This is a genomic window from Glycomyces sp. NPDC049804 (assembly GCF_040674615.1).
Taxonomy (GTDB): Bacteria; Actinomycetota; Actinomycetes; order Mycobacteriales; family Micromonosporaceae; genus Glycomyces; species Glycomyces niveus.
Genome location: NZ_JBFAMQ010000007.1, coordinates 21,282 through 77,715, shown reverse-complemented (window position 1 = coordinate 77,715; position 56,434 = coordinate 21,282). Strand labels below are relative to the sequence as shown.

The following is a 56,434-nucleotide window of genomic DNA, read 5'->3' as shown; positions in this document are numbered from 1 at the left end:
AGAGCCACGAGCGCAGCGATGAGCGGCCCTCGAACGAGTCGTGGGACTTCCACGCCCGCGTGAAGGCCTCCTGCACGGCGTCCTCGGCCTCGAACGAGGAGCCGAGCATCCGGTAGGCGTACGCGCACAGCTCGCGCCGGTGCGGCTCGAACTGGGCCAGCACGTCGTCTCTTATCGCAGCGTTCATGCCCACAGCCTGACACAGGGCACCGACATTCACGATCACGGCTCGGATATCTGATCGCGCAGGCCGCAAGGTGCCCGAAAACTCCCTTGTGGCGCTTTTACTGGGTGCGGCGGTGGTCGGCCATCCACCGCTCGAACGCGTCGGGCGCCATCGGCTTGGCGAAGTGCCAGCCCTGCCCGGCGTGGCAGCCCCAGCCCTCGAGCTGCTTGCGGACCTTCTCGTCCTCCACGCCCTCGGCCACGACCTCCACGTCCAGCGCCCGGCCCAGGTCGATCGTGGTCGAGACGATCGCGGCGTTGTCGGGGTCGTCGATCAGCGTGGTCACGAACGACTTGTCGATCTTGATCTCGGTGACCGGGAGGCGGCGCAGGTGCTGCATCGAGGAGAACCCGGTGCCGAAGTCGTCGAGGCTGATGCCCACGCCCAGGTCGGAGAGGCGCTGCACGTTGACGACCACGCGGCGCGGGTCGGCCATGAGCGCCGACTCGGTGATCTCCAGCTGCAGCTTCTCCGCGTTCACCCCGTACGCGTCGATGCGCTCGGTCAGGAAGTCCGTGAACTCCGGCGACTGCAGGTCGCGCACCGAGACGTTCACGGCCATGCGCAGGTCGTAGCCCGACTCGTTCCAGGAGCGGAGCTGGCGCAGGGCGATGTCGACGACCCGCTCGGTGAGCATCCGCATCACCGAGGAGTGCTCGGCGGTCTCGATGATCTCGGCCGGGTTGACGATCCCCCGCTCCGGGTGGTGGTAGCGCAGCAGCGCCTCGGCGCCGATGACCTCGCCGTCGACCAGGCGCACCTGCGGCTGGTAGTAGAGGTTCACCCCGGGAGTGTCGGGGTGGTCGAGGGTGCGGCGCACGTCGCCGAGGAGCAGCAGCCGCTCGGGCGAGTTGTGGTCGAACTCGGGGGCGTACCGCGCGAACGAGGAGGCGCGCTGCTTCGACTCGTACATCGCGATGTCCGCGTGGCGGAACAGGGTCTGGAAGTCCGGGCCGTCGTCGGGGAAGACCGCGACGCCGACCGAGCCGTCCACTTCGACGCTCGCGTCGCCCAGGACGATCGGGGCGTCGAGGCGGGCGCGGATCTCGCGGGCGCACTCCATCGGGTCGGTCATGCCGTCCAGTTCGGACCACATGAACGCGAACTCGTCGCCGCCCAGGCGCGCGATGACCTTGCCCTTGGGCTTGTCCGCCTCGAAGCGCTGCGCGAGCTCGATGAGGAGCTGATCGCCGACCTGGTGGCCGAGCGCGGAGTTGACGTCGGCGAAGCGGTCGAGGTCGAGGATGAGCACGGCCACGGCGGTGCCGGTCTCGGTCGCGTCGGTGAGCTTGCCGTCGACGGCCTGCTGGAAGCCCTTGCGGTTGAGCAGGCCCGTGAGCGGGTCGTGGTCGGCCTCGCGCTCGCGGTCGGCGGCGGTCTGGAGGATGCGGTACACGGCGAAGATCGGGATCGCGGAGGCCGCCACCAGCCACCACGAGGAGATCGCGGCGCTCGCGACGATGGGCGCGATGGCGATCTGCGTGGCGCGCAGCGCCCATTCGCTGCGGAACCACTGCCAGAACAGGTCGAGGTAGCCGTCGTCGGTGCGCAGGCTGTGGCGGCCGGCGACCAGCGCGAAGCTCGTCAGGGTCCAGACCGAGCCGGCCGCGAAGACCGCGAGGAGCTGGGCGGCCTCGCCGTTCCAGACCGCGCCGTGGGCGACCGCGTCCCACACGTACCAGGCGAGGACGAGCGCGACGCCCTGCTGGGAGATGTTGAAGACCGCCCGCCAGGCGGAGGCCTTGAGCTGCACCATCAGCATCCCGATGGCCGCGGACTGGACGATCAGCGCGGGCAGGAAGCCCCAGGTGATCATGGTGGCCAGGACGTACACGAGGTAGATCGAGGCCATCGGCGACATCCACAGCCCGCCCCAGCGGGTCGGGCGCAGCTCGGCGACCATCGCGAGCCCGGCGGTGAGCCAGAACGCGAAGGGCACGCCGAACCAGCCGCCCTCCGGCGCGCTGCTCGCGACGGACACGGCGACGGCACCGGCGACCGCCGCGATGGCGACCGCGGCCATGAAGCCGTAGTACCGGCCCGGATGCTCTCTAGGCGCAGTGTTGCGCATGAGCGTCGTGGCCATTTCGCTCCTCCCACTGCCGCGCCCGCTCCGGGTGACGCGCCAGAATCCCCCGGGGCCGGTCGCGGCCGACTCCTCTGTCATATCGCGAATTCCGCTCCCAGACAACGCCGGGAGCACATGCGGCACAGTTGTGACCAGGCGCGACATGCCAATTACAGAAACCGTTATCCGGTGTTCACGGCAGCGCCTCCCGCGGTCGGTTCCAGCGTCGGCGGCCCTTTCGGGCGATGGGCGCCGAGCCGTTGGCACGACAAGGGGCGAGCATCCACGAGATGACTCTGCCTTGATCTAACGAGCCTCCCCCCGTATAGGAATACGGATCGTTACGAAGTTGTGATCATTCTGGTTCGGTCTCGGCATCGAGAGTTTCCGGTGCGGACAACCCGTCTTCGAGGAGGGCCGCGAAATCCGCGCCCGGGACGACCGGCACGCCGAGCTGGACGGCCTTGTCGTACTTGGAGCCGGGCTTCTCCCCCGCCACGACCGCACTGGTCTTCTTGGACACCGAACCGGAGACCTTGCCGCCGCGGGCCTTCACGGCCGCGGCCGCGCCTTCGCGGGTGTAGTCGGGTATGCCGCCGGTGATGACGATCGTGAGCCCTTCGAGCGTCTGCGGGAGCGCCTCGGAAGGGTCGGGCGCGTCGTCCTGCATCCGCACGCCCGCCTCGCGCCAGCGCTCGACGATCGCGCGGTGCCAGTCGACGGCGAACCAGTCCTTGATGGCCGATGCGATGGTGGGGCCGACGCCGTCCACAGCGGCCATCTCGGCCTCGTCGGCGTTCGCGATGCGGTCGAGGTCGCCGAAGTGCTCGGCGAGGGCCTGGGCGGCCACGGGGCCGACGTGGCGGATCGAGAGCGCGTTGACGACCCTCCACAGGGGCTGGCGCTTGGCGGCCTCGAGGTTCTCGAGCATCTGGACGGCGGTCTTCTTCGGTTCGCCGCTCTTGTTGGCGAAGTAGGCGACGACCTTGTCCTCGCCGGTCTTCGGGTCCTGCTTCGGCAGGCCGGTGTCGGGGTCGCGCACGACGACCTGGATGGGCAGGAGGTCGTCCATCCGGAGGTCGAAGACGCCGCCTTCGTCGACCAGGACCGGGTCGGCGCCGAGGGGTTCGACGAGTGCGGCGCACGCGATGTAGCCCATGCGGTCGACGTCGAAGCAGGAGCGGCCGGAGAGGTAGGCGAGGCGTTCGCGCAGCTGCCCGGGGCAGGAGCGGGCGTTGGGGCAGCGCAGGTCGACGTCGCCTTCGGCGGCGGGGGCCAGGACGCTGCCGCATTCGGGGCAGCGCTCGGGCATCACGAACTCGGTCTCGTCGCCGGTGCGGGCGGCCTCGACGGGGGCGACGACCTCGGGGATGACGTCGCCGGCCTTGCGGACCACGACGGTGTCGCCGATGCGGACGCCCTTGGCCTTCACCTGGTCGGCGTTGTGGAGGGTCGCGAACTCGACCTCGGAGCCGGCCACGCGCACGGGCTCGAGCACGGCGTAGGGGGTGGCGCGGCCGGTGCGTCCGATGGAGACCTTGATGTCGAGGAGCTTGGTGTTGACCTCCTCGGGCGGGAACTTGTAGGCGACGGCCCAGCGGGGCGTGCGGGAGGTCGCGCCGAGGCGGCGCTGCACGTCCAGCCGATCCATCTTGATGACGACGCCGTCGATCTCGTGTACGAGTTCGTGGCGCTGCTCGCCGAACTCGGCGATGTACTCGTAGGCCTCTTTTACGGTGCCCACGACGCGCCAGTAGGGGCTGGTGGGCAGGCCCCAGGCGGCGAGCGCGGCGTACGCGTGGGACTGCGTGTCGGGTTCGAAGCCGCGCACGGCCCCGAGGCCGTGGGCGATGAAGCTGAGGGGCCGCTCGGCGGTCTTCGCGGCGTCCTTCTGCCGCAGGGACCCGGCGGCGGCGTTGCGCGGGTTGGCGAACGGGGCCTTGCCGGCGGCGACCTGGGATTCGTTGAGCCGCAGGAAGTCGGTGCTGGGGAAGTAGACCTCGCCGCGGACTTCGAGGAGTTCGGGCACGTCGTGGCCGTCGGCGGCGGCGAGGCGCTGCGGGACGGCCTTGATGGTGGCGACGTTCGCGGTGACGTCTTCGCCGGTGACGCCGTCGCCGCGGGTGGCGGCCTTGGTGAGGCGGCCCTGCTCGTACACCAGGTCGACGGCGAGGCCGTCGATCTTGACCTCGCACAGGTAGGGCTCGCCGGGGACCTCGGCGGTGATGCGGTCGGCCCAGGCCTGGACCTCGTCGAGGCTGAACACGTCCTGGAGGCTGAGCATCTTCTCCAGGTGCTGCACGGGCGTGAACGCGGTGGAGAAGGTGCCGACCTGCTGGGTGGGCGAGTCCTCGTTCTTCAGCTCGGGGTAGGCGGTCTCGATGTCGATCAGCTCGTGCATGAGCTCGTCGAACTGGCTGTCCGAGATGGTGGGCGCGTCCTCGGCGTAGTACCGGCGGCGGTGCTCGGTGATCTCCACCGACAGGTCCTCGTGGCGCGCGCGGGCGCGCTGGAAGTCGGCATCCCTTGTGTGCTCAGCGTCGGTCCGGTCGGTGCCGTCCGCTTCTGCGTCAGTCGTGCTCACGGCCCCATTGTGTCAGCTGAGTGCGACGTTTCGGGGAGGCCGAAGCCTTATGCAACCGGTCACCTCGCGTTCACGTCGTGATTGCCTGGCCAACCCCGGGGGCCGGAAGGATCGGCCGCGTACGGCCCGTACACACCCCCGATTGCCCCGTCAATAAGGAGACCGGAATGGCGATCCTCTCGACCGGCGGCGCGAACCGCCGCAGCTTCCTGCGCCGAGGCGCGGCCGCCGCGGGCGCGAGCCTCTTCGCGGTCGCCGCCATGGAGGGCCTGTCGATCCGCGCGGCCCACGCCAAGGACGGCGAGAAGGACCGCGACTGCCCCGACAACGGCGGCTACGGCGAGCTGCGGGAGCTGACCCGCACCGACCCCGAGACGGGGTTCTCCCAGACCCTGTGGCTCCCTGAGGGCTTCGACTTCAAGGTGTTCGCGGTCGCCGCGTCCCCGATGAGCGACGGCTACCGCACGCCGCTCGCGCACGACGGCATGGCCTGCTTCCCGACCGGGCGGCGCGGCCAGTGGCGGCTGGTGCGCAACCACGAGGAGCGCAACGAGCCCGGCGTCGGCGTCCCGACCGGCAGTCCCGAGCACCGCTACGACGCGCTCGGCGGCGGCGGGACCACGACGATGAGCGTGCGCTGGGACGACGGCGAGCCGCACTTCGTGGAGGCCTGGCAGTCCCTGTCGGGCACGATCGTGAACTGCGCGGGCGGCCCGACCCCGTGGGGCTCGTGGCTCTCGTGCGAGGAGACCACGGCCGGGACGGGCGCGGGCTGGGCGGCCGAGCACGGGTACGTGTTCGAGGTGCCGTCGGCGGAGAACGGCGAGACGGTGCCGTCGCCGCTCAAGGAGATGGGCCGGTTCGTGCACGAGGCGGTGGCCGTGGACCCGCGCTCGGGCGTGGTCTACGAGACCGAGGACCAGAACACGGCCGGGTTCTACCGGTTCCTGCCGAACGTGCCCGGCGACCTCGCCGAGGGCGGCCAGCTGCAGATGCTGAAGATCGCCGACGCGTGGAACCACGACACCCGCACCGGCCAGCGCGCCGGGAGGAGCCTGTACGTGGAGTGGGTCGACATCGACGACCCGGACCCGGCGGACGCCGAGGCGAACGAGCTGGCGGTGTTCGACCAGGGCTGGGCGCGGGGCGCGGCGGTGTTCGGGCGGCTCGAGGGCTGCTTCTACGGCGACGGCGCGGTCTACATCGCGTCCACTTCGGGCGGTGACGAGGGCGAGGGCCAGCTGTGGGAGTACCGGCCGCGCGGCCACAAGGGCGGCACCATCAAGCTGGTGTTCGAATCGCCCGATGCGGAGCTCTTGTCCTATCCGGACAACATCACGGTCTCGCCGGGCGGGAACCTGATCCTGTGCGAGGACACCGGCCGCGACCTGCCGGCGATGCGGGGCCTGACGCGGGACGGGGAGATCTTCCCGCTGGTGTACCACGAGGGCAAGACCGAGTGGTGCGGCGCGACGTTCTCGCCTGACGGCAAGGTGCTGTTCGCGAACATGCAGGGCGCGACGCGCGGCGATCTGGGCGACCCGGCGCTGGAGCCGGGCCGGACGATCGCGATCTGGGGGCCTTGGAGCAAGGGCGTCCTCTAGAACCCACTCCCGAGTGGCGGTCCGGCCGCGTGCAACGTCCCACCTTCGGCGACGCTTGCGAGCCTTGCGTTGGCTCAGCGCGGCCGGATCGCTTTTTCGCTGTTCAGGCCGGAGTTCTCGTGGGACACTGGAGGTAATTCACTAGTCGATGAATTTACGTGGTACGGTGAATTCATCAGTCATTGAATTACTGGAGGCTCCCGATGCCACCCACCCCCGACACCGCCATCGCGGTCGGCGGCCTCGTCGTCCACCGCGGCGGCCGCACCGTCCTCGACGACGTCTCGACGCAGATCGCGGCCGGGACCGTCACCGGCCTGCTCGGCCCCTCGGGCTCGGGCAAGACCACGTTCATCCGCGCCGTCGTCGGCACGCAGAAAGTCAAGTCCGGCACCGTGACCGTGCTCGGCCACCCGGCCGGGACGAAGCCGCTGCGCAGCCGTGTCGCCTACGTGACGCAGGACGCCTCGATCTACCCGGACCTCTCGGTTAAGGCCAACGTCGCCTACTTCGCGGCCCTCTACGGCCGCAGCCGCGCCGAGGCGATGGGCGCCATCGAGCGCGTCGGCATGGGCGACTTCGCGGACAAGCTCGCCGCGAACCTCTCCGGCGGGCAGAAGACCCGCACCTCGCTCGCGTGCGCGCTCGTCATCGAACCGGAGGTGCTGGTCCTCGACGAGCCGACCGTGGGACTCGACCCGGTGATCCGCGAGGAACTGTGGAACCAGTTCCGCGACCTCGCCGAGCAGGGCGCGACCCTGCTCGTCTCGAGCCATGTGATGGACGAGGCCGACCGCTGCGACCGGCTCCTGCTGCTGCGCGAGGGCCGCTTCATCGCCGACGACACCCCGGCGGACCTGCGCGCCGCGACCGGCGCCGCGAACCTCGAAGCGGCGTTCCTGCACCTCATCCGCGAACTCGAGAAGGCGAACTGACATGTCGCTGCGCATCACCTTCCTCACCGCCGGCCGCATCCTCCGGCAGCTGCTCAACGACCGCCGCACGGTGGTGCTCATCCTCGCCGTGCCGAGCCTGATGATCGCGCTCATCAGCGCCATCATGGACGCCGCGCCGCAGGCGTTCGACACGGTCGGGCTGATCCTGCTGGCGTTCTTCCCGTTCATGATGATGTTCATGATCACCTCGATCACGCTGCTGCGCGAGCGCACCGGCGGGACCCTGGAGCGGCTCATGACGACGCCGACGGGGAAGCTCGACCTGGTGTGCGGGTACGCGATCGCGTTCGGTGCGGCGGCCGCGGCGCAGACCGCGATCGCCGCCGCCGTCGCGTACCTGTTCCTGGGCCTCGACACGGCCGGGCCGGCGTGGGCGGTGTTCCTCATCGCGATCGTGGCCTCGCTGTTCGGGATGGCGCTGGGGCTGTTCGTGTCCGCGTTCGCGACCACGGAGTTCCAGGCGATCCAGTTCATGCCCGTGTTCGTGGTGCCGCAGCTGCTGCTGTGCGGCCTGATCTGGCCGCGCGACCAGATGGCCGGGTGGCTGCAGGGCGTCTCGGACGCGCTGCCGGTGACCTACGCGGTCAAGGCGCTCACGGAAGTGCAGACGCACCCCGATGTCACGGCGGCGATGTGGGGGAACCTCGCGGTCGTGGCCGCTGCGGTCCTCGTCGCAACGGCGCTCGGAGCCGCGACGCTACGGCGGCGCACGAACTAGGGTCTCCCTGTGGCCAGAACGAAGCGCACCGGACGGCGGACGGGCAACCCCGACACGAAAGCGGAGATCCTGTCCGCCGCGAGGCGGCTGTTCGCGGAGGAGGGCTTCGAGTCGGTCTCCATGCGGCGCATCGCTTCCGAGGCCCAGGTGGACCCGTCGCTGATCCACCACTACTTCGGCTCGAAGGACGACCTGTTCCTCGCCGCGATCGAACTGCCGATGGACCCGGCCCCTGAGGTCGCGGCCGTGCTGAAGCAGGGCGGGGTCGAGGGCGCGGGCGGGCGGCTCATGCGGGCGTTCGTGGCGATCTGGGACGGCCCGCACCAGGACAAGCTGCTCGCGGTGGTGCGCACGAGCCTGTCGAAGCCGGCGATGTCGTTCGTGCTGCGGCAGCTGTTCGAGCACCGGATCGTCAAGACCGTCGAGAACACCATCGGCGACCAGGTCGACCACGTGCCCGTGCGCGCGAGCTTCATCGCCAGCCAGGTGTTCGGCCTGGTCGTCGCCCGGTACATCCTCAAGCTCGAGCCGGTCGCGTCGCTGAGCGCCGCCGAGCTCGCCGAGACGATCGGTCCGAACATCGACCGGTACCTGACCATGCCGGTCGAGCAGTTCGCGGAGGCCGAGCGGCCCAAGGCGTGAGCGACGCTCATCAGGGCCGGTCGCGGCCGGCTCCTACACTGACCTGATGCCGATCGTCGACAGCGCCATCTACCGCAAGGGCACGCGCGAGTCGCACCACGTGACCCTCGACCAGACATTCGAGGACCTGCACGAGCACGGCGGCTTCGCCTGGATCGGCCTCTACCGGCCCACCGAGGCCGAACTCGCGGCCGTCGCCGAGGAGTTCGAACTGCACCACCTGGCCATCGCGAACGCCAAGACCGGGCACCAGCGGCCGAAGCTGCAGCGCTTCGGCGACACGCTCTTCGTGGTCCTGCGGCCCGCCCGCTACCTCGAGGAGACCGAGCAGGTCGAGTTCGGCGAGGTGCACCTGTTCATCGGCCCGAACTTCGCGATCACCATCCGCCACGCCGAATCGCCCGACCTCGCACAGGTCCGCCGCCGCCTCGAAGCGGACCCCGAGCTGCTGGCGCTGGGGCCGCAGGCGGTCCTGTACGCGGTCCTCGACGTGGTCGTGGACGGGTACGGGCCGGTCGTGGACGGCATGGAGGACGACATCGACGAGATCGAGGACGAGCTGTTCTCGGGCGACCCCGACGTCGCCAGGCGCATCTACGAGCTCGCCCGCGAGGCCATGGGGTTCCAGCGGGCCACGCACCCGCTCGTGCGGATCTTCAAGTCCCTCGAGTCCGGGTACGACAAGTACCAGGTCGACATCGAGCTGCGACGCGACATGCGGGACGTGCTCGACCACGTGCTGCGCATCGTCGAACGCGCCGACCTGTTCCGGGCGCTGCTGGAGAACGCGCTCACCGTCCACTCGACACTGGTGACCCAGGCGCAGAACGAGGAGATGCGGCAGCTCTCGCACGCCAGCATCGAGCAGGGCGACCAGGTCAAGAAGATCTCGTCGTGGGCGGCGATCCTGTTCACGCCGGGCCTGGTGGCCGGGATCTACGGCATGAACTTCACGCACATGCCCGAGCTCTCATGGGTCCTCGGCTACCCGATGGCCATGGGGCTCATGCTGCTCTCGGCCGGGCTCCTGTACGTGGTCTTCAAGCGCCACAACTGGCTCTAGGCGATCGCGACGCCGAAGGCCGAGCCGATCAGGTAGGTCGCGGCCATCGTCGCCGCGCCGACCCCCATGACCCGCAGCATCGCCCGCCCCCGCGGCGCGTCGCCGAGCCGCGCGGACGTGAAGCCGGTGAGCGCCAGCGCCGCGATCACCGCGATCGCGCAGCCGATCACGCGGACGCCCTCGGGCAGCAGGGTGATCGCGAGCAGCGGCAGCAGTGCGCCGCAGGTGAACGCGAGGAACGAGGAGAGCGCGGCGTGCCACGGGTTCGTCAGCTCGTCGGGGTCGAGCCCGTACTCGACCACCGCGTGCGCCCTGAGCGGGTTGCGGCGCGAGAGCTCGCGGGCCGCGCTCCGGGCGGTCGACTCGGACAGGCCGCGGTCCTCCAGACTCGTGGCGAGTTCGGCTTCGGCCGCCTCGGGGCGCTCGTCGAGCTCGCGCCGTTCGGCTTCGACGAGGCTCGCCTCGGTGTCGCGCTGGGTCGAGACGGAGGTGTACTCGCCGCCGGCCATCGAGAACGCGCCCGCGACCAGCCCGGCGACACCGGAGACGAGGATCGTGGACCGGTCCGAGGTGGCCCCGGCGACGCCGATGACGATGCCCGCCACCGAGACGATGCCGTCGTTCGCGCCGAGCACGCCCGCCCGGAGCCAGTTGAGACGGCTGCCGACCGAGCCGGGGCCGCCGCCGTTGTGGGCGCCGCTCTCGTGGTCGTGCCCTTCATGTCCGCTTCGCGCCATCACGATTCCAGTGAACCACAAGGTTGCAGCCGGTGGGAGTTCTCACAGGACCCCAGGATTTGCGGAGGCTTGAGGGAAATGTCCGGCAGGCCGCCGCGACGCTCTGTAATGGACGCTTCCCCTGGTTGACGGCGACCGCTATTGTCGGCACTCCCTCCGATGAGAAGGGGCTCTTCAATGAGCGAACCCGCTGACTCCCCAGCTCCGAGGCCCGAAGACGCCGAAGCGTCCCGCGGCGAGACCCCGAGCGAACCTCCCGCCCCGCACCGGCCCGAGACGCCGATGGGCGACTCCCGGCCCGACGCCGAGCCCGAAGCCGTTCCCGCGCAGGCCGAAACGCCGCAAGCGGCGGCGCCCCGCGCCGAACCCACGCCCCCGGCGCCGGCTGAGACGCCTGCGCCGGCAGCCGCCCCAGCACTCGTCGCCGCCGCCGCGCACCCCGCGTCCCCGGTCCCGCCACCGCAGCCGCCGGCCCCGCACCACCACGCCAGGCCGCTCACCGCCGCCCAATACCAGCAGCAGGCCGCCTACTACCAGCAGGCGCACGCGCCGCGCATGGTGCCGCCGAATCCGCGCTGGCACCGACCTGACGCGGTCCCCCAGCCCGCCATCGTGGTCCTGGTCGCCGTGGTCGCCCTGTTCGGGGCATGGGCCGCGTTCCACTCCACGGGCGTCGGCATCGGCCTGTCGCTCACCGGCATCGCCATGCTCGCCGTGCCCCTCGCCGCGGGCGACCCCAAGGACCTCCTGCCCCGCCTGCCGGGCGCGGCCCTCGTCGCCGCACTGTGGTCGGTCGCGGCGATCCGCGACGCGGGCTGGGTCGTGTTCCTCTGCACCGCAGCCGCATTCCTCCTCACCCCCCTCGTGCTCGCCCCGCAGGGGCGCTTCAGCGGCACGGCCGTGACCCTCGCCGCGGGCTGGCTCGAAGGGCTCGCCGAGTCCTTCACATGGGCCAAGCGCGGCAAACGCGCCAACGAGGGCAACGCGAGCATGCGCAACGTCTGGGTCGCGCTGATCACCGCCGCGCTCCTCCTGGTCTTCGGCGGGCTCTTCGCCGCCGCCGACAGCACGTTCGCCGATCTCGTGGTGCGGCTGCTGCCCTCGGTGAACCCGGCGGAGTTCATGCTGCGGATCATCCTCGCCGCGATCCTGTTCCCGCTGGTGCTGCTGTGGACGTACACCGCGGTCGCGAAGCCCCGCTTCGACTCCCAGCGCCCCGAGGGCGAGCACCGCACCGTCTCCCGGTTCGAACTCTCGGTCCCCTTGGGCGCGCTGAACCTCCTGTTCATCGCATTCATCGCGGTGCAGCTGCGGGTGTTCATCGGCGGCGAGGCGTACGTCATGGCGACCAACGGGCTCACCTTCGCCGACTACGCCCGCAGGGGCTTCTGGCAGCTGAGCATCGTCGCCGCGCTCGCGCTCGGCGTCATCGCCGTCGCGGCCTGGCTCGCGCCCAAGCGCACCAAGGCCGACCGGTGGGCGGCCCGCATCCTCCTCGGCACCCTCTGCCTGCTGTCCATGGTGGTCATCGCCTCGGCCCTGTACCGCATGTTCACGTACGCCGACACCTACGGGCTCACCCGGATGCGCGTGTGGATCTTCACGGTCGAGATCTGGCTCGCGGTCCTGTTCGCGCTCGTCATCGTCTGCTGCTGGAAGCTCAAGGCCGCGTGGCTGCCGCGCGCCGTGCTCGCCTCGGGCGCACTGGCGCTGCTGGGCCTGGCCGCCGCGAACCCGGACGCGCTCATCGCCCGCTACAACCTCGAGCACGACCACAAGCTCGACCTCGGCTACCTCGAAGACCTCTCGGACGACGCCGTGCCCGAGTTCGCCGGCCTCTCCGACGCCGACCTCGACTGCATGCTCTTCGACCAGTCCGGCGAGGAGCGCGACCTCATGGCCTGGAACCTCGGCCACCAGCGCGCCTCCGGCCTCCTCAAAGAGCACGACGAGATGCCGGAATACTGCGACTGGGGCGACGGCCGCTTGTACAGCCAGGAGGAGCTCGAGGCCCCGGCGGTGGACGAGCATGAACCGGCGGGACCGTTCGAGACCGTCGAGCCGGACGTCATCGCCGACCCGCCGCCCGCCGCGTTCTTCCAGACGGCGACCTGCGATTCGGTCGACGCGGCCCAGACCAGCGCGTGGCTCGTCGACGAAGTCGACTCGTGGGGCCTCGAACCGGGCACCTCCGACGCGTACTTCAGCGAGACCGAGCCGAACGCGTGGCTCACCTGCGCGTTCTACAGCGGCGACATCGACGTCCAAGGGCAGGTGGCGTACACGGGCTCCACCAACGGCGCGGTGAATTCCCTGCAGAACGCCGTCCACGCCTACGAGGGCGGCAGCTGGCTCATCGTCGACCGCGAGGACGCCGTGGTCCTCTCCACCGGCTCCGATGCCGAGAGCCAGCTCCAGTATTACCAGGCCAAGGACAACCTGGTGATCTATGTGCACGTCATGGGCGTCTCGCGCGACACCGTCGCCGAAGCGGCCGCCGCGGACCTCGCCGCGCAGATGGCCGACCTGTACGCGACGTTTGCCTGAACGCATGTCCGACATCACCCGGGCGGCGCGGCGGCCGCTGAGCTGCCGCGCCGCCCGCGGCGCGTCCGTCCCGTCTAGACGCGAGCGGCATTCGGTGTTGACCGTTTCGCTTGGGGCCGAATAGGTTCGACCCATGCTGCGAGTGATCGGCGCGGGACTCCCGCGCACAGGAACCATGACCCTCAAGAACGCCCTCGAAACCCTCCTCGGGGCCCCCTGCCACCACATGGCCGAGGTCTTCAGCCGCACCGAGGTGGACCCGCCCGCCTTCCTGGCGGCGACCAAGGGCGACCTCCCCGACTGGGAGACGCTCCTCGGCGGCTACGCGGCCGCCGTCGACTGGCCCTGCTCGGCGTTCTACGCCGAACTGGCCGAGGCCTACCCGGACGCCATCGTCGTCCTCTCCCGCCGCGACAGCTTCGAGACCTGGTGGAAGAGCGCCAACAACACGATCTTCCAGGCGTTCGAGGCCGAGAGCCGCGGCGCGGAGTTCGGCGGCGCCGACTGGCCCGCCATGATCGACGGACTCTGGACGAAGACGTTCGGCGACGCCGACCGCTCCGAGCCCGCCACCGTCAAGGCCGCCTACGACCGCTACCACGAGCGCGTCCGCGCGACCATCCCCGCCGAGCGCCTCGTCGAGTTCGAGACCGGCGCGGGCTGGGAGCCGCTCTGCACCGCACTCGGCCTCCCGATCCCCGAGACCCCGTTCCCGCACCTGAACTCCACTGCGGACTTCAACAGCCAGAACCTGGACGAGATGACCTCGAAGAGCCCGGACCGGTCCTGACCGGGCGTCAGCCGCGGAGCCGCTCGGCGGCTTCGCGGCTGGCCTCCATGGCGAACCGCGCGTAATCCGGGCTCGCCCCCGCCATCCCGCACGTCGTCGAGACGCTCACCTGCCGCGGCAGCTGCTCGAGAGCGAACCCGAGCCGGTTCCACAAGGCGAGCACACGATCGGCCGCTTCCTTGCCGACGCCGGGACGGCGCTGCCCCAGCGGCGGCACCACTCCGGCGACGAGCCGCCCGCCGCCGTCAAGGTACTCCCCCAGGGCGTCGACCTTCGGCACGTCGTCGAGGTCCAGCAGCGTCAAGTCGACCGAGAGCGCCTGCGCCCCGGCCTCCTCCAGCAGCCGCACCGGCACATCCGGCGCGCAGCAGTGCACCACGACCGGGACGCCGACCTGCTCGGTGAGCTCCCGCAGCCGCTCCCGCGCGACCTCGACCGGCACGCGCCGGTAGAAGTCCAGCCCCGACTCGGTGTTCACCCGGCCCGCCAGCGCCGCCGGCAGACTCGGCTCGTCGATCTGGACCGACAAGGCGGCCTTCGGCATCCGCGCCTGCGCGGCCGCCACATGGTTCCGCAGCCCCTCGGCGAGCGACGCGGTCAGATCGGCGACCGCACCGGGGTCGGCGAGCATCGCGCCGCCGCCGCGCCGCCACAGGTTCGCGGCCAGCGTGAACGGGCCGACGGAGGTCAACCGCACGGGTCCGGTCGCGTCGACCTCGTGGAGGGCGTCGAGGTCGCGTTCGAGGAAGTCCAAGGCGCGGCGGGCGTCGCGGCCGGGCAGGTCGGCGATCTCCCACCGGAACGCCCACCACTGGACCGGCAGGCCCACGAGGAGGGCCGCGCCGCGGCCGATCATGTCCGCGCCGAGCCCCCGGTCGGGCAGCTCGGGCAGGTGCGGCCATTCGGGGAGCTCCCCGAAGACGACGTTGACGGCCTCTCGGACGTCCGTCCCGGGCAGGGAGCCGACGCCGGTGGCGACGCCCGTCGGCAGTGCCTCGGCGCCCGAGGACGGTGCGTCAGACACCCGCGGCCTCCACCGAGGAGGTCGAGTCGATCGTGCCGGACGCGAGCACCGCGTCGCCCGCGTCGGACGGGTCGTAGACGACGAGGGCCTGCCCGGCGGCGACGCCGTACGCGGGCTTGTGCAGCTTCGCGGTGAGCCCGCCGTCCTCGGCGGTCACGGTCGCGGGGTACACCTCGCCGTGGGCGCGCAGCTGGATCTCGGCCTCGAACGGCCCGGTCCGCTCGGCGGCGAGCCACACGGGCGCGCCGGTGCGGATGCGGTCGACGCGCAGGGCCTCGCGCGGGCCGACCTCGACGCGGTTGTCCACGGGCGTGATCGACAGGACGTAGCGGGGCTTCCCATCGGCGGCGGGCCGCTTGAGGCCGAGGCCGTGGCGCTGGCCGACGGTGAACTGGTGGGAGCCGTCGTGGCTGCCGAGGACTTCGCCGGAGGCGGCGTCGACGATCTCGCCTTCCTTGCGGCCGAGCTTGTTCTTGAGGAACCCGGAGGTGTCGCCGTCGGCGATGAAGCAGATGTCATGGCTGTCGGGCTTGCGGGCGACGGCGAGGCCGCGGGTCTCGGCCTCAACGCGGACCTGGTCCTTCGGGGTGTCGCCGAGCGGGAAGAGGGAGCCGGCGAGCTGGGCGGGGGTGAGCACGGCGAGCACGTAGGACTGGTCCTTGCCGGGGTCGACGGCGCGGCGCAGGAGGCCGTCGTCGCCCTTGCGGGCGTAGTGGCCGGTGACGACGGCGTCGAAGCCGAGGGCCATGGCGCGGTCGAGGACGGCGGCGAACTTGATCTTCTCGTTGCAGCGCAGGCACGGGTTCGGGGTGCGCCCGGCCGCGTACTCGGCGTAGAAGTCCTCCACGACGTCCTCGTGGAAGCGCTCGGCCATGTCCCACACGTAGAAGGGGATGCCGATGACGTCGGCGGCGCGGCGGGCGTCGCGGGAGTCCTCGATGGTGCAGCAGCCGCGGGCCCCGGTCCGGTAGGTCTGGGGGTTCTTGGACAGCGCCAGGTGGACGCCGGTGACGTCGTGCCCGGCCTCGACGGCGCGGGCCGCGGCGACGGCCGAGTCGACTCCGCCGCTCATGGCGGCCAGTACTCGCAGTTTCACGTGAACAACCTTAGGCCCGTGTGTTCGGAGACGGCCAGGGACCGGCCTGTGAGCCGGGGCGAGTCGGTGTCCGAGTCCATCCGTTCGCTCGCAGTGCCGATTTGCGGCTCGCAAGCTTCGCCGAGGCCGCGGAGGGGACTTCGTGTACCGGTGTTGCGTGCAAAGGCCCCGACAACGCGGCGAGCGGGCGAACGGGCCGGAGGGCGGCCGTCTCGGCTCACCGGCCGGGCCCTAAGAGAGCCCGGCGGTCTTGGCCCGTCGCACGGCCTCGGGCAGGGCCGCGACGAGCGCGTCGATGTCGGCTTCCGTGGTGGGCCAGCCGAGCGTGAAGCGCAGGGAGGAGCGGGCGTCGTCCGCTTCGGCGCCCATGGCGAGGAGGACGTGGGAGGGCTGGGCGATCCCGGCCGAGCAGGCGGAGCCTGTGGCGCATTCGACACCGGCGGCGTCGAGGAGCATGAGGAGCGCGTCGCCTTCGCAGCCGGGGAAGGAGAAGTGCGCGTTGCCGGGCAGGCGCGACTCGGGGTCGCCGTTGTAGACCGCGTCGGGGACGGCCGCGCGGATGCGGGCCACGAGGTCGTCGCGGAGCAGCGCCAGCCGCTGCGACTCGACCTGCTGGGTGCGGACGGCGTGCGCGACCGCTTCGGCGAGCGAGGCGATCCCGGGCACGTCGAGGGTGCCGGAGCGGATCTCGCGCTCCTGGCCGCCGCCGTGCAGCAGCGGCACGGCCTTCACGTCCCGGCGCAGGATGAGCGCGCCGGTGCCGGTGGGGCCGCCGAGCTTGTGCCCCGAGAGCGCGAGCGCGGCCGCGCCGGACGCGGCGAAGTCGACCGGGACGTGTCCGACGGCCTGGATCGCGTCGGTGTGCACGGGGATGCCGTGCGGCTCGGCCATGGCGGCGATCTCGGCGATCGGCTGGAGGGTGCCGACCTCGTTGTTGGCCCACATGCAGGTGAGCACGGTGATCTCGGTGCCGCGCTCGTCGAGGAGGGCGGCGAGGACGGCCGTGTCGACGCGGCCGAGCTTGTCGACCGGCAGCTCGGTCACGTCGGCCTTCTCGTGGTCGCCGAGCCACGCGACCGCGTCGGCGACGGCGTGGTGCTCGATCGCGGTGGTCACCACCCGGTTGCGGGCGGCGGTGCGGCGGTGCCAGTGGACGCCTTTGACGGCGAGGTTGTCCGCCTCGGTGCCCGAGCCGGTGAAGATGACCTCCCCGGGTTTGGCGCCCAGGGCTTCGGCGATGCGCTCGCGGGCCTCCTCGACCGTGCGGCGGGCGGTGCGCCCGGAACCGTGCAGGGAGGAGGCGTTGCCGAGGGCGCGGGCGGTGCGCACGTAGGCGTCGAGCGCCTGGGGGAGCATCGGCGTGGTCGCGGCGTGATCGAGATAGGCCATGGCCCCTCCAGTCTACGTTCGGTCCGCGGCCGACCACCTCCGCCGTGGCGGGCGCCTCCCGGCCCGCTCGGGCGGGACGCGGCGGGCGATCCCACGAGGAGTCCGATACCGTTCCGAGGGGTGGGACCGGAGTGCCGCCATATTCCGCATTAGTCGGCGTAATGCGTCGTGGTGCGCGCGAGATAGAATCTGACGAATCCTCCTACCTTTCCGATCGCGAGGGGTCGCCGCCCCGAGACCGGGGGTCCGAAGAAGGTCGAGTCTTCGACGCCCGTGTCGAGAGAAAGTGTGTTGCCGATGACGCCTGAGCTCGCCGAAGCGCTACGTGCCGGGCCGTTCCACACTGCCCTGCGCGTGGCCATCCAGACCAGCGGGCTCGGTCTCGACCGCATCCGCCACCGGCTCGCCATGCGCGGCATCACCGTGTCGACCACGAGCCTCAGCTACTGGCAGTCCGGCCGGTCCCGGCCCGAGCGGGCCGAGTCGCTCGCCGCCGTCACCGCGCTCGAAGACCTCCTGGAGCTCCCCGCCGGTTCCCTGCGGGTCCTCCTGGGCCCCAAGCGGGCCCGCGGGCCGCGCTCGATCCGGGGCCAGCTCCCCCGGCCCGACGCCGTCCTCGGCGGCGACGCCGTGCGCGAACTGTGCGACCAGGTGCCCGCCTCCCGCGAGCACACCCTGGACATCCTCAGCCAGCAGGTCATCGTCCACGTCGACTCCGAATGGCAGGAGTCCGTGTTCGAGCTGTCGATGCTCGTGCGGGCCCGCCGCGACGACGTGGACCGCTACATCCTGCTCTACCGCGGCGACACCGGCTGCGACATCGACGACATCGAGTTCAAGCCGGTCCGCGACTGCACCGTCCCGAACATCCTGCGCCACCCGGACGCGCCGGTCGCCCTGGCCGAGATCGTGTTCGACACGCCGCTGCCGAAGGGCGCGACCCACCTGTTCGAGATCGTCGTGCAGGGCAACGGCGGGACCTCCAGCGGCCACGGCAACGCGTTCCGCTACCCGGTCGACCAGTACTCGCTGCAGGTGCGGTTCGCGCCGGACGCGATCCCCAAGCGCGTGTACCGCTTCGCGCAGTCGAGCCTGCAGCGCGAGAAGCGCGAGACCGGCGACCTGCAGCTGGGCCCGAACCGCACCGTGGCGCTCGCTGAGCCGGTGCCGCGCCCGGGCGCGCTCGGCATCGGCTGGGAGATCGAATAGACCAAGGCGAAAGGCCCCACCGAACCGGTGGGGCCTTTACGGTGTGCCGCAGCGGTGCTCAGCCCTCGCTGTTGCGGAACCTGCTGACGAGCGCCCAGGCGCCCGGCAGCAGCAGCGCCGCGACGACGAGCTTGACGGCGTCGCCCGCGAGGAACGGGGTCATGCCGGCGGCGATCGCGTCGGAAGCGCTCATGTCGAGCGCGAAGGCGAGGTAGGGGACGCCGAACGCGTACATGAGCGCGTTGCCGACGACCATGAGCCCCACGGTCTTGAGGATGGTGCGGTCGCCGCCGCGGCGGGCGAGGTGGCCGACCGCGACCGAGGCCGCGAGGAAGCCGATGATGTAGCCGAAGGTCGGCATCGCGTAGCCGGAGGTGCCCTCGGTGAACCACGGGACGCCGGCCGCGCCCGCGGCGAGGTAGAACGCGAGGGTCACACCGGCGCGCAGCGGGCCGTAGGCGGCGCCGAGGAGGAGCACAGTGAACGTGGTCAGCACGAACGGCACCGGGCTGATCTGCGGGATCGTGATCGCGATCTGCGCCGAGGCGCCGACGGCGGCGGCGCCGCCGAGCACGAGCACGGCGTCGCGGGCGTACGCGGCGGCCTTCGTGCGAGCGGGCAGGAGATCAGCGAGAACGCTTGGCGCGGCAATCGCGGCAGCTGGGGCGACCATTGCGGATTCCTCCAACATCGTCTGTAGGTTCTATATAACGAGAGGCTGTCCCAGAGCGTAACGCACCGCTGTTTCATCGAAATGTCGGTCCCCCGGAGCACCATCGAAGCCGGGGGCGACAGCGAACGCGAGCCCCGCACGCGAACTCCGAACACGAACCCCCAAGCGGTGTCAGACCCTGATGCCACCATCGAATCGGGGGCGGCCGCGAATGCCCGATTTGCGGCAACCGCCGCGAACCGCCCAACTCCCCCAAGCGATCCGCCCGGCTGTCGCACCCCCGAGCAACCATCGAAACCGGGGGCGGCGGCGAACACGAGCCGCACTCGCCACCGCCCCGAACCCGCCCCGAACCCGCCGCGCTCCGCGCGGCGGTCGCCATCCCGGCGATCCGCCCACCTGACGACCACGGCCCGGCCCGCCCCCTTCCGGGGCCGGGCCGGGCCGGTCGTCGGTGCGCTACTTGCGCTACTTGCGCTTCTCGATCTCCTCGAGCGCCTGCGGGAGCACCTGGAAGAGGTCGCCCACCACGCCGAAGTCGGCCATGCCGAAGATCGGCGCGTCCGCGTCCTTGTTCACCGCCACGATCACGCGCGAGGTCTGCATGCCCGCGCGGTGCTGGATCGCGCCCGAGATGCCCGCCGCCACGTACAGCTGCGGGCTCACCGTCGTACCGGTCTGGCCCACCTGGAACTTGTGCGGGTAGTAGCCGGCGTCCGTCGCCGCGCGCGACGCGCCCACCGCGCCGCCCAAGGCGTCCGCCACACGCTCGATGAGCGCGAAGTCCTCCGCCGAACCCACGCCGCGGCCGCCGGACACCACGATCCCGGCCTCCGCCAGGCCCGGCCGGTCGCCCGCGGGCTCGTCCACCCGCTCCACGACCTTCACGCGCTGGTCGTTCTCGGTCACGGTCGCCGCCACGGCCTCCACGGTCGGCGCGCCCGGCGCCGGGGCCGGCTCGGTCGAGCCCGCCTTCACCGTCGCGAGCGTGAACCCCTTGGTGGCCTTCGACTTCACGATGGTCGCGCCCGCGAACGCGTCCTGCGTCGCGGTCCCGTCGGCCTCCAGGCCCGAGACGTCGGTCAGCAGGCCGTTCTCCAGCGCCACCGCCACGCGCGCCGCCAGGGCCTTGCCTTCGTCGGTGCTCGGCAGCAGGAAGAAGCCCGGCGCGGCCGAGCGCGCGAGGTCGATGAGGACGGTCGCCTTCGGATCCACGAAGTAGTCGTCGGCGCCCGCCGCGTCCACCCGGTAGACCTTCGCCGCGCCGTACTCGCCCGCCAGCGCGGCCGAGGCGTCGTCGAAGGCGATCGCCGAGACGTCGCCGAGCGTGCGGCCGAGGGTCAGGACCTCGGCGGCGTGCTTGCCCGAGTTCGGTACGTACACAAGGATGTCAGTCATCATCGGCTCCTAGATGAACTTCTCGGCGGCGAGGAATCCGGCGAGCGCGACGCCGCCCTGGCCCTCATCGGTGACGATCTCGCCGGCGGTGCGCGCGGGGCGGTCGGCGGCGCTCAGCACCTCGTTGCCCGCGGCGGCCGGGCCGGCCTCGCCGACGCCGAGGTCCGCGAGGGTCAGCGTCTCGACGGGCTTGCGCTTGGCGGCCATGATGCCCTTGAGGGACGGGTAGCGCGGGGTGTTGATGGTGTCCCAGACGGACACGATCGCGGGAAGGTCCGCGCTGAGGACGTCGTATCCGTTGGTGCGCTGGTGCTCGACGGTGATCGCGCTGCCGTCGGTGTCGATCTTGCGGGCGCCGGTGAGCGCGGGCTTGCCGGTGCGGGCGGCGAGCAGCTGGGGCATGACGCCCATGCCGGAGTCGGTGGACTCGGCGCCGGCGATCACGAGGTCCCATTCGAGGCGGCCGAGGGCCGCGGCGAGGATCGCGGAGGTGGTGAGGGCGTCGGAGCCGCCGACGGCGTCGTCCTCGATGTGCACGGCCTTGTCGGCGCCCATCGCGAGGACCTTGCGCACGGTCTCCGTGGCCTGGCTCGGCCCGAGGGTGAGGACGGTGACCTCGCCGCCGTGAGCCTCCTTGAGCTGGAGGGCGGCTTCGACGGCGTACTCGTCGAGCTCCCCCATGACGTTGTTGGCGCCGTTGCGGTCGACCCGCAGCTGGGCGTCCAGCCGTCTCGCGAGTCCCGAGTCCGGGACCTGCTTGACCAGAACCACGATGTTCATCGACAACCTCCGAGGTCGTACTAGAGGACGCTTGTTGGCCTTAGTTTTCGTTCAGGCGTCTCGGCCTGAACTATATCCTACGAAGTTACTTACGGGTAACCACCCGAGGCGTTGTTGTCCCGGGCGCGGCGGACAGGCATGATTGGACCATGATCCGCGCGTTCGTCTTCCTGGTCCTCGCACACCTGGCGCTGGTCATCGCAGCGGTCGCGGACTGCCTCGGCGGTGAGCACGCCCCCAGGAAGCTCACGCGCGCTTGGTGGGTCCTCATCATCGTGCTGGTCCCGGTCGTCGGCGGCGTCCTGTGGTTCACGGTCGGCCGGGCGCGCCCGCCGCGCCCGCAGCCCGGTCCGCGCCGCGGGAACGCCGGTCCGCACAGCCCGCGCGGGCCGGTGGCACCGGACGACGACCCCGACTTCCTGCGCGACATCGACCGCCGCCTGCGCGACGACAAGAAGGACGACTGACCGCGCCCCGACCGCTTCGGCGATCGGGGCGGTGTCTCGCGCTCCGGCGTTCAGGCCGACTTCTCGCGGCGCAGGCGCACGGCCCGCCGCGGCGAGGCCTTGGTCCGGGGCACCAGCGTGGGGTTCACGTTGCGGCGCACCACGTCGGCGGTGATCTCGACCTTCGCGACCTCGTCGGCGCGCGAGGGGATCTCGAACATGACCGGCTGCAGGACCTCTTCCATGATGGCCCGCAGTCCGCGCGCGCCCGTGCCGCGCAGCATCGCCGATTCGACGATGGGCTCGAGGGCGTCCGCGGCGAACTCGAGCTCGACGCCGTCGAGTTCGAGGAGCCGCTGGTACTGCTTGACGAGGGCGTTGCGCGGCTCGGTGAGGATGCGCAGCAGCGCCGCCTTGTCGAGGTGGTCCACAGTGGTCAAGATGGGGAGGCGCCCGACCATCTCGGGGATGAGCCCGTACTTCAGCAGGTCGTCGGGCATGACCTGGGAGACGATCGCGTCTTCGGCGGAGTCCTCGGCGTCGTGCAGGTGGGCGGTGAAGCCGACGGTCCGCTTGCCGACGCGGGCCTTGATGATCTCCTCGATCCCGGCGAACGCGCCGCCGCAGATGAAGAGGATGTTCGTGGTGTCGATCTGGATGTGCTCCTGGTGCGGGTGCTTGCGCCCGCCCTGCGGCGGCACGGCCGCGTGGGTGCCTTCGAGGATCTTCAGGAGCGCCTGCTGCACGCCCTCGCCGGAGACGTCGCGGGTGATCGAGGGGTTGTCGGCCTTGCGTCCGGCCTTGTCGATCTCGTCGATGTAGATGATGCCGGTCTCGGCGCGCTTGACGTCGAAGTCGGCGGCCTGGATGAGTTTGAGGAGGATGTTCTCCACGTCGTCGCCGACGTAACCGGCCTCGGTGAGGGCCGTGGCGTCGGCGATCGCGAACGGGACGTCGAGCATCCGGGCGAGGGTCTGGGCGAGGTGGGTCTTGCCGGAGCCGGTGGGGCCGACCATGAGGATGTTCGACTTCTGGAGCTCGACGTGGTCGCCGCCGCGGATCGAGCCGAGCTCGTCGAGCTGCACGCGCTTGTAGTGGTTGTAGACCGCGACCGCGAGCGAGCGCTTGGCGGCGTCCTGGCCGATGACCCACTGGTCGAGGAATTCGACGATCTCCTTGGGCTTGGGCAGGTCCTCCCAGGCGACCTCGGCCTCTTCGGCGAACTCCTCTTCGATGATCTCGTTGCACAGGTCGATGCACTCGTCGCAGATGTAGACGTTGGCCGGCCCGGCGATGAGCTTGCGGACCTGCCGCTGCGACTTCGAGCAGAACGAGCACTTCAAGATCTCGCTGTCACCCAGGCGAGGTGCCATCGCGGTAACTCCCTTCCTCGGCGGGCCCGCGGGCTCCGGCCGAGCGTGCTTTCTCGCTCCATTGCTGAAAGGTCAACCCGTGCCACCGATCCGGCTCCGTTGATTCAGGACGAACCGGTGTCTCGATCCAGTATTTCGCATTTGCCGCCACCGTGCCACCCTCGCCGACCGCGGTCGCCGACCGCGCGGGGGCCTGGGCAACGGTATCGCGGCCGGGCGACGTCGGGGGCGGATCGATCGGAGGTGAGGGTCCGTCGGATGGCGGCGGGGGCCGGGCGTGCGGGACGCCCGGCCCCCGGCACTGGGCTCGTTACGCCGCGGCCTCGGCGGGCAGGGCGTTCTTCTTGCGGTAGGTCAGGACGTTGTCGACGATGCCGTACGCGACGGCCTCCTCGGCGGTGAAGATCTTGTCGCGCTCGATGTCGCGGCGGACCTTGTCCACGGGCTGGCCGGTGTGGCGGGCCAGGATCTTCTCCAGCTGGTCGCGCATGCGCATGATCTCGCGGGCCTGGATCTCCATGTCGGAGGCCTGGCCGAAGGTGCCCTCGGTGGCCGGCTGGTGGACGATCACGCGGGAGTTCGGCAGCGCGGTGCGCTTGCCGGGGGTCCCGGCCGCGAGCAGCACGGCGGCGGCCGAGGCGGCCTGGCCCATGCACACGGTCTGGATGTCCGGGCGCACGTACTGCATGGTGTCGTAGATGGCCATGAGCGCGGTGAGCGAGCCGCCGGGAGAGTTGATGTACATGATGATGTCCCGGTCGGGGTCGTTGCCCTCGAGGACGATCAGCTGGCTCATGATGTCGTTCGCGGAGGTGTCGTCGACCGGGGACCCGAGGAAGATGATCCGGTCCTCGAACATCTTGTTGTACGGGTTCATCTCCTTGATCCCGTACGAGGTCTTCTCCGTGAACGACGGGACGATGTAGCGGGCCTGGGGGCCGAAGCCGCCGGCCTGGGCGTGGATGTCCATCATCTGGTTCCCCTCTTTCGTGCTTAGTTGGCCTCGGCGGGGACGTCGGCCACCCGCTTGACGACGTGGTCGATGAAGCCGTAGTCCTTCGCCTCGGCGGCGGTGAACCAGCGGTCGCGGTCGGAGTCGCGCTCGATCTCCTCGATCGTGCGGCCGGTGTGCTCGGCGACGCGCTCCTGGAACATCTGCTTGGTGTAGAGCATCTGCTCGGCGAGGATCGCGACGTCGGAGGCGGTGCCGCCGATGCCGCCGGAGGGCTGGTGCATCATGATGCGCGCGTGGGGAAGCGCGTAGCGCTTGCCCGAGGTGCCGGCGCACAGCAGCAGCTGGCCCATGGAGGCGGCCATGCCCATGCCGACGGTGGCGACGTCGTTCTTGATGTACTGCATGGTGTCGTAGATGGCCATGCCGTCGTAGACCGAGCCGCCGGGCGAGTTGATGTAGAGCTTGATGTCGCGCTCCGGGTCCTCGGCTTCGAGGAGGAGCAGCTGGGCGCACAGGCGGTTGGCGATCTCGGAGTTCACGTCCGAGCCCAGGAAGAGGATGTGCTCCTTGAGGAGGCGGTCGAAGACCATGCTGTCCAGGCCGACCGCGGAAGGGTCGCCACCGCCGCGACGGGCGACCGCGTTGACGACGTCCTTCTCCAGCTTCGAGGAGAACGGAATCGAATGCTCCATGTCTTGCACCTTCATTCTGTCTCGGCGATTTGCACTCGGCGTTGCGGTTACCAATCCAGACCTTAGCCCGTCGGGGCGACGATCGGACGCGCCTGGGCTCCGTGTTCGCTGCGAGCGGAGAGCGGGCCTCCGCTTGGCTCGCGGGCCGTGAATACGCGACGCTTGCGAGCCGGAATGGTGCGGCCCCGGCGACGCTCGCGAGTCGTGACCGCACACCGCCCTCCCCCGCCTATGGTGCGGCGCAGGCCACTCGCGACGCCCGCACTGGATGTCCGTCCTCCGGAGGGGCGAAACGCGCAGCCCAGGGGCGGAAACGCGATCGGGGCCCGGCCGATGCGGCCGGGCCCCTCACTCGATCGGGCTAGTCGGTGACGTGCAGGAGCAGGTTCGGGCTGCCCTGGACGTCGCTGATCGCCCCCGGCACGGCCGCGCCGGTGAGCGCGTCGGCGACCTCGGCGGGCGAGGCGTCCGGGTGGGCCGAGAGGTAGACCGCGGCGGCCCCGGCCACGTGCGGGGAGGCCATCGACGTGCCGCTCAGCGCCGAAGGCGTGCCGAACAGGTACGGGGAGGTGATGTTCTCGCCGGGCGCGAAGAGGTCGACGCAGTCGCCGAAGTTGGAGAAGTCGGCGCGGGCGTCGGCTTCGGTGGAGGCGGCGACGGTGATCGCCTCGGGGGTGCGGGCCGGGGAGACGCCGCACGCGTCGGCGGTCTCATTGCCCGCGGCCACCGCGTAGGTGACGCCGGAGTCGATCGAGGCGGCGATGGCCGCGTCGAGGGCGTCGCTGACGCCCCCGCCGAGGCTCATGTTCGCCACCGCCGGTTTGACGGCGTTCTCGGTCACCCAGTTCACGCCTTGGATGACCCCGGCGGTGGTGCCGGAGCCGAGGCAGTTGAGGACCTGCACGGGCACGATCGTGACCGCTTTGGCCACACCGTGACTCGTGCCGCCGACGGTCCCGGCGACGTGCGTGCCGTGGCCGTTGCAGTCGAGCCCCTGGAGGCCGGGGAGGATCGCGGAGTAGCCGGTGCCGGTGCGCCCGGAGAAGTCCGCGGTGCTCGCCCAGATCCCGGTGTCGATGATGTAGGCGGTGACGCCTTCACCGGCGTTGGGATAGGTGTAGGAGCCCGAGAGCGGCAGGCCGGTCTGGTCGATGCGGTCGAGGCCCCACGAGGGCGGGTCGTCCTGGGTCGCCTGGATCTCGACGGTCTGGTTCTGCTCGACGTAGGCCACGTCGGGGTCGGCGGCGAGCCGTTCGGCCTCCGCCTCGCTCATCGAGGCGAGCACGGTGTCGACCGAGCCGTAGACCTGCTCGACGTCGCCGCCGAACGCGTCCACGGTGGCGGCGTCGACGCCGTCCTCGAAGGCGACGAGGTAGGAGCCCGCGATGGCGTCGGGGCTGTCGGCGGCGAGGATCGAGGCGGTCTCGGCGTGGACGGGGGCCGCCGCGAATCCGGTCGCGGCGAGGGTTACGAGCGAGGCGGTGAGGAGGTAACGGCGTACGGGGGGATGGTTCACCATGTATGAACACCCTTCGGGAGAAAACGGGCTATGGCATCTGTCACAAGATACCAAGGAATTGGTAGATTCGGTTACCTCGCGGTAGCGAAAACTGAAAATCCCTCTTAGCCCACAATGGAGTGACTGTGTCCGGTTCCCCCGCAACCCGTCTCCGCTTCCTCGGCCTCCTTTTCTGGATGGCCGGGGGCGTCGTGCTCACCTTCGCGTGGATGGGCATGGCCGAGCTCGCCTACGTCGACGGCCAGATGCCCTACCTCGTCTCCGGCGGCGCGGCCGGCCTCGCGCTCGTCGTCGTCGGCTCCACCCTCATCCTCTCCGCGGCCGTGTCCGATGCGGCCGAGCGCGGCGCCCAGCGCACGGCCGAACTCCTCAAGCAGGCCGCCGACGAGGCCGCTGACCAGGCGTTCGAGGAGGAGAAGGCCGCGCCCGAACCCGCCCCCGCCGAGGCCCGCGAGGCGGATGCGAAGAGCGGGGCCGGAGCCGCTTAGGCGGCGCTAGGCTCAAGGAAAAGTTGCAGTTCAATACCACCTAACGCGCGCTACTGTCGCGCGTTAGGAAACATCTGCTATGGTCGGGCAAGCGCATACCCGGGTGACTTGGCACACGTGGTCGGCGCGACAGCGAGCACACGGCCGTCGCCACCGCTCGCTCCGAACCCCGACGGGTCCCTCACCGGCCCGCATCCTGAAGAGAGAGCTCAATGAAGAGAAGACTCATCCTCACCGCCGGCACCGCCGGTGCGGCGGCCCTGCCCCTCAGCGCCTGCGGCTTCATCGGCGGCGGCGACGACGAGGGCGACGCGAAGACCATCAAGTTCTGGCTCTCGGGCGACGCCAACCAAGGCGGCGGCTTCCAGAAGATGGCCGACAAGTACTTCGAGGAGACCGGGGTGACCGTCGACATCGACGACATCCCCTACGACGACTTCAACACCCGCCTGCGGAACGCCGCCCAGGCCGACGGCCTGCCCGACCTCGCCCGCGTCACCGCCATCGACCCGCTCTGGATGAACCAGCTCGAAGACCTCAGCGGCGTCGCCAGCGAGCACGGCGTCATGGAGAACCTCCTCACCGAGAACGCGGACGGCGAGATCCCGACCTTCCTCACCGACCTCACCGCCGTGGGCCTCTACGTCAACAAGTCCCTCTTCGACGAGGCCGGGGTCGCCTACCCGACCACCGCCGACCAGATCTGGACCTGGGACGAGTTCATCGCCGCCGTCAAGGAGGTGAAGGCCGCGACTGGAGCGCGCTACGGACTCGTCATGGACCCGTCCTCGCACCGCCTGCGCTCCTTCCTGTACCAGTTCGGCAGCAACGGCTTCGAACTCGGCGACGACTGCACGTACTCCACCGACGAGGCCGCCACGACCGCAGCGCTCCAGTTCTTCGCCGACATCAACGACGACGACGTCATGCCCCGCTCCGTGTGGGTCTCCGGCGACGACGCCAACGCGCTCTTCAAGAGCGGCCAGGTCGCCGCCTACTACTCCGGATCCTGGCAGGTCGCCGACTTCCAGGCCAACATCGCCGACTTCGAATGGGCCTCGGCCCTCATGCCCGCCCAGACCCGGCGCGCCACCAACCTCGGCGGCGGCTACGCCGTGGTCTTCAAGGGCGACAAGTCCGAGGCCGCCATGGACTTCGTCAACTGGCTCTTCACCGCCGAGAACTACACCGAGATCTGCGAGATCTCCGGCTTCCTGCCCGTCATCCAGGGCCTCGACATCGACTACGGCGCCTCCCAGGCCAGCTTCGACCTCTACAACGAGGAGATCGCCGCGTCCGACCCCATCTCGAGCGCCCAGGACAACGACTCGCTCGAAGCGGTCTACCAGGGCCGGACGGCCGGAGGCGACGCCGACCCGCTGAAGGAGGAGGCCATCAAGCTCGCCAACGGCGACCAGGACGTGCCCACCACCATCGCCAACATCATCGCCGGCCTCAACGAGAACATCGTCTGCGAGTAGACCTTTGACGGCCACCGCCATCCGAACCCAGACCCCTGCCGGGCCGCGCAAGCGGCCCGGCAAGGGCCGCCGCGCCCAGTACCGACTCGCGCCGCTCATCCTGTCCGGCCTCAGCATCGTCCTGTTCCTGGTGTTCTTCGTCTGGCCCGGCAGCCTGGGCCTGATCTACTCGTTCACCGACTACACCGGCCTCGGCACGCCCGAGTTCATCGGCCTCGACAACTACGAGAAGCTCTTCGCCGACCCGACCTTCTACCAGTCGCTCACGCGCACACTGCTGTTCGCGGTCATGGCCGTCCCGCTCATGTACGTCATGTCGCTCTCGATCGCCGCGCTCCTGGTCTCCAACCACACCAAGGGCAAGTCGCTCGCGAAGGTCGTGTTCTTCTTCCCCTGGCTCATCTCCCCCATCGTCGCGGGCGTCGTGTGGCGCTGGATGTTCGGCGAGAGCTTCGGCTTCGTCAACTACCTCATCACCCGCCTCGGCGCCGACCCGCTCGCCTGGCAGACCGACCCCGACCTCGCACTCATGGTCGTCGTCATCGCCGCGACCTGGGGCGGCACCGCCTTCAACATGCTCATCTTCATCGCGGCCCTCAAGAACGTGCCGCGCGCCTACTACGAGGCCGCCGAGATCGACGGCGCGAACGCCTGGCAGCGCTTCCGCCACATCACGCTGCCCTCCATCGCGCCCACCTCGTTCCTCGTCATCCTCCTCTCCTCGCTCGGGGCCATGAAGGAGTTCGCGATGGTCCAGGCGCTCAACGGCGGCGGTCCCGGCACCTCGAACGTCATGCTCATCCAGTACATCTACGAGACCGGCTTCAAACGCGCCGACATCGGCTACGCCAGCGCCGTCTCCATGATCCTGCTGCTCATCCTGCTGACCATCGCCCTCGTGCAGATGGCCGTCAACCGGAGGCAATCCGCATGAGCGCCCTCACCACCGCACCGCGCAAAGCGAACCGCAAGGCGCGCAATACCAAAGAGCTCGGCGCCGTCGTCCCCATGACGACGTTCATGTGGCTGCTCGCCGCGCTGTACGCGTTCCCGCTCGTCTGGTTCCTGCTCAGCGCCTTCAAACCCGGCTCGGAACTGTTCCAGTACCCGCTCACGATCCTCCCCGAGAACCCCACCGTCGCCGGGTTCGAGAAGGCGTGGGACCGGTTCGACTTCATGCTGTACTTCTCGAACACGCTCGCCGTCGCGCTCACGACCACCGTCCTGACGGTCATCGCGAGCGCCATGTGCGGGTACGCCCTCGCGAAGTACCAGGACAAGCTCTGGGTGCGGATCTTCTTCATCTGCCTGCTCGCCACGACGATGCTCCCCACCGAGGTCATCCTCTCGCCGACGTTCCTCGTCATCCGCGACCTCGGCATGTACGACACGATGGCGGGCCTGGTCGTGCCCTCGATCCTCACCGTCACCGGCGTGTTCATGTTCCGGCAGTTCTTCGTGTCCATCCCCGACGACATCATCGAGGCCGCCCGCATCGACGGGGCGCGCGAGACCGGGATCTTCTTCCGGATCATGCTGCCCATGTCGCGGCCGATCATCATGACGCTGGCGATCTTCTCGTTCCAGTGGCGCTGGAACGACTACATCTGGCCGCTCATCGTCGTCGGCGACGAACGCAAGTTCACGCTCCAGATCGCCCTGCGGTCCATCGTGGGCGCCGAGAACATCGACTGGCCGCTGCTGCTGGCCGCGTCGGTGATGTCGATCCTGCCGCTCGTGCTCATCTTCATCGTGTTCCAGAAGTACGTCATGAACGAGGACATCAATGCCGGACTCAAGGACTGACACCGCGTTCCTGGCGGCGGTCACGGCGGCGGCCGACGAACGGGCGCGCGACGTGCTCGCCGGCGTCGACGGCCTCCTCTCGAGCTCGCCGCACCACCGGGCCGTCATGTCCGCCGCGAAGACCCTCGTCGCCTGCGCCGTCCACCGCGACTCGGCCCTGCACGCCTCCGGCGAAGCCGCGCGCACCGCCGACCGGCTCATCGGGTTCCTCGCCGGCATGCAGGGCGGCAACGGCCTGTTCGACGGCGAGAACCTCGCGTCCCCGCCCGACACGGCGTTCACCGTCAACGACCTCTGCGACACGTACGCCCTCCTCCAAGGCGACGCGGTCCCGGACGCACTGCGGCCCTTGGCCGGAGCCCTCGAGGCCATCGCCTCGGCCGCGGCCGGGCCGCTCCGCCGCGGCGGCGTCCACACCCCGAACCACCGGTGGGAACTGAGCGCCGCGCTCGCGCGCCTCAACACGCACTGGCCCGACGAGCGGCTGGTCGCGCGAGTCGACGAGTGGCTCTCCGAGGGGATCGACATCGCCCCCGACGGCATGTACTCCGAGCGGAGCGCGAACTACTCCCTGTACGTCTCGAACCCGTCCCTGACCGCGATCGGCACGGCCCTGGACCGGCCCGTGCTGCTCGACGCGGTCTGCCGCAACCTCGAAGCGGTCGCCGCCACGGCCCTGCCCGACGGCACGGTCGAGACCGTGCACTCGCGGCGGCAGGACCAGCTCGGCACGATCCCGCTGGCGCCCTTCCTGATGCAGTTCCGGCGGTACGCGATCGCACGCGGCCGCGGGGACTTCGCCGCGATCGTCGAACACCTCCTCGAAGCGCCTATCGCCAACCCGGCGGACGCGCTGGCCGAGATCCTGCTGGAGCCGGCTTTGGCCGGGGTGCTCCCGGAGGCCGAGGAAACGAGACCGGTCGAGACGGTGTTCCACTCGTCGGGTCTCGCGGTGGTGCGGGACGGCGACTTCGCGGTGACGGTGTTCGGGGGCACGGACTACGCGGGGCACGGCTGGATCCGCTCGGGTCTGTCGAGCAACCCGACGTTCCTGCGGGTGTTCGCGGGCGGAGCGGTGCTGGATTCGGTGCGGCTCTCGCGGGAGTTCTTCGGCATGGGGCCGTTCCGGGCCGACGATTTCGAGTACGAGAACGGATCGTTCATCCTCACGGAGCGGATCGCGGCCTCGTACTACCAGCCGCTGCCCGAGGCCTATCGGCGGGCGGACGGCGAGTACGCGCTCACGGACGACGGCCGGTTCTCGGCTTCGATGGACTTCCCGCACCGGCCGACCGATGTGGTCGCGCTGGAGACCGAGGCCCGCGTGCGTGTTGGCGAAGGCGAAGTGCGCCTTGGCATCGAGGCGAAGCCCGGCCGAGTGCGGCAGGTGCTCGAGCTGGCGTTCCGCGAGGGCGGCGAGCTGGAGGGCGTGAAGCCTCTGGCGTCGGGCGGGTTCGAGCCGGCCGGCGGCGAGTTCGCGTACCGGGTCGGCGAGCACCGGATCGCGGTGAGCGTCGACGACCGGGGCCCGAACCTGGCGGGGCCGGGGTACCACCCGGGCGAGGACTACACGCACTTGTCGGGAACCGATGCGGCCCAAGGCCTCCGGGTCTATGTGCCGCTGCCGCGGTCAGGCCGGTGCACACTGCTGATCCGAACCCGCTGAACCGAAGGCCGGCCCCGATCCCGGGGCCGGCCTTCGGCGCTCAGACAAGAAGAAGCAACACAGCGGCAGCGACCATCACTGCCGCGGTGGCGAAGTGCACCCCGAAGGAGGCCGATCGAGGCCCCTTCGCGCGCACGACGATCAGCCCGTCGAACACAGGCATGAGAGCGGCAGCGAGCATGACCCCGCCGGCGACACCGCTGGTGCCGAACGCGATCGCGACCAGGAGCATGGCCCCGGAACCGAAGTCCCGCCCGCCCTTGACCGTCAGCCAGGAGTTGAGAACCGGGTCATCGGCGGGCGTGCCGGGAATGCCGAAGCCGGCGTAGAACTGCGGCTTGAGCATCCCCGTGGCGCCCATGGCGACCACGGCCAGGCCGATGAGCGAAGCAAGTGAGTAGGCGATGATGGCGAGCACGGGGCGTCCTTCCGGGAGGGGAAGAATCTAGCAACGCTAGATTCATTGCCAATGATACACACACCGTCCCTTAAAAATCTAGCAATGCTAGAATCTTGTGATGACCGCCGCAGAACGCCGTGAACGCCAACGCGCCGAACGACACCAGCTCATCATCACCGCCGCCCGCGAACTCGCCGAAGCCGAGGGCTGGGAGGCGGTCACCACCCGCAAGCTGGCCGACCGGGTCGAATACAGCCAACCCGTCCTCTACGGCCACTTCGCCAACATGGAGGCCATCCGCGACGCCGTGGCGGTCGAGTGCATCGCCGAGATGGCCGAGCAACTGCACGAAGCCCGCCAGGCCGCCCCCGAATCCGACGCCGTCCGCGCGGTCTGCACCGCCTACCTCGACTACGCCGCCGCCCACCCGGCCGCCTACCAGGCCATGTTCACTCTGCCCACCAAGATGAAGTTCGCCCACGCCGAGACCCCCGCCCCTCTCCGCCAGGCCTTCAACGAGTTCGTCAGCGCCTTCGGCACCTTCAACGACCGCAACGCCGCCCTCGCCGAACTCATCTGGGGCTCCCTCCACGGCATGGCGGTCCTCCTCAAGAGCGGCCGCATCCCCGAGGACGCGCAGCAGGAGCGACTCGACCTGCTCATCACCCTCTTCGCGAAAGCCCCGGCCTAGCAACGGATCCCGCTTTCGCTCCACCACCCGCCAGCTCGTTCGTATACTGGCGGGCATGGCCTCCCGCATCAGTGAGCTGATCCTCGACTGCGAAGACCCCGAACGGCTCGCCGCATTCTGGTGCGCCGTCCTCGACTACGTCGAACTCGGCCGCGAACCCGACGGCGGCGTCGAAATCGGCCCGCCCGGCGTCGGGTTCGGGGGCCTCCAACCCACGCTGATCCTCAGCCCCAGCACCGATCCGAAGCACTGGAAGCTCCCCCTGCATATCGACATCAACCCCACCGACCGCGATCAGGACGCCGAACTCGAGCGCCTGCTCGCTCTGGGCGCCAGGCCGGCCGACGTCGGTCAGACCGGCGAGGAGAACTGGCATGTCCTCCAGGACCCGGAGGGCAACGTGTTCTGCCTCCTCCACGCCCGCATCGACCCGGCCTAGCTCGACCAGATTGCGTACGAAAGCTCCCGAGGTCCCTTGTCGGCTGGGCCGGACTACAACCGCCCGACTCGAATTGGCTGCTGTTCAACCTGGCAGCGACAACGAGGCAGCGCCACATTGGGGCGCTACTCCGGCTGCCAGCCCCGATTCGGACGCGGTTCAGGCGGGCAGCGACAAAAGGGTCTGAGGGAGGCGCGGGTGTGCAGTGCGGCCGCCAGGCAGCGCTCGTGCCCCGCGATTCACCTTGGGCCGCAGCGGTTCCGTCGCGCCTCGTGAATGTCCCTCATGGATTATTCACCCCTTTGAGTGATGACACCACCACCCCGCGCCTGTCATCATTGAAGTACGAACAAGCAGGCGAAAACAGTCAGACCATTCGAGAACAGCGGAAGGAGACGGTCGATGAGCTCTTGCACCAGCACCCCCGGTTCCGAACGCGCCGCCGCTATCCGTTCCGCTCTCGATGACGCCGCCTCTTTGATCAACGCCCAGCACGCCCAGGTCCTCTCCTGGGTGATCGAGATGAAGGAGCAGGGGCTCCACCGCTCGGCGTTCGGGTTCTCGGCCCTGCGGGATCTGTTGGTCTCCCAGTTCGACTTCCACAACCGCACCGCCGCCGACATCGCGGCCATCGCCCGCCTGTCAGGCAAGTTCCGCCTCCTGGCCCAGGCGGCGGTGTCCGGAGCGGCGAGGATCGACCAGGTCGCCTACGCCGTCCGCCAGCTCGAGCAGACCCCGGCCATGCGCCTGTTCGCCCGCACCCCCTTCCAGACCCCGGCCCCCTCCCCCTTCGACCCTGAGACCCTGTGCGCGACGCCTGAGGCCATGGTCGCCCAGTACTGCGCACACGCCACCTTCACCGAGCTGCGCCGTCACCTCGATGAACTCTGGGCCTCGATCGCCGAAGCGACCGAGCTGTTCGATGCGCTGGGCGAGCAGTCGATGCAGCGCCTCGAACTCACCCCGCAGGGCAACGGCATGTGGGCTCTGGAAGGCCAGCTGTGCGAGGCGACCGGCCGCCTGCTCGACAAGTACCTGAAGACCGCCTGCCCGCCCCCGCGCCAAGAAGACCAGGACCAGGACGCCGAAGGCGGGGGTCTGCTGCCCGCGCAGGCCAACCGCAATGCCGAGGCCTTCCACCAGCTCCTCGCCGGGTACGGGTCCTCCCCGCAAGCGGCCACGAGGCACGGGCACACCGCCACCCTCGACCTGACCATGGACATCGAGACCCTGCAGGGCAAGGACACCGGCCGCCTGCCCCTCCTCGAGGGCCAACCCATCTCGGTCGCCCGCGCCCGCCTCCTCGCCTGCGAAGCCGCCATCATCCCCTCGGTCTTCGACTACGCCAAGGGCGAAGCGGTCGAACTGGGCCGTGCTGAGCGCCTGCCGAATGCGGCCCTGCGCCGCAAGCTCGAACTCGAACAGAGCGAGGGCTGCGCTTGGCAGGGCTGTGACCGGCCCCTGGCATGGACCGAGGCGCACCACATCCAGCATTGGGCCGATGGCGGACCGACCACGGCCGACAACCTGATCCTGCTGTGCCGGTTCCATCACGGCCGCATCCACACCCCGGGCTGGAGCGTGGAGAAGACCGGCCCCGGCACCGCGGTCATCACCCACCACGAAGGCCACGAGATCGAGAGCGCCCCCGCCGAGGCATCGGCCGGGTGTGGCTGCTCCGACTGGCGCACCGATGCCGACATGGATGCCGAGAACCAGGGCACCGAATGGGACGTGTTCCCGACCGGGCTCTACCGGTCCGAATGGTCCGAGGCTATGAAGCCCGACCTGGACGCCCTCACAGAAGCGATCGAGAGGGATCGGGCGATCAAGGCCATGCGGACAGCCAAGGCGAAATGCCGAGAGCAGTTCAAGGCATCCACCCCATCACCATCACCGGTGCCGGTCTTAGGCCGCCCCAGCAGGCGAGGCATCTGCTGGGGGAAGCGCCGCACGCATCAAGCAGCGCAGCCCGACCCGCATGGGTTCGGGCCCTCCGGCATGCCCACGCCCGGAATCCGGCCCCGCCCCACCCCTCCTGTCGCTGCCCGCCTGAACCGCGCGCATCACCAGACCGGGCAGTCGATGGCCCGCCGCGAGACGCTCAGACCTCGTTGTCGCTGCTCGCTTGAACTGCAGTTCATTCTCGGCGGGGAGCCGAGGTCCGGCCGAAGCGCAATGGGGCCTCGTTGTCGTTGCCCGCTTGAACTGCAATCCGACCCAGCCGGGGAGCCGAGGTCCGGCCCAAGCGCCATGGGACCTCGTTGTCGCCGCCCGCCTGAACCGCAGGCATCACCCCACCAGGCACCCGAAATCCCCGCCCGATCGCAATCAGAGCTGGTAGTCGCTGCCGCCCGAACCTGGTACCCATCCGAGCGGAAGGCCGCGCCGGGATTTACGACCCTCGCCCTCCCTGTAGTCGCTGCCTGAGGTCCGTGAAGCCGAGGATGGCACACGCATCGGGTTTCTCGGGCTGGATCGTGGTGTGGGACGGTGTTTGGCGTACCGGCGGCCTCGGGAGAGCATGGGCGGCATGGACATCGAGATTCGCCCGGCCCGACCCGAGGAGTATCCGGCGGTGGCCGGGCTGCGCTGGCAGTGGGAGGTGGAGGCCGGGGCGGCGCCGGGCGGGGTCCGGGAGGACTTTGAGCGGGATTTCGCCGCATGGGCGCTGGCGCACACCGAGTCGCACCGGTGCATCGTGGTGTGCCGCAATGGGACAGTGATCGGGATGGCCTGGTTGGCGGTGGTCGCGCGGGTGCCGACTCCGGACCGGTTCGTTCGCGCGATCGGGGATCTCCAGTCGGTCTACCTGGTGCCGGAGACGCGGTCCGGCGGCCTCGGCGGTCGGCTCATCGCGGCCGTCCTCGAGGAGGCGAGGGCGCTGGGGCTGCCGAAGGTGACCGTGCAGTCCACCACCCGCGCGATCCCGGTCTACTGCCGCAGCGGATTCGCGGCCTCGCCGAAAGTCCTGCAGGCCGAGTTGTAGGCGGTCAGCGGAAGTCGGCGGCGTGGGCTTCGGCCCACTGCTCGAAGGTGCGCGGCGGGCGGCCCAGGAGGTGCTCGACCGTGGGGAGCACTTCCGATTCGTCGAGGGAACCTTCGACGTAGAAGTCCCAGAAGGCGTGCACGTACTTCTCGGGCATCGTCGCCTCGAGCTGCGCGCGGGTCTCCTCCAAGGTCATGGCCTCGAAGCGGAGCGGGCGGTCGAGGACCGCGCCCAGGATCTCCAATTGCTCGGCGGGGAGCAGCGCGCGCGGGCCGGTGAGGCGGTGGACGGCGCCCGCGTGGGCCTGGTCGCGCATCGCCTCGACCGCGACGGCGGCGATGTCCTCGGCGTCGATGCAGGCCAGCGCGATGTCGCCCCAGGGGGCGCGTACGACGTCGCCGGTGCGGAGGTCGGGGAGCCAGCGGAGGGTGTTGGACATGAATGCGCTGGGGCGCAGCAGGGTCCATGTGAGGCCGGATTCGCGGGCGGCGGTTTCGGAGTCGATCATCATGGCGGTGACGGCGTTGGTGGTGTCGCCGCTGCTGGCGGAGCTGCCGGAGAGTTGGACGGCGTGTTTGACGCCGGCGTGGCGGAGGCGGTCGTAGAGGGCGGGCATGTCGGGGTAGCCGGGAAGCATGAATGCGGCTTCGACGCCGTCGAGCCAGGGGGTGAGGGTGTCGGGGTCGTTGAGGTCGGCGACGGCGGGGGTGGCGCCTGCGGGGAGGCGGGCGCGTTGGGGGTCGCGGACGAGGGCGCGGACGGGTAGGCCCTGGGCGGTGAGGGCTGCGGTGACGGCGCCGCCGATGTTGCCGGTCGCTCCCGTGACGAAGTACATGGGACCGATCCTAACTTCTTGTGGCGCAGTGGGTTCAGGTGCCGAAGTAGGCGGCGCGGACGACGTCGTCTTCGAGGGTCTGGCTGCCGGTGCCGGTGATGGTGACGCGGCCTTGCTGCATGACGAAGGCGGTGTCGGCTTGGGCGAGGACGCCGGCGTTCTGTTCGACCATGAGGACGGTGGTGCCGCGTTCGTTGATGAGTTTGACGGCGGCGAAGACCTGTTCGGTGAGTTTGGGTGAGAGGCCGAGTGAGGCTTCGTCGATGAGGAGGAGGCGGGGGGAGCTCATCATGCCTCGGCCGATGGCGAGCATCTGCTGTTCGCCGCCGGAGAGGGTGCCGGCGGTCTGGTCGGCGCGTTCTTCGAGGCGGGGGAAGATCTGGTAGACCTCGTGCAGGTTGCGGCGGACTCGGCGGGTGTCGCGGCGGATGGTCCAGGCGCCGAGGCGGAGGTTCTGCTTGACGGTGAGGGCGGGGAAGACGTGGCGGCCTTCGGGGACGAGGACGATGCCGGCTCTGACGCGGGCGCCGGGGGTGCCGGTGAGGGGTTCGCCGTCGTAGTCGATGGTGCCGCCGGTGGTGGGGAGGAGTCCGGCGAGGGCCATGAGGGTGGTGCTCTTGCCTGCGCCGTTGAGGCCGAGGAGGACGGCGTTGGAGCCTTCGTCGACGGCGAGGTCGACGCCGTGGAGGACGGGCACGGGGCCGTATCCGGCGCGGAGTCCTTGGACCTCAAGCAGTGCCATGGTCGGCTCCTTCGGGTTTGAGCGGCCATTCGGGTGGTTCGGGGGTCTCGGCGGCGGTGCCGCCGAGGTAGGCGGCGATGACTTCGGGGTGTCGTTGGATGTCGGCGGGCGGGCCCTCGGTGAGGAGTTGGCCGAAGTTGAGGACGTAGACGTAGTCGCAGGCTTCGGCGACGAGGGGGACGTGGTGCTCGATCATGAGGATGGTGAGTTTGAGGCGGTCGCGGAGTTCGCGGAGGGTGGTGGCGAGGCCGAGGGCTTCTTCGGGGCTGAGGCCGGAGGCGGGTTCGTCGAGGAGGAGCATTTTGGGGTCGGTGGCGAGGGCCATGGCCATGTCGCAGGTCTTCCTGATGCCGTATGGCAGTTCGCCGGTGCGTTCGTGGGCGACGGCGTCGAGTCCGAAGTATTCGATGATCTCGGCGGCGTCGCGTTGGAGTTCGCGTTCGCGGTGCCAGGTGCCGGGGAGCCCGAGCATGCCGGCGAGTGCGGCGTAGCCGGTGCGCTGGTGCTGGGCGAGCATGACGTTCTCGGTGACGGTGAGGGTGTCGATGACGCCGAGGTTCTGCCAGGTGCGGGCCATGCCGAGGCGGGCGCGGCGGTGGGTGGGCAGGTGTGAGACGTCGCGGCCGTCGAAGTGGACTGAGCCGCTTTGGGGCTGGTAGATGCCGGTGAGGCAGTTGAAGCAGGAGGTCTTGCCGGCGCCGTTGGGTCCGATGAGGCCGACGATCTGGCCTTCGCGGACGGTGAGGGAGAGGCCGCCCAGGACTTGGAGGCCGCCGAAGCGGAGCATGAGTCCGTCGACTTTGAGCAGGTGGCGGCGTTTCATGTGCGGTCTCCGGTCGCGGTGCGAGGCGTGCGGGCGCTGCCGGTGCTCAGCCAGCGGGTGGCGGGTCTGAGGAGTTGGCCGAAGCCGCCGGGGAAGAACCGCAGCACGATGAGGAGCATGACGACGACGATGAAGGGCGGGAGGACGTGGTAGACGGCTTCGTTGAGGAAGGGGGGCTGCCACGGGAGGCTGGAGAGGAAGTTGGGGAGGGTGAGGGGCAGGAGGGCGAAGAAGGCGGAGGCGAGGATGACGCCGAGGCGGGAGCGGAGGCCGCCGACGACGGTCATGAGGACCCAGACGAGGGCGACTTGGAATTCGAAGTCCATGGCTTGGACGATCTGGTTCCAGTGGGCGAAGAGGCCGCCGGCGAGGCCGGCGATGAGGCCGGAGAGGCTGAAGGCGGCGAGTTTGTAGCCGGTGGTGTTGATGCCGAGGGTGGCGGCGATGCGTTCGTTGTTGCGGAGGGCGGTGAGGGCGCGGCCGGTCTTGGTGGAGACGAGTCGCCAGTCGAGGTAGAGGACGAGGACGAGGACGCCGAGGCAGAGGAGTGCGAAGGCGTGGTCGGAGGCGAGGAGGGCGGGCCGGGGGGCGAGGGCGCCGGCGCCGCCGCCGGTGAACTCGCGCCAGTTGAAGATGGTGGTTTCGGCGGTGAGGCCGAAGGCGAGGGTGACGAGGGCGAGGTAGAGGCCGGTGACGCGGAGGGCGACGAGGCCGATGACGGCGGCGGTGAGGGCGCCGGCGGCGGCTGCGGCGGCGAGGCCGAAGCCGAGGGGGGCGCCGAGGCGGGAGGCCATGAAGGCGGCGGCGAAGGCGCCGATGCCGACGAAGGCCTGGTGGCCGAGGGAGATCTGGCCGGCGTGGCCGGTGAGGGTGTTGATGGAGAGGCCGATGACGGCGTAGATCGCGGCGCGGCTGATGCGCTGCGCCCACACGTCGCCGCCGAGGAGGAGCGGCAGAGCGGCGAGGGCGAGGAGGGCGATCACTATGGTGACGCGGAGGGCGAGGCCGAAGCGGCGTTGGACTTTCACTCGGGTGAGGACCATGGTCGCGGTTGCCAATTCATGCCTCCCGGTCGCGAAGCTTGCGAGCGATCAATTGGCACCGCCGAGCAGGCCTTGGGGTCTGATGAGGAGTACGAGCATGAGGAGGGCGAAGACGCCGAGCTCGGCCGCTCCGGGGACTTTGAGTTGCTGGCCTAGGTAGTAGATGCCGAGGTTCTGGACGACGCCGATGGCGAGGCCGCCGATGAACGCGCCGGGGAGGCTGGTCATGCCGCCGAGTACGGCGGCGGCGAAGGCGGGCACGAGCATGGTGAGGGTCATGAAGCCGGGCGTGAAGATCCCGACGGGCGCGTAGAGGAGTCCGGCGATGCCGCCGAGGAGCGCGGCCAGGCCCCACACGAGCCGGGAGACGGCGACGGGGCTGATGCCGACGACCTGGGCGGCGCGGGTGTCCTGTGAGGACGCGAGGACGGCGAGGCCCGTGTCGGTTCTGAAGAACCAGGCCATCGCGGCGGCGAGGACGGCGAGGACGGCCATGAGGATGAGCTGCTGCGGGAGGATGCCCGCGCCGAGTATGTTGACGCCGCCGCCGTCGATGAGGGGCGGCATCACTCGCGGGATCGGTTGGCCGACGAGGACGATGATCGCGATCGTGAAGAGCGCGACCCCGACCAGCGCGACGAGCATGATCGTGCGGGAGGAGGACTCGAGGGGCCGGACGATGGCGCGTTCGACGATGAGGCCCATGGCGACGGCGGCGGCGAGGCCGCCGAGGACGCCGGCCCAGTAGGGCAGGCCGGCGCCGACGACGACGGCGTACGCGGTGAAGGCGGCGACGCCGCCGAATTCGCCTTGGGCGAAGTTGAAGACGCGTTTGGCCTTGTAGACCAGGACGATGCCGACGGCGAGGAGGCCGTAGACGGCGCCTTGGAAGAGGCCCAGTGCGAGGAAGGCGCCCATGATCAGAAACCGTTCACGAAGGCGTAGTCGGTCTCGTAGTGGCCGCCGCCGTCGCAGACGTTGCGGAGGACGCTCACTTGTGTGGCGCCGAAGGGGCCGTTGGCGTAGTCGAGGTCGGGGAAGACGCCGGTGGAGAATTTCTGGCCGGCGACGGCGTCCATGAACGCGCCGCGGTCGAGGGCCTCGCCGGCCTTCTCGAGCATTTGGTGGAGCACTTTGGACTGTCCCCACATCATCCAGGTGACGTCGTCGGCTTCGATGCCGGCGGCGTCGACGGCGGCGAGGAAGGCCGGGTCGTATTCGCCGGCGTCGGCGAACGCGGGGGTGGGGTTGAAGAAGCGGGCGCCTTCGGTGGAGCCGGCGGCGCTGCAGCCGGTGGAGGCGACCTGGTCGAGGCCCATGCTGACGCCGACGCCGACGAACTGGGGGCGGCAGCCGGAGGCGGCGGCCATCTCCAGGTAGAAGGTGGGGCTGGTGAGGACGAAGACGACGTCGTAGTTCTTGGCGGTGCCGGTGCAGAGGTTGCCGGCGGCGGAGGAGCCGCGTTCGTTCTTGTCGGGCCGGAAGACGTCGACGCCGTCGAACGCGCCGGTGAAGCCTTCGACCGCGTCGTCGAAGTTGGGGGTGTTGGTGACGACGGCGGCCACTTTGGACGCGTCGGTGACGCCGAGTTCGTTCTTGATGTAGTCGGCGAGCATCGGGGTCTGCTGCTTGTAGGTCATTGAGGCCGCGAAGTAGGTGTCGAGGGAGCCCATGCCGGTCTCGGTGACGCCGGTGGAGAGGTAGGGGACGTCTTCGCTCGCGGCGTACTGGGCGCAGGCCTGGATCTGGTCGGTGCCGCCGGCACCGATGAGCGCGAAGGCCTTCTGTTCTTCGGCCATGGTCTGGCAGACCTGGCGGGCGGTGGAGGGCCGGTACTGGTCGTCGGCGAACACGGTTTCGACGGTGCGGCCGTGGATCTCGACGGGCTTGCCGCCGTTGCCGTACTGCCAGTAGAGGTCCTTGCCGGTCTCGAAGGACGCCTGTTTGAGCGGGGCGGCGCCGGTGAGGGGCGCGTGGATCCCGATGGTGATGGTGTCGGCGGTGACGCCGGTGGTGTCGCCGTTGCCGGCGTTCCCGTTGTCGTTGCCGCCGCCTCCTCCCCCGCCGCCGTCGCCGCCGGAGGAGTCACTGCCGCCGCCGTCGCCGGAGGCGTCCGTGCCGTCGGCGCCGGAACTGGAGCCGTCGGCGCCGGTGCCGTCGCCGCCGAGGCCGGGGTTCTCGCCGCCTTGGGCGACGAAGTCGTCGTGGACGCCGGCGAACTGGCCGCACGCGGGGAGGACGAGGAGCGCGCCCGCCAAGAGCGCCAAGGTGGTGCGCAGCCTCATGAGCGGCCCCCGCGGGTGAGCTTCTGCCACAGGCCGGCGGGGATCGGGAGGGCCCAGCCGCGCTTGTCGAGGTTGTGGGCGCGGATGCGGTCGATCGCGCCGCCGCCGCCGGCCGCGGCGCCCGAGGCGCCGAGCACGGAGTGCAGGACGTACGCGGCGGCGATCGCGGCCGGGATGAGCGTCCACACGTACCAGGGGGCCTTGGGTTCGATCGGCTCGTACGCGGCCGGGGCCAGCTCCTCGCTCGAGGCGGCCTCTTCTGCTGCGGCCGCGTCGTCGCCCGCGCCGCCGCCGGAGCCGCCGCCCGAGCCGCCGCTGCTCCCACCCGAGCTGCCGGAGCCGCCGCTCGTGCCGGTGCCCGGGTCGCTCGCGCCGTCGTCGGGGGTCTCGCCGGGCGTGAACGCGAAGGACGCGCTGAGCCGGTAGGCGGTGGCGTCGTACTCGTTCACCGGCGTCTGGGTGTCGTCGCGCAGCGGCAGTTTGAGGTTCACCTGCCACGTGTCGACCGGGGTGGCCCCGTCCATGACGGGCATGAACATGACCCCGTAGTTCGCGAACGGGTCCTGGCCCCAGTCCTTCGCGAGCGCGGTGAGGTCGAACGTCCATGTGGGGAGCGGGACTTCGACGGCGGGCGTTTCGGGCTGGCCGCCGCTCTCGATCGCGTCCCGGGTGGCGGCGATGAGCGCTTCGGCGTCGGCGACCTCGGCCGGGTCCGGTTCGGCCCGTTCGCCGACGACGCAGCCGTCGCCGACCGGGGGCTGCACGTCCCACATCTCGGCCTCGCCGGTGGTCCAGGCCTCGGTGATCGGGCAGGCCTGGACGAGCTTGCCGGTGGGGTTGAAGGTGGGCGAGTCGCCCGCGTCGTCGCCTTCGGCGACGGTGAGCTTGAAGTCGGCGATCGTGGAGCCCTCGGTGACGCCGCGTTCGGCGAGGTTGAAGGAGAGGGCGGCGATCTTGGTGTTCTCGCCGAGTTCGACGGCGACGGGCATGGTCGTCGCGGACTGCGGGTTGGGCCATTCGACCTGCTGGGAGACCGAGCCGAGCTCGAGGGTCTCGTCGATCTGGCGGCTCCAGTACCAGGAGACGCCATCGACCCCGTAGTCGAATTCGAGATCCTCTCCCGCTGCGGGGTCCTGGGCGGCGGCCGGGGCGGGCCAGGCGAGGACGGCGAGTGCCATTGCGGCGGTGGCGAACAGGGGCGGCATCGAACGCTGGGAACGGTGTCGGGGGATCATTGGGGCACTCCCGAGACGGTGTCGTCGCGGACCGCGGTCCGCGTCAGGGCGGGTTGAGCATTGATGGGTTTAGATACACACCATAGGTCAAAGTGACGGCCGTCTCTACCCGTGAGTAGCAAAAATTTCGGGAGCAGCCGGGGCAAAGCGCTCCCATCCCGGCACAGCGAAAGGGGCCCGGCGCGGATGCGCTGGGCCCCTTGGGAAAACCGTGCGAGGATCTACTCCTCGGTCTTCTCCTCTTCAGTCTCCTCGGCCTCGGCCTCGGCCTCGGCGGCCTTGCGGCCCGGGAAGAGGTCCTCCTCGGTCAGCTCGGTGCCGGAGGCGTCCACGATCGTGGCCTCCTTGACGACCTCTTCGAGGGCCAGCTGCTGCCGCAGCGACGCCGCGATCTGCTGCAGGCCGCCGTTCGTGCGCAGCTCGTCGACGAACTTCTGGAACTGGTCCTGCGGCACGCCGCGCTGCTGCGCCTGGCGCACGACCTCGGCGGTCATGAGCTCGCCGGAGACCTCGAGCTCGCGGTCGCGCGCGATCTTGCCCAGGATGATCGACTGGCGCAGGCGCGCCTCGGAGTCGGCGATCATCTCGGCCTTGAACTCGTCCTCGGACTTGCCCATCATCTCGAGGTACTGCTCGAACTGCGCGATCGCCTCGGCGGTCTCGCCGTCGTGGCCGCCCTTCATGTGCATGATCTCGTGCTCGACGTCCTCGGCCACGACCTTCTCGGGCACGGGCAGCTCGACGGCCTCGACCAGCGCCTCGAGGGTCTTCTGGCGGGCCTCGTTGGCCTTGCCGGTGCGGGCCTGGTTCTCCAGGCGCTCGCGGGTGGCGTCGCGCAGCTCGGCGAGGGTGTCGAACTGGCTGGCCATCTCGGCGAAGTCGTCGTCGAGCTCGGGAAGCTCGCGCTCCTTGACCTGGGTGACCTTGACCTCGACGTCGGCGGTCTCGCCCTCCTGCTCACCCGCGAGGGTGGACTGGATGGTCTTCTCGTCGCCCGCGGCCATGCCGATCAGCGCCTCGTCGAGGCCGTCGAGCAGGTTGCCCGAGCCGACCTCGTGGCTCATGCCGGTGACCGAACCGCCCTCGACCTCTTCGCCGTTCTGGGTGGCGCGCAGGTCGATGACGACGAAGTCGCCCTCGGCCGCGGCGCGCTCGACGGTCTTGAGGGAGGAGAAGCGCAGGCGCTGGGACTCGAGGTCCTTGTCCACGTCCTCCTCGGAGACGCCCTCGGCCTCGACGGTGACCTTCAGCGAGGCGAAGTCGGGGAGTTCGAACGCGGGGGTCACGTCGGTCTCGACCACGAACTCGAAGGGCTTGCCCTCTTCGATGGGCTTGACCTCGGTCAGCTCGGGGCGGCCGAGCGCGTTCACGTCGTTCTCGGTGACGGCCTTGTTGAGGTTCGCCTGCACGGCCGGGTCCATCGCCTGCGCGTAGACCGACTCGCGGCCGATGCGCTGGTCGATGACCTGGCGGGGCGCCTTGCCGGGACGGAACCCGGGGACGCGGACCTGCTGCCCGACCGTCTTGTACGCCTCGTTGATGAACGGCGCCAGTTCCTCGAACGGCACCTCGACCGACAGCCGCACCCTGGTCGGGCTCAGGGTCTCGACAGTGCTCTTCACAGACGTACTCCTAGATCATTTCGCTCAATTGCCCTGCGGCATTGACTTGCGTCGGAGCGGAGGGTGCCGTGGCCGCATCGGTCCGCCGGCAGCGCAGCATCGACCCCCGCTCCGATCGAGTCTAGGCCGCCGCACCGTCGCGGCCCCGGCGGGTGTGGTCGATATCGCCGCTCGTCACCCGTTGCGGGGACCGGGGAGGGGCGGGACGCGGCACGCGCCGGCGGGGCCGAGATCGCCTAGACTACGCCGTGCAATCGTTCTCAAGGCGAGTCGGGCGCCCTCGCGACCGGCGCCGGAGAGCGACGCCCCGCCCCGAACAGGAGTGAACGCCGTGGTCCCACCCGCGATCCTCGTCTTCACGAAGACGACCGGCTTCCGGCACGATTCGATCCCCGCGGGGGTCGCCGCCGTCGAGCGCCTCGCCACCGCCCTGGGCCTGGAGGTCGAGCACACCGAGGACGCGGCGGTGTTCAACCCGCTCGACCTCGCCCGGTTCGCCGCGACCGTCTGGGTGTCGCCCTCCGGGGACGTGCTCGACGAGCTCGAACGGGCGGCGCTGGCCGACTTCGTGACCGGCGGCGGCGGATGGTGCGGGGTGCACGCGGCCTCGACCGCGGAGCGCTCGTGGCCGTTCTTCCGCGAGCTCGTGGGCGCGCGGTTCATCGGGCACCCGCCGGGGTGCACGCCCGGCCGGATCGACGTCGTCGACCAGGGCCACCCGGCGACCGAGCACCTGCCGCGCCGGTGGGCGTGGACCGACGAGTGGTACAGCTTCGACGAGCGGCCCAAGGGCGTGAAGGTGCTGCTGGAGGCCGACGAGGACTCGTACGACACGGCCGACCTCGCGATGGGCGCCCCGCACCCGCTCGCCTGGCACCGGCGGCTCGAGGCCGGGCGGTGCTTCTACACGGCGCTGGGCCACGCCGACGAGGCCTACGAGGACCCGCAGTTCATCGCCCACCTCAAGGGCGGCCTGATAAGTGTCCTGCCGTCCCGTTGAACCGATGCGCTACACTCGTCTGCGTCCGCTTCGGCGGGCCAGTGCGGGTGTAGCTCAATGGTAGAGTCTCAGTCTTCCAAACTGATTGCGCGGGTTCGATTCCCGTCACCCGCTCCAAAGCATCGAGAGCCCTCGGCCGGTCGGCCGGGGGCTCTTCGCGTATCCGGGCCCGGGAGCGATGGGGCGGGCGGGGCGCATGAAACCTGGGCGCATGGAATCCCGACCTGAGGGGTAATCCGCTCAGGTGCGCCTCGCGGAGGCGCCTGACTCGAGGAGGCAGCCGATGAGCGGCGATGTCGTAGACCTGATCATGCAGGACCACCGTGAGGTCGAACGCCTGTTCGACAAGTTGAAGAACTTCCCCGATACGCGCGCCCTCGGCACGCCGGTGCTCTCGGCCCTGCTCATCGCCCACAGCCGAGCCGAGGAGTCAGAGGTCTACCCGGCCGCGAAGGACGAGGGCGGCGACACCGAAGAGGTCGCGCACAGCCAGGAGGAGCACACCAAGGCCGAGCAGATGCTCGCGAAGCTCGTCGCGGCCGACCCCGAGTCGGCCAAGTACGCCGAACTCCTCGACCAACTCGAGGAGGCCGTCAGGCACCACGTCGAAGAAGAGGAGACGACCGTGCTCCCCCACATGCAGGAGCACCTCGACGAGCAGCGGCGCATGGAGCTCGGCGAGGCCTTCGCCGCGAGCCGCGCCGCGCACCTCGGCGAGCGGCCCGGCGAGGCCACCAAGGAGGAGCTGCAGTGGCAGGCGCACAACGTCGGCCTGGCCGGCGCCTCCAGCATGGGCAAGGCCGAGCTCGAGAAGAAGCTCAAGGCCAAGGCGGCGTGACCCTGACCGGACCCGCCGCTGCACTCGACGGCAGCGGCGGGTTCCGCCGCGCCCGGCGCCCGATCCGCGCCGCCGTGCAGATGCCGGCCCATGCTTGCTGTTGAGACCCTCACGGTCGCTCACTTCGATGCCGGCATGAGCGGTCGCGCCGAGAGGCGGGGCGCCTGGCGCGTGCCGGTCCGAATCGGTCACAGGGCGCCGGCGTGACGCGAGTGTCCGTCGTGACCGCTTGGTACGTTCCGGGGCGTGTCCCCGCCCGCTCCCTCCGTGCCGCTGCGGCGGCTGGCCCTGCCGATCTACGGGCCGACGATCCTGATCTCGGTCGGGATGGGCGCGGTCATGCCGCTGGTGGCGCTCTCGGCGCTCGATCTGGGCGCGTCGGTGACGCAGGCGGCGATCATCGTGGGGCTCATCGGGTTCGGGCAGTTGGTGGGCGACCTTCCGGCGGGGGCGCTGGCGCAGCGGTTCGGCGAGAAGCGGGTCCTGCTGGCCGCGTGCGTGGTGGAGGCCGCCGCGCTGGTCGCGGCGTCGCGCACGGGATCGCTCGCGGTGCTGGCGGCGATGGTGTTCGTGATCGGGATGTCGGCGGCGGTGTTCGGGCTCGCCCGGCACGCGTACCTGTCGGAGGCGGTGGCGCTGGGTTTCCGGGCCCGCGCGATGTCGACGCTGGGCGGGACGTTCCGGATCGGCGGGTTCATCGGCCCGTTCGTGGGCGCGTTCCTCATCGAGCAGTATTCGTTCGGCGCGACGTACGGGTTCGCGGCCGCGACGAGTCTCGCGGGCGGTCTGCTCAGTCTCGCGCTTCCCGAGCTGCAGGCCGCACGACCGGCTGCGGCGCCTGAGCGGCGGCGCATGTGGTCGGTGCTGGCCGAGCATCGGCGGGTGCTGGGGACGCTCGGGGTCGGGGTCCTGCTCATCATGATCGCGCGCGCCTCGCGGCAGGCGATCATCCCGTTGTGGGCGGAGCACCAGGGGCTCGACGCGACGGCCACGAGCCTCATCTTCGGCATCGCGGCCGGGGTGGACATGCTGCTGTTCTATCCGGGCGGGGCCATCATGGACCGGTTCGGGCGGATGTGGGTGGCGCTGCCGGCGATGCTCGTCATGGGCGCGGGGTTCCTGCTGCTGCCGCTGTCGGGGACGGCGGTCGCGATCGGGCTCGTGGCGTGCTTCATGGGCCTGGGGAACGGGATCTCGTCGGGGATCGTGCTCACGCTGGGGGCGGACGTCGCCCCGGACGAGGGGCGGCGGCAGTTCCTCGGAGGGTGGCGGTTGTGCGGCGATCTGGGCGGCGTCGCCGGGCCGGGACTCATCAGCCTCGTCTCGCTCGTGCTGCCGCTCGGCGCGGCCGCGATCGCGCTCGGGGCGATCACCTGGTTCGGCGCGGCGTGGCTCGCGAAATGGGTACCCGTCTACGACCCGGCGCGCAGGCGGCGGGAGAAGGCCGCCGTCTAGGGCTTTTCCTGTGCATCAGGGGGCGGCGGAAGTCCGTTTGTTCGCTCGCCCCTCCCGATACCGGGGTGGTATCGGGAGGGGCGACAACGCGACGAGCGGGCGAACGGGCCGATAGCGACCGGTCTGATGCACAGGACAGGCCCTGGGCGGGCAGGCGGCGTCAGGGCGGCGACAGGCCTGCGACAGGTCGGGCGCGCAATCTGGTGGCACAGCGGGAGCCCCCGCCGAACCCGAAGCCTCGCAGTGAAGGACGCCCACGATGAACGCTCTCGAAACCACCTGGTCCGGTATGGTCCCCGTCGAGGACACCGCCCTCTACGTCACCGACACCGGCGGCGACGGCATCCCCGTCATCTACTGCAACGGCCAGTTCGCCACCATCGGCTACTGGAAGAACGTCGTCGAAGAACTCGGCGAGGGCTTCCGCCACATCAACTTCGACGAGCGCGCCCGCGGCAAGAAGTCCCTCAAGTCCGCCGACTACTCCTTCGAGGCCTGCATCCGCGACGTCGACGCCGTCCTCGACGCCCGCGGCGTCACGGGGAAGGTCCTGATCGTCGGCTGGTCCTACGGCGCGTTCGTCGCCGCGACCTGGGCCAGTCGCAACCCCGAACGGTGCATCGGCGCGGTCCCGGTCGAAGGCGCCGAGCCGCACGACTGGCTCGACGACGCCATGGAGATCCGCATCCGCAAGCTCTTCAAGCGCCTCGCCCCGATCACGGCGATCCTGCGCCCCACCGGACTGACCCCCAAGCTCAGCGCCGCCCAGCAGGCCGAGTGCAACATCGAACTGGGCAAGATCTCCCGCAAGGACAACCTCGGCCCGGTCCTGGACGCCGTCACCGTCCCCACCCGGTACGTCCTCGCCTCCGGCGTCTCCCTGGGCTCCAAAGGCGACGAGCAGGAGCAGATCCGCGCCGCGATGGGCGAGGTCGTCGAACGCAACCCGAACATCGAGGTCTTCGCGAAGGTCGCCTCCAACCACGACTGGATCCTCAAGAAGGACTTCAAGGCCGTCGCCGACGCCGTCCGCGAAGTCGCCGACCTCGGCGACCGGGACAAGTGAACTCGAGCCGGAGGGCCGGTCGAGCCGCGAGCGGTTCGACCGGCCCGGCGCCGTCTACGAGCGCTCCTCGGTCCAGGCCGCGATGCCGGCCTCGGTGAGGATCATGTCCCAGGCGGCTTCGGCCGCGCCGAGCAGCGGGGCGTTCGGTCCGAGCACGGAGGGCACCACCGGCGGCGGGTCGTCGCGGCGGAAGCCCATCAGGCCCGCCCGGTAGGCGCCGCCGAAGACGTCGGGCACCGCGCGGCGCAGCTCCGGGGCGAGTCCGCCGAAGCACACCAGTTCCGGGTCGAGGATGTTGACCAGGCCCGCGGTCCCGCGCCCGAGGACCGCGGCGCATTCCTCCACGGCCGCACGCGAGGCCGGGTCGACCAGCGCTTCGATGAGGTACGCGCGCGGGTCGTCGGGCTCGGCTTCGCCCTTGAGCCGGGCCACGGCGCGGCCGTCGACCGCGACGTCCCAGCATCCCGAGGCGCCGCACGGGCAGGCGACGGCCGGGTCGCCGAGCGGCGCGTGCCCGAACTCGCCGCCGGCGCCGGTCGCGCCGGTGACGGCGTGGCCCTGGTCGACGAAGATGCCGCCGATGCCGACCTCGATGGTGAGGTAGAGGACGCTCCGGCCCGGGTGCGAGAGGCGCGCCTCGGCGAGGCCCGCCAGGGTCGCGTCGTTGCCGAGGGCTTGGGGCACACCGGGAAGCAGGGGTTCGACCTCCACGTCGCGCCAGCCGAGCACGCTGGACTGCACGATGCCGCTGCGGCGCACCGTGCCCGTCGCCGACATCGAGACCGCCCGGACGCGGCCGCCGTAGCGGTCAGCAAGGTTGCCCGCGGCTTCGCGGAGGTCCGCGAACACCCGGTCCGGGCGTTTGGAGGCGTGGCGGCCGGTCGTCGATTCGACCAGGGTCCCTTCGAGGTCGGCGATGGCCACGGTCCAGTCGGCGTAGCGCACGTCGACGACGGCGGCGAGCGGCCCGTCGGGGTGGGCGTGGAGCACGGTGGTCGGGCGGCCGCGCCCGGTGGGCGGGGCGGGCGCCTCGGCAAGGAGGTCGAGCGCGCGGAGCCGGGCGGCGATCTCGGTGGCGGTGCCGCTGCCCACGCGCATCTCGCGGGCGGCCTCGGCGCGGGTGACGCCGGGCCGGGAGCGCACGAGGTGCAGCAGGTCGAGCGCGCCGCTCCAGCGCGCGGCCTCGGCGCGGCCGATCTTCGCGCCGGTCGGGTCGCCCGGGGCGGCAGGGGTTCTGGCTTGCACTCGGGACCTCCAGGAATTATCCTCGCGTTACGAGTTTATTTCTACCCCGGAGGGCTTCATGCGAAGCTACAGCAACCCCGAAGCCGTCCTGCTGGACATGGACGGCACCCTCGTCGACTCCGACGGCGCCGTCGAACGCGCCTGGGCCGCATGGGCCCTCGAGTACGGCGTCGACCCCGCCCGCGCGCTCGCCGACATGCACGGCAGCCCCGCCCACCTCACCGCCGCCCGCCTGCGGCCCGACCTCGACGCCGCCGGCGTCGAAGCCGCCGCCCAGCGCCAGCTCGACCTCCAGTACGCGGACCTCGCCGACGTCGTCCCCACGCCGGGCGCCGACCGGCTGCTCGCCGCGCTCGACCGGATCGGCCTGCCCTGGGCCGTGGTCACCAGCGCCGACGACCGGCTCGCCAAGGCCCGCCTCGCCGCCGCCGGGATCGTCCCGCCGCTGCTGTTCACCTTCGAGGACGTGGAGCGCGGCAAGCCCGACCCCGAGGGGTACCTCCTGGCCGCGAAGACCCTGGGCGTCGACCCGGCCGCGTGCCTCGTCGTCGAGGACTCCGAACCGGGCCTCGCCGCGGGGCGCGCCGCGGGCGCGATGACCGCGTCCCTGCGCGGCCTCGACGCCGACGTGCGCCTGCGCGACCTCGGGCACCTCGCGGAGCTCCTGGTGCCCGATGGCCGTTGACGTCCGCGCCGCGGCGGAGGCGGACGCGCGCGGGCTGAGCCGCGTCGTCGCGTTCGCGCAGATCGGCCTCGGCCTGCTCGTGTCCTCGTACGGGCCGTACCTGGCCGGGATCGCGGCCGAACTCGACCGGCCGCGCGGCGAACTCGTCTGGCTCACCATGACCTTCGGCGCGGGGCTCGTGCTCGCGGCGGTCGTCGGCCCGGCCGTGCTCCGCGCGGGGGCGGGCCTGGTGATGCGCGTGTCGTGCGCGGGGATCGCGGTCGGCGCGGTCGTCATGGCGGCTTCGCCGCAGCTGGCGCTGGCCGGAGCCGGATCGGTCGTGGTCGGCTTCGGGTGCGCCGCGATCGGATTGACCACGCCGTCGCTGCTGCGCGGCCCGGGCGCGGCGAAGCGCATCGCGGTCATGGTCGGGCTCGCCAGCGCGGCGGGCGTGTGCGCGCCGCTGGCGTTCGGGGCGCTCGAGGCGGTGGGCGTCCCGGGCCGGTGGGCGCTGCTGAGCGCGGTCCCGGTCCTGGTCGCGGCTGCCGCGCATCGCACCGTGCACGGTCCGCTCGACGACGCGGACGCGGCCGGCCCGGTGCCGGCGGGTCCGGCTTCGCTGGCGTGGACGCGGATCGTCCTGTGCGTCGGGGTGGAGTTCTGCTTCGCGATCTGGAGCGTGGCCCGGCTGGTGGACACCGGGGTGGCTTTGGGGACCGCTTCGGCGCTGGGCGCGTCGTTCGGGATCGGGATGGCGGTGGGCCGCCTGGTGGGGCCGCGGTTCGTGGACCGGTCGTGGGCGGTGCCGGCGGCGCTGGCGACGGTCGCGGTCGGGACGGTGGTGGTGTACCTCGGGCAGGATCCGGCGGTGGTGACGGCGGGGATCGCGGTGGCGAGTCTGGGCATCGCGCCGCTGTACCCGATCATGCTCGGCCGGCTGGTCGGCATTCCGGGGTTGAGCGGGCGGCATTCGGCGTCGATCGGGTCGCTCGCGTCGGGGACGGCGATCCTGGCCGCGCCGGCCGCTTTGGGCTGGCTCGACGGGCAGATCGGGCTGCGGGAGGCGTTTCTGCTGCCGTTGCCGCTGCTTCTCCTTCTGCTGCTCCTGGCAAGGCGCGCATAGGGAAGCGGCCCCGGACCGGTGAGGTCCGGGGCCGCTTCGCGTGCGCTAGCGCTGCTCTTCTTCCTTCTTCCTTCTGGCCGAGAGCGAGCCGGCGTGGGCCTTCTCCTCGGGGCTCATGCGGGTCTTGATGAGGCTCGCGATGATGACCACGATGAGGATGGCGATGACGACGCCGAGGCTGATCGGGGTCGGCACCTCGGGGATCGCCGCATTGACATCGACGTGTCCCCAGTGGAGGACGAGCTTGACGCCGATGAACAGCAGGATGAGCGAGAGGCCGGTCGAGAGGTAGACGAGGCGGTCGAGCAGGCCCTTGACGAGGAAGAACAGGGCCCGCAGGCCCAGGAGGGCGAAGGCGTTCGCGGTGAAGACGATGTACGCCTCCTGCGTGACGCCGAAGACGGCCGGGATGGAGTCGAGCGCGAACAGCAGGTCGACGCTGCCGATGGCGATGAGGACGATGAACAGGGGCGTGAACAGGCGCTTGCCGTCCACTTTGGTGACGAGTTTGCCGTCGACGTAGTCGGGGGTGACGGGCAGGAAGCGGCGGGCGCCGCGGACCATCAGGTTCGACTCGATGTCGGGGTCTTCGTCGCGGTGGCGGAACAGCTGGATCGCCGTGTAGACGAGCAGGAGCCCGAAGACCAGGAACATGAAGGAGAAGGAGTTGATGAGGGCCGCGCCGAGGGCGATGAAGATCGCGCGCATGACGAGCGCGAGCACAATGCCGAAGGTGAGGACCTTGTGCTGGTGGTGGTCGGGGACCGCGAAGGTGCTCATGATGATCACGAACACGAACAGGTTGTCGACCGAGAGGCTCTTCTCGATGATGTAGCCCGCGAAGTACTCGGTGCCGGCGGCGTTCCCGTATTGGGCGCCGAACCAGATGCCGAACGCGATCGCGATGGCGATGTAGAAGACCGACCAGGCGGTGGCCTCTTTGAAGCCGACGTGGTGGGGGCGCACTGCCGCGAGGATCAGGTCCACCGCCAGCAGGACGACGATGAGGCCGATGGTTCCGGCCCAAGTGAGTGGGCTGATATCGAGCAACGCTTCCTCCGTCAGATTGCCATCATCACGACTGCAGGGCTGACATCAGACCCGCAGTGCCCGCATCCTAACGGCTACCGGCCGCGTAGGTCACGACTACCCCGAGAGCCCGTGACCGCGGCCAAAGCACGACCTCGGTCACAATGCGGCCGTTTCGGGCGTCAGCGGGCGGGCCCGGGTCAGCTGTGGGGCGGGTCGATGAGCGAGCAGGCCGGCGCCCGCGCGACCGGCTCGCAGTCGCCGGGGACGCCGGGAAGGCCCGCAAGGGAACACCGGCCGGTAACGAGGCGAAGCCGGCGAGCGCGGCGGTCTGGGCGGCGGTGAGGCGGAATCCCTGGACGGCGGCGCGCGGGTGGATCTCGGCGGCGTGCCAGTGCTCGGCGCGGACGCTGGTGGCGACGCCGATGCGGCGCATCTCGGCGCGGAGCTTCTGGGCGAGGTCGAAGGCGTCGAAGAGGTAGACGTGGTCGATGCCCCAGGGCCGGTGCGCGCGGGGGTGGGCGGCGCCGCGGGGGCCGGTCATGACGAGGTAGTACTCGAGCTCGTCGGAGTCGGTGAGGTCGAGGAGGCCGTCGCCGCGGGTGTAGTGCTTGATGTTGACGGTGCGTCCGGCGAGGGGGCCGGAGCGGAACCAGCCGTCGACGGCGCGGTGGGCGGCGGGGGCGAGCTCGATGTCGAAGATCTGGGCGCCGATCCAGTCGGAGAGGTGCCCGTGGACGAGGGGGCGGCCGACGATGTCGGTGATGCGCGCTTCGATCTCGTTGCGCGCCTGCAGGAGCATGGCGACCGACTTGAGTCCGTCTTCGTCCATCAGCGCTCCTCGGGTCGGCCCATGCTCCTCATCGTACCGAGGGGCCGCCGGGGGCGCCGCCGTCGCCGGGCGGCGCCCGGGGGCCTCAGACGGCGGACCAGCCGCCGTCGCTGGGGAGGACGACGCCGTTGACGTTGGCGGCGTCGTCGCTGAGGAGCCAGGCGATCGAGTTCGCGAGGACGTCGGCGGTGGCCGGGGCCGGGATCACGACCTGCAGGATGGGGCCGACGCGCTCACCGGCGAGCGGGGACTTCATCGTGCCCTCGATGTTGGTCATGACCGGCCCGGGCGCGACCGCGTTGGTGCGGATGCCCTTGGGGCCGTAGAAGAACGCGGTGTTCTTGGTGAAGCCGGCGAGGGCGTGCTTGGAGGCGGTGTAGGCCGCTCCGGCGGCCGAGCCGCGCAGGGAGGCCTCGGAGGCGACGTTCACGATCGCGCCGGATCCGGCCCCGACCATGAGGGGCAGCACGGCGCGGGTGAGGCGCATCGGCGCGGTGAGGTTGACGGCGAAGACCCGGTCCCAGGTGGCGTCGTCGACTTCGGCGGCGGGCAGGAAGCCGTCCATGATGCCCGCGACGTTGGCGAGGCCGTCCACCTTGCCGTCGGCGGCGGCCACGACCCGGTCGATGACGTCGGCGGCGGTGAGGTCCCCGGCGACGGGCCGGACGTCGATCTCGGCGGCGAGCTCGTCGAGCGAGTCCTGGTTGACGTCGGCGGCCACCACGGTGGCGCCTTCGGCGGCGAGGCGGAGCGCGGTGGCGCGCCCGATGCCCGATCCGGCGCCGGTGACGATGACGGTCCTCCCCGCGAAGCGGTCTGCGGTGCCCATTGGTTCCCCCTCACGGCCGCCCTGCGCCGGGCGGCACGAGTCGCAGTATTCCCCCGGGTCGGCGCCCGGGGCGGCGATTCACCCGATCCGAAGATTAAGTCAATCATTTGACTTAAGATTACGGGGATTCGGGGCGCGCCTGCGACCGAGGTGTGGACTAGCCCGCCGCGGCGGCGAGGGCGTCGGCGAGGAGGCGGCCGACGGCCTCGAGCCGGTCGGCCATGGCCTCGGGGTCGAGCGGGTCCTCCCCGGAGACGAGCCAGGCGCTCATGAGGGCCGTGCCGCCGCCGGTGACGAACACGGCCAGGTCGTCGGCGGTGCGCGCCGGGAGCGCGTCGCCGAAGCGGGCGAGGAGGGCGTCGCGCCGCAGCGGCGCGAGCAGCTCGGTCACCACCCGGTTGAGCGCGAACGCGCTCGCCGTCGCGAACATCGCCCGGTAGAAGCCCTGGTGGGCGCAGAAGTGGCGGGCGACCGCGAGCGACCGCTCCCGCCCGAACGCCTCCCCCGGGCTGTCCTGCCACGGCTCGGTGAGCTCGCGGCGCGCCAGGTCGAGGGCCGCCTCGAGGAGCAGGTTGTCCCGGTCCCCGTAGTGGAGGTACACGAGCTGGCGGCTGACCCCCGCGGCATCGGCGATGTCGGAGACCGGGACGTTCGCGGTGCCGCGCGCGCTCACCAGCGCGGTCGCGGCGCCCAGGAGGGCGGCGCGGGTTCGTCGCACCCGGCGGTCTTTGGCGGGCGGCGGAGGGTCGAAACTCACCCGACGAGGTTAGGCACTCCCCGCACCTTCGACAAGTCGTTCGACGACCGCGCGCCTAGTCGAAATCGATCGCGTCGACGTAGAGCCAGTCGCCGCCGATGCGTTCGAAGGCGCTGTGCTCGGTCTGGGAGCCGGGGCCGTCGGCGTCGGTGTAGTCGGCGCGGAAGCGGACGGTGCCCTGGGTGTGGAGGGCGGTGCCGCCGGTCGTCTCGAGGATGCGCAGGCCGGTGAAGCGGCGGCCGTCGTCGGCGAGGTCGAGCCGTTCGGGGCGGGTCTCGGGATGCCAGGTGCGCATGAGGTAGGCGGCGTCGCCGAGGGCGAAGGCGCTGTAGCGCGAGCGCATGAGGGCTTCGGCGGTGGGGGCCTTGGCGGTCCCGGCGTGCAGCGGCCCGCAGCAGGCGGTGTACGCGGCGCCGGAGCCGCACGGACACGGGCGGGACGGGCGGGAGCGTTTCGGCATAGGGGGATTGTGCCGGAGCGCCGCACCGGCCCGGGGGGCGGGGGGGGGCGCCCGCCGATACCGGCACGAGGTACGGGGGGACGACCACGGGGGAACCCCCCA

Annotated in this window: 53 protein-coding genes and 1 tRNA gene (1 of these 54 running past the window's edge); 25 read left to right on the top strand and 29 right to left on the bottom strand. The window is 70.6% G+C overall.

Going from position 1 to position 56,434, the window contains the following annotated elements; genetic code table 11:
* The 3 genes from AB0K52_RS13345 to ligA all read right to left on the bottom strand — a co-directional run.
* A protein-coding gene (locus AB0K52_RS13345; protein ID WP_363530782.1) for a sigma-70 family RNA polymerase sigma factor crosses the window boundary here: on the bottom strand, positions 1–187 show its start. The gene continues 791 nt to the left of window position 1, outside the view; the window shows 187 of its 978 coding nt (coding positions 1–187); its start codon is at positions 185–187; its stop codon lies off the left edge, out of view.
* A 97-nt stretch (positions 188–284) separates the two neighbouring features.
* Positions 285–2,312 carry an EAL domain-containing protein gene (locus AB0K52_RS13340; RefSeq protein WP_363530779.1) on the bottom strand — a complete coding sequence of 676 codons (2,028 nt, stop codon included), beginning with the start codon at positions 2,310–2,312 and terminating at the stop codon, positions 285–287.
* A gap of 337 nt (positions 2,313–2,649) precedes the next feature.
* Positions 2,650–4,878 carry an NAD-dependent DNA ligase LigA gene (ligA, locus tag AB0K52_RS13335; protein ID WP_363530776.1) on the bottom strand — a complete coding sequence of 743 codons (2,229 nt, stop codon included), beginning with the start codon at positions 4,876–4,878 and terminating at the stop codon, positions 2,650–2,652.
* Between the two features lie 167 nt (positions 4,879–5,045).
* Here ligA and AB0K52_RS13330 point away from each other — a divergent pair, with 167 nt between their 5' ends.
* The 5 genes from AB0K52_RS13330 (at position 5,046) to AB0K52_RS13310 (ending at position 9,861) form a co-directional block, all read left to right on the top strand.
* Positions 5,046–6,482: an alkaline phosphatase PhoX gene (locus tag AB0K52_RS13330; RefSeq protein ID WP_363530773.1), complete on the top strand. Its 1,437-nt coding sequence runs from the start codon at positions 5,046–5,048 to the stop codon at positions 6,480–6,482.
* A gap of 203 nt (positions 6,483–6,685) precedes the next feature.
* A complete protein-coding gene (locus tag AB0K52_RS13325) occupies positions 6,686–7,417 on the top strand; it encodes an ABC transporter ATP-binding protein (protein WP_363530770.1) in 732 nt (243 codons plus the stop codon).
* Position 7,418: 1 nt separating this feature from the next.
* Positions 7,419–8,156: an ABC transporter permease gene (locus tag AB0K52_RS13320; protein ID WP_363530767.1), complete on the top strand. Its 738-nt coding sequence runs from the start codon at positions 7,419–7,421 to the stop codon at positions 8,154–8,156.
* A 9-nt stretch (positions 8,157–8,165) separates the two neighbouring features.
* Positions 8,166–8,798 (top strand): TetR family transcriptional regulator, encoded by a 633-nt coding sequence (locus tag AB0K52_RS13315; RefSeq protein ID WP_363530764.1) that lies wholly within the window; start codon positions 8,166–8,168, stop codon positions 8,796–8,798.
* A 46-nt stretch (positions 8,799–8,844) separates the two neighbouring features.
* Positions 8,845–9,861, top strand: coding sequence for a magnesium and cobalt transport protein CorA (locus AB0K52_RS13310; protein WP_363530761.1), 1,017 nt, complete (start codon positions 8,845–8,847; stop codon positions 9,859–9,861).
* Here the strand turns inward: AB0K52_RS13310 and AB0K52_RS13305 are convergent.
* Positions 9,858–10,598, bottom strand: a complete 741-nt coding sequence (locus AB0K52_RS13305; RefSeq protein ID WP_363530758.1) for a VIT family protein — start codon at positions 10,596–10,598, stop codon at positions 9,858–9,860. The genes AB0K52_RS13310 and AB0K52_RS13305 overlap by 4 nt on opposite strands.
* 177 nt (positions 10,599–10,775) lie before the next feature.
* On the opposite strand from AB0K52_RS13305, the gene AB0K52_RS13300 reads away from it, so the two are divergent.
* A complete protein-coding gene (locus AB0K52_RS13300; RefSeq protein WP_363530755.1) occupies positions 10,776–13,145 on the top strand; it encodes a DUF4153 domain-containing protein in 2,370 nt (789 codons plus the stop codon).
* 133 nt (positions 13,146–13,278) lie between these two features.
* Positions 13,279–13,935: a sulfotransferase family protein gene (locus tag AB0K52_RS13295; RefSeq protein WP_363530752.1), complete on the top strand. Its 657-nt coding sequence runs from the start codon at positions 13,279–13,281 to the stop codon at positions 13,933–13,935.
* 7 nt (positions 13,936–13,942) lie between these two features.
* On the opposite strand, the gene AB0K52_RS13290 is transcribed toward AB0K52_RS13295, so the two are convergent.
* The 3 genes from AB0K52_RS13290 to AB0K52_RS13280 form a co-directional block, all read right to left on the bottom strand.
* A complete protein-coding gene (locus AB0K52_RS13290; RefSeq protein WP_363530749.1) occupies positions 13,943–14,959 on the bottom strand; it encodes a methionine synthase in 1,017 nt (338 codons plus the stop codon).
* Positions 14,952–16,049, bottom strand: a complete 1,098-nt coding sequence (mnmA, locus tag AB0K52_RS13285; protein ID WP_363531440.1) for a tRNA 2-thiouridine(34) synthase MnmA — start codon at positions 16,047–16,049, stop codon at positions 14,952–14,954. Before mnmA ends, AB0K52_RS13290 begins: the two co-directional genes overlap by 8 nt.
* Positions 16,050–16,286: 237 nt before the next feature.
* Positions 16,287–17,444, bottom strand: a complete 1,158-nt coding sequence (locus AB0K52_RS13280; RefSeq protein ID WP_363530746.1) for a cysteine desulfurase family protein — start codon at positions 17,442–17,444, stop codon at positions 16,287–16,289.
* Between the two features lie 297 nt (positions 17,445–17,741).
* On the opposite strand from AB0K52_RS13280, the gene AB0K52_RS13275 reads away from it, so the two are divergent.
* Positions 17,742–18,653 (top strand): hypothetical protein, encoded by a 912-nt coding sequence (locus tag AB0K52_RS13275; protein ID WP_208498043.1) that lies wholly within the window; start codon positions 17,742–17,744, stop codon positions 18,651–18,653.
* 58 nt (positions 18,654–18,711) lie between these two features.
* Here AB0K52_RS13275 and AB0K52_RS13270 read toward each other — a convergent pair whose 3' ends face one another.
* The 3 genes from AB0K52_RS13270 to AB0K52_RS13260 all read right to left on the bottom strand — a co-directional run bounded on the left by AB0K52_RS13270 (position 18,712) and on the right by AB0K52_RS13260 (position 21,504).
* The gene (locus tag AB0K52_RS13270; RefSeq protein ID WP_363530743.1) at positions 18,712–19,326 is read right to left on the bottom strand and encodes a biotin transporter BioY; all 615 of its coding nucleotides are present in this window, start codon (positions 19,324–19,326) and stop codon (positions 18,712–18,714) included.
* 468 nt (positions 19,327–19,794) lie between these two features.
* Entirely contained in the window at positions 19,795–20,724 is a 930-nt protein-coding gene (locus AB0K52_RS13265) for an electron transfer flavoprotein subunit alpha/FixB family protein (protein ID WP_363530740.1), read from the bottom strand.
* A gap of 9 nt (positions 20,725–20,733) precedes the next feature.
* Positions 20,734–21,504 carry an electron transfer flavoprotein subunit beta/FixA family protein gene (locus AB0K52_RS13260; RefSeq protein WP_363530737.1) on the bottom strand — a complete coding sequence of 257 codons (771 nt, stop codon included), beginning with the start codon at positions 21,502–21,504 and terminating at the stop codon, positions 20,734–20,736.
* 149 nt (positions 21,505–21,653) lie between these two features.
* On the opposite strand from AB0K52_RS13260, the gene AB0K52_RS13255 reads away from it, so the two are divergent.
* Complete coding sequence (locus AB0K52_RS13255; RefSeq protein ID WP_363530734.1) at positions 21,654–21,971, top strand: PLDc N-terminal domain-containing protein; 318 nt, start codon at positions 21,654–21,656, stop codon at positions 21,969–21,971.
* Positions 21,972–22,021: 50 nt separating this feature from the next.
* Here AB0K52_RS13255 and clpX read toward each other — a convergent pair whose 3' ends face one another.
* The 4 genes from clpX to AB0K52_RS13235 form a co-directional block, all read right to left on the bottom strand.
* Entirely contained in the window at positions 22,022–23,323 is a 1,302-nt protein-coding gene (gene clpX, locus AB0K52_RS13250) for an ATP-dependent Clp protease ATP-binding subunit ClpX (RefSeq protein WP_363530731.1), read from the bottom strand.
* 310 nt (positions 23,324–23,633) lie between these two features.
* Positions 23,634–24,296: an ATP-dependent Clp protease proteolytic subunit gene (locus tag AB0K52_RS13245; RefSeq protein ID WP_363530728.1), complete on the bottom strand. Its 663-nt coding sequence runs from the start codon at positions 24,294–24,296 to the stop codon at positions 23,634–23,636.
* Between the two features lie 20 nt (positions 24,297–24,316).
* Positions 24,317–24,868 (bottom strand): ATP-dependent Clp protease proteolytic subunit, encoded by a 552-nt coding sequence (locus AB0K52_RS13240; protein ID WP_363531437.1) that lies wholly within the window; start codon positions 24,866–24,868, stop codon positions 24,317–24,319.
* 463 nt (positions 24,869–25,331) lie between these two features.
* A complete protein-coding gene (locus AB0K52_RS13235; RefSeq protein ID WP_363530725.1) occupies positions 25,332–26,489 on the bottom strand; it encodes a S8 family serine peptidase in 1,158 nt (385 codons plus the stop codon).
* A 125-nt stretch (positions 26,490–26,614) separates the two neighbouring features.
* Between AB0K52_RS13235 and AB0K52_RS13230 the strand changes: the two genes are divergently transcribed.
* The 5 genes from AB0K52_RS13230 to AB0K52_RS13210 all read left to right on the top strand — a co-directional run bounded on the left by AB0K52_RS13230 (position 26,615) and on the right by AB0K52_RS13210 (position 31,930).
* On the top strand, positions 26,615–26,977 hold the full coding sequence (locus tag AB0K52_RS13230; protein ID WP_363530722.1) for a hypothetical protein: 363 nt from the start codon (positions 26,615–26,617) through the stop codon (positions 26,975–26,977).
* Positions 26,978–27,189: 212 nt separating this feature from the next.
* The gene (locus AB0K52_RS13225) at positions 27,190–28,458 is read left to right on the top strand and encodes an extracellular solute-binding protein (protein ID WP_363530720.1); all 1,269 of its coding nucleotides are present in this window, start codon (positions 27,190–27,192) and stop codon (positions 28,456–28,458) included.
* 19 nt (positions 28,459–28,477) lie between these two features.
* Entirely contained in the window at positions 28,478–29,392 is a 915-nt protein-coding gene (locus AB0K52_RS13220; protein WP_363531434.1) for a sugar ABC transporter permease, read from the top strand.
* 74 nt (positions 29,393–29,466) lie between these two features.
* Positions 29,467–30,264, top strand: a complete 798-nt coding sequence (locus AB0K52_RS13215) for a carbohydrate ABC transporter permease (protein ID WP_363531431.1) — start codon at positions 29,467–29,469, stop codon at positions 30,262–30,264.
* Entirely contained in the window at positions 30,245–31,930 is a 1,686-nt protein-coding gene (locus AB0K52_RS13210) for a hypothetical protein (RefSeq protein ID WP_363530717.1), read from the top strand. Before AB0K52_RS13215 ends, AB0K52_RS13210 begins: the two co-directional genes overlap by 20 nt.
* Before the next feature lie 40 nt (positions 31,931–31,970).
* Here the strand turns inward: AB0K52_RS13210 and AB0K52_RS13205 are convergent, their stop codons facing one another.
* Complete coding sequence (locus AB0K52_RS13205) at positions 31,971–32,348, bottom strand: DUF4267 domain-containing protein (RefSeq protein ID WP_363530714.1); 378 nt, start codon at positions 32,346–32,348, stop codon at positions 31,971–31,973.
* 100 nt (positions 32,349–32,448) lie between these two features.
* On the opposite strand from AB0K52_RS13205, the gene AB0K52_RS13200 reads away from it, so the two are divergent.
* From AB0K52_RS13200 to AB0K52_RS13185, 4 genes are all read left to right on the top strand, one after another.
* The gene (locus tag AB0K52_RS13200) at positions 32,449–33,021 is read left to right on the top strand and encodes a helix-turn-helix domain-containing protein (protein WP_363530711.1); all 573 of its coding nucleotides are present in this window, start codon (positions 32,449–32,451) and stop codon (positions 33,019–33,021) included.
* A gap of 55 nt (positions 33,022–33,076) precedes the next feature.
* On the top strand, positions 33,077–33,460 hold the full coding sequence (locus AB0K52_RS13195; protein WP_363530708.1) for a VOC family protein: 384 nt from the start codon (positions 33,077–33,079) through the stop codon (positions 33,458–33,460).
* Positions 33,461–33,862: 402 nt separating this feature from the next.
* Positions 33,863–35,890: a DUF222 domain-containing protein gene (locus tag AB0K52_RS13190; RefSeq protein ID WP_363530705.1), complete on the top strand. Its 2,028-nt coding sequence runs from the start codon at positions 33,863–33,865 to the stop codon at positions 35,888–35,890.
* 103 nt (positions 35,891–35,993) lie between these two features.
* Positions 35,994–36,449 (top strand): GNAT family N-acetyltransferase, encoded by a 456-nt coding sequence (locus AB0K52_RS13185; RefSeq protein ID WP_363530702.1) that lies wholly within the window; start codon positions 35,994–35,996, stop codon positions 36,447–36,449.
* A gap of 4 nt (positions 36,450–36,453) precedes the next feature.
* On the opposite strand, the gene AB0K52_RS13180 is transcribed toward AB0K52_RS13185, so the two are convergent.
* The 8 genes from AB0K52_RS13180 to tig form a co-directional block, all read right to left on the bottom strand.
* Positions 36,454–37,284 (bottom strand): NAD(P)H-binding protein, encoded by an 831-nt coding sequence (locus AB0K52_RS13180; protein ID WP_363530699.1) that lies wholly within the window; start codon positions 37,282–37,284, stop codon positions 36,454–36,456.
* Positions 37,285–37,318: 34 nt separating this feature from the next.
* Positions 37,319–38,026, bottom strand: coding sequence for an ABC transporter ATP-binding protein (locus AB0K52_RS13175; protein ID WP_363530696.1), 708 nt, complete (start codon positions 38,024–38,026; stop codon positions 37,319–37,321).
* On the bottom strand, positions 38,013–38,849 hold the full coding sequence (locus AB0K52_RS13170; protein ID WP_363530693.1) for an ABC transporter ATP-binding protein: 837 nt from the start codon (positions 38,847–38,849) through the stop codon (positions 38,013–38,015). Before AB0K52_RS13170 ends, AB0K52_RS13175 begins: the two co-directional genes overlap by 14 nt.
* The gene (locus AB0K52_RS13165) at positions 38,846–39,907 is read right to left on the bottom strand and encodes a branched-chain amino acid ABC transporter permease (protein ID WP_363530690.1); all 1,062 of its coding nucleotides are present in this window, start codon (positions 39,905–39,907) and stop codon (positions 38,846–38,848) included. The genes AB0K52_RS13170 and AB0K52_RS13165 overlap by 4 nt, the downstream gene beginning before the upstream one ends.
* 33 nt (positions 39,908–39,940) lie before the next feature.
* Positions 39,941–40,810 carry a branched-chain amino acid ABC transporter permease gene (locus AB0K52_RS13160; protein ID WP_363530687.1) on the bottom strand — a complete coding sequence of 290 codons (870 nt, stop codon included), beginning with the start codon at positions 40,808–40,810 and terminating at the stop codon, positions 39,941–39,943.
* A gap of 2 nt (positions 40,811–40,812) precedes the next feature.
* Positions 40,813–42,177 carry an ABC transporter substrate-binding protein gene (locus tag AB0K52_RS13155; protein ID WP_363530684.1) on the bottom strand — a complete coding sequence of 455 codons (1,365 nt, stop codon included), beginning with the start codon at positions 42,175–42,177 and terminating at the stop codon, positions 40,813–40,815.
* Entirely contained in the window at positions 42,174–43,412 is a 1,239-nt protein-coding gene (locus AB0K52_RS13150; RefSeq protein ID WP_363530682.1) for a hypothetical protein, read from the bottom strand. Before AB0K52_RS13150 ends, AB0K52_RS13155 begins: the two co-directional genes overlap by 4 nt.
* Positions 43,413–43,633: 221 nt before the next feature.
* A complete protein-coding gene (gene tig, locus AB0K52_RS13145; protein WP_363530679.1) occupies positions 43,634–45,034 on the bottom strand; it encodes a trigger factor in 1,401 nt (466 codons plus the stop codon).
* Positions 45,035–45,365: 331 nt separating this feature from the next.
* Between tig and AB0K52_RS13140 the strand changes: the two genes are divergently transcribed.
* From AB0K52_RS13140 to AB0K52_RS13120, 5 genes are all read left to right on the top strand, one after another.
* Complete coding sequence (locus AB0K52_RS13140; protein ID WP_363530676.1) at positions 45,366–46,034, top strand: ThuA domain-containing protein; 669 nt, start codon at positions 45,366–45,368, stop codon at positions 46,032–46,034.
* A gap of 43 nt (positions 46,035–46,077) precedes the next feature.
* A tRNA-Gly gene (locus AB0K52_RS13135) sits at positions 46,078–46,151 on the top strand.
* A gap of 166 nt (positions 46,152–46,317) precedes the next feature.
* Positions 46,318–46,872, top strand: a complete 555-nt coding sequence (locus AB0K52_RS13130; protein WP_363530673.1) for a hemerythrin domain-containing protein — start codon at positions 46,318–46,320, stop codon at positions 46,870–46,872.
* A gap of 246 nt (positions 46,873–47,118) precedes the next feature.
* Positions 47,119–48,327 (top strand): MFS transporter, encoded by a 1,209-nt coding sequence (locus AB0K52_RS13125; RefSeq protein WP_363530671.1) that lies wholly within the window; start codon positions 47,119–47,121, stop codon positions 48,325–48,327.
* Between the two features lie 259 nt (positions 48,328–48,586).
* Positions 48,587–49,393: an alpha/beta fold hydrolase gene (locus AB0K52_RS13120; protein ID WP_363530668.1), complete on the top strand. Its 807-nt coding sequence runs from the start codon at positions 48,587–48,589 to the stop codon at positions 49,391–49,393.
* A 54-nt stretch (positions 49,394–49,447) separates the two neighbouring features.
* On the opposite strand, the gene AB0K52_RS13115 is transcribed toward AB0K52_RS13120, so the two are convergent.
* Positions 49,448–50,638, bottom strand: coding sequence for an ROK family transcriptional regulator (locus AB0K52_RS13115; protein ID WP_363530665.1), 1,191 nt, complete (start codon positions 50,636–50,638; stop codon positions 49,448–49,450).
* Positions 50,639–50,696: 58 nt separating this feature from the next.
* On the opposite strand from AB0K52_RS13115, the gene AB0K52_RS13110 reads away from it, so the two are divergent.
* Positions 50,697–51,323: an HAD-IA family hydrolase gene (locus AB0K52_RS13110; protein WP_363530662.1), complete on the top strand. Its 627-nt coding sequence runs from the start codon at positions 50,697–50,699 to the stop codon at positions 51,321–51,323.
* Positions 51,313–52,425, top strand: a complete 1,113-nt coding sequence (locus AB0K52_RS13105; protein WP_363530659.1) for an MFS transporter — start codon at positions 51,313–51,315, stop codon at positions 52,423–52,425. The genes AB0K52_RS13110 and AB0K52_RS13105 overlap by 11 nt, the downstream gene beginning before the upstream one ends.
* 45 nt (positions 52,426–52,470) lie before the next feature.
* Here the strand turns inward: AB0K52_RS13105 and AB0K52_RS13100 are convergent, their stop codons facing one another.
* The 5 genes from AB0K52_RS13100 to AB0K52_RS13080 form a co-directional block, all read right to left on the bottom strand.
* Complete coding sequence (locus AB0K52_RS13100; protein WP_363530656.1) at positions 52,471–53,475, bottom strand: TerC family protein; 1,005 nt, start codon at positions 53,473–53,475, stop codon at positions 52,471–52,473.
* A gap of 67 nt (positions 53,476–53,542) precedes the next feature.
* On the bottom strand, positions 53,543–54,286 hold the full coding sequence (locus AB0K52_RS13095; RefSeq protein ID WP_363530653.1) for a hypothetical protein: 744 nt from the start codon (positions 54,284–54,286) through the stop codon (positions 53,543–53,545).
* 85 nt (positions 54,287–54,371) lie between these two features.
* The gene (locus AB0K52_RS13090) at positions 54,372–55,115 is read right to left on the bottom strand and encodes an SDR family NAD(P)-dependent oxidoreductase (protein ID WP_363530650.1); all 744 of its coding nucleotides are present in this window, start codon (positions 55,113–55,115) and stop codon (positions 54,372–54,374) included.
* A 157-nt stretch (positions 55,116–55,272) separates the two neighbouring features.
* Positions 55,273–55,833: a TetR family transcriptional regulator gene (locus AB0K52_RS13085; protein WP_363530647.1), complete on the bottom strand. Its 561-nt coding sequence runs from the start codon at positions 55,831–55,833 to the stop codon at positions 55,273–55,275.
* Positions 55,834–55,927: 94 nt separating this feature from the next.
* Positions 55,928–56,332: a YchJ family protein gene (locus AB0K52_RS13080; protein ID WP_363530644.1), complete on the bottom strand. Its 405-nt coding sequence runs from the start codon at positions 56,330–56,332 to the stop codon at positions 55,928–55,930.
* Positions 56,333–56,434: the final 102 nt, after the last annotated feature.

Coding starts and splice junctions, on each gene's coding strand:
- AB0K52_RS13340 (WP_363530779.1), bottom strand. CDS start 2,312: ATGGCCACGACGCTCATGCGCAACACTGCGCCTAGAGAGCATCCGGGC.
- AB0K52_RS13330 (WP_363530773.1), top strand. CDS start 5,046: ATGGCGATCCTCTCGACCGGCGGCGCGAACCGCCGCAGCTTCCTGCGC.
- AB0K52_RS13325 (WP_363530770.1), top strand. CDS start 6,686: ATGCCACCCACCCCCGACACCGCCATCGCGGTCGGCGGCCTCGTCGTC.
- AB0K52_RS13320 (WP_363530767.1), top strand. CDS start 7,419: ATGTCGCTGCGCATCACCTTCCTCACCGCCGGCCGCATCCTCCGGCAG.
- AB0K52_RS13310 (WP_363530761.1), top strand. CDS start 8,845: ATGCCGATCGTCGACAGCGCCATCTACCGCAAGGGCACGCGCGAGTCG.
- AB0K52_RS13305 (WP_363530758.1), bottom strand. CDS start 10,598: ATGGCGCGAAGCGGACATGAAGGGCACGACCACGAGAGCGGCGCCCAC.
- AB0K52_RS13300 (WP_363530755.1), top strand. CDS start 10,776: ATGAGCGAACCCGCTGACTCCCCAGCTCCGAGGCCCGAAGACGCCGAA.
- AB0K52_RS13295 (WP_363530752.1), top strand. CDS start 13,279: ATGCTGCGAGTGATCGGCGCGGGACTCCCGCGCACAGGAACCATGACC.
- AB0K52_RS13280 (WP_363530746.1), bottom strand. CDS start 17,444: ATGGCCTATCTCGATCACGCCGCGACCACGCCGATGCTCCCCCAGGCG.
- AB0K52_RS13275 (WP_208498043.1), top strand. CDS start 17,742: ATGACGCCTGAGCTCGCCGAAGCGCTACGTGCCGGGCCGTTCCACACT.
- AB0K52_RS13270 (WP_363530743.1), bottom strand. CDS start 19,326: ATGGTCGCCCCAGCTGCCGCGATTGCCGCGCCAAGCGTTCTCGCTGAT.
- AB0K52_RS13265 (WP_363530740.1), bottom strand. CDS start 20,724: ATGACTGACATCCTTGTGTACGTACCGAACTCGGGCAAGCACGCCGCC.
- AB0K52_RS13260 (WP_363530737.1), bottom strand. CDS start 21,504: ATGAACATCGTGGTTCTGGTCAAGCAGGTCCCGGACTCGGGACTCGCG.
- AB0K52_RS13255 (WP_363530734.1), top strand. CDS start 21,654: ATGATCCGCGCGTTCGTCTTCCTGGTCCTCGCACACCTGGCGCTGGTC.
- clpX (WP_363530731.1), bottom strand. CDS start 23,323: ATGGCACCTCGCCTGGGTGACAGCGAGATCTTGAAGTGCTCGTTCTGC.
- AB0K52_RS13245 (WP_363530728.1), bottom strand. CDS start 24,296: ATGATGGACATCCACGCCCAGGCCGGCGGCTTCGGCCCCCAGGCCCGC.
- AB0K52_RS13240 (WP_363531437.1), bottom strand. CDS start 24,868: ATGGTCTTCGACCGCCTCCTCAAGGAGCACATCCTCTTCCTGGGCTCG.
- AB0K52_RS13235 (WP_363530725.1), bottom strand. CDS start 26,489: ATGGTGAACCATCCCCCCGTACGCCGTTACCTCCTCACCGCCTCGCTC.
- AB0K52_RS13225 (WP_363530720.1), top strand. CDS start 27,190: ATGAAGAGAAGACTCATCCTCACCGCCGGCACCGCCGGTGCGGCGGCC.
- AB0K52_RS13215 (WP_363531431.1), top strand. CDS start 29,467: ATGACGACGTTCATGTGGCTGCTCGCCGCGCTGTACGCGTTCCCGCTC.
- AB0K52_RS13210 (WP_363530717.1), top strand. CDS start 30,245: ATGCCGGACTCAAGGACTGACACCGCGTTCCTGGCGGCGGTCACGGCG.
- AB0K52_RS13200 (WP_363530711.1), top strand. CDS start 32,449: ATGACCGCCGCAGAACGCCGTGAACGCCAACGCGCCGAACGACACCAG.
- AB0K52_RS13195 (WP_363530708.1), top strand. CDS start 33,077: ATGGCCTCCCGCATCAGTGAGCTGATCCTCGACTGCGAAGACCCCGAA.
- AB0K52_RS13190 (WP_363530705.1), top strand. CDS start 33,863: ATGAGCTCTTGCACCAGCACCCCCGGTTCCGAACGCGCCGCCGCTATC.
- AB0K52_RS13185 (WP_363530702.1), top strand. CDS start 35,994: ATGGACATCGAGATTCGCCCGGCCCGACCCGAGGAGTATCCGGCGGTG.
- AB0K52_RS13180 (WP_363530699.1), bottom strand. CDS start 37,284: ATGTACTTCGTCACGGGAGCGACCGGCAACATCGGCGGCGCCGTCACC.
- AB0K52_RS13175 (WP_363530696.1), bottom strand. CDS start 38,026: ATGGCACTGCTTGAGGTCCAAGGACTCCGCGCCGGATACGGCCCCGTG.
- AB0K52_RS13170 (WP_363530693.1), bottom strand. CDS start 38,849: ATGAAACGCCGCCACCTGCTCAAAGTCGACGGACTCATGCTCCGCTTC.
- AB0K52_RS13160 (WP_363530687.1), bottom strand. CDS start 40,810: ATGGGCGCCTTCCTCGCACTGGGCCTCTTCCAAGGCGCCGTCTACGGC.
- AB0K52_RS13155 (WP_363530684.1), bottom strand. CDS start 42,177: ATGAGGCTGCGCACCACCTTGGCGCTCTTGGCGGGCGCGCTCCTCGTC.
- AB0K52_RS13150 (WP_363530682.1), bottom strand. CDS start 43,412: ATGATCCCCCGACACCGTTCCCAGCGTTCGATGCCGCCCCTGTTCGCC.
- AB0K52_RS13130 (WP_363530673.1), top strand. CDS start 46,318: ATGAGCGGCGATGTCGTAGACCTGATCATGCAGGACCACCGTGAGGTC.
- AB0K52_RS13120 (WP_363530668.1), top strand. CDS start 48,587: ATGAACGCTCTCGAAACCACCTGGTCCGGTATGGTCCCCGTCGAGGAC.
- AB0K52_RS13110 (WP_363530662.1), top strand. CDS start 50,697: ATGCGAAGCTACAGCAACCCCGAAGCCGTCCTGCTGGACATGGACGGC.
- AB0K52_RS13105 (WP_363530659.1), top strand. CDS start 51,313: ATGGCCGTTGACGTCCGCGCCGCGGCGGAGGCGGACGCGCGCGGGCTG.
- AB0K52_RS13095 (WP_363530653.1), bottom strand. CDS start 54,286: ATGGACGAAGACGGACTCAAGTCGGTCGCCATGCTCCTGCAGGCGCGC.
- AB0K52_RS13090 (WP_363530650.1), bottom strand. CDS start 55,115: ATGGGCACCGCAGACCGCTTCGCGGGGAGGACCGTCATCGTCACCGGC.
- AB0K52_RS13080 (WP_363530644.1), bottom strand. CDS start 56,332: ATGCCGAAACGCTCCCGCCCGTCCCGCCCGTGTCCGTGCGGCTCCGGC.